The sequence below is a fragment of the Fictibacillus sp. B-59209 genome, assembly GCF_036216745.1.
Classification (GTDB): Bacteria; Bacillota; Bacilli; order Bacillales; family Fictibacillaceae; genus Fictibacillus_C; species Fictibacillus_C marinisediminis.
The window spans coordinates 1-56,489 of the sequence record NZ_JARMMC010000017.1 but is presented as its reverse complement, the minus strand read 5'-3'; the positions used below and the strand labels follow the sequence as shown (position 1 = coordinate 56,489).

Annotated in this window: 63 protein-coding genes and 1 riboswitch (1 of these 64 running past the window's edge); of the genes, 25 read left to right on the top strand and 38 right to left on the bottom strand. The window is 44.2% G+C overall.

Translation table 11 applies throughout. The features are described 5' to 3' along the window. The 3 genes from P4361_RS12570 to P4361_RS12560 form a co-directional block, all read right to left on the bottom strand. Positions 1–1,795: the 5' portion of an immune inhibitor A domain-containing protein gene (locus tag P4361_RS12570; RefSeq protein WP_328089634.1), read on the bottom strand. It extends 605 nt beyond the left edge of the window; the window shows 1,795 of its 2,400 coding nt (coding positions 1–1,795); it begins with the start codon at positions 1,793–1,795; the stop codon falls past the left edge of the window. Positions 1,796–2,030: 235 nt separating this feature from the next. Next, positions 2,031–2,933, bottom strand: coding sequence for a hypothetical protein (locus P4361_RS12565; RefSeq protein ID WP_328089633.1), 903 nt, complete (start codon positions 2,931–2,933; stop codon positions 2,031–2,033). Between the two features lie 42 nt (positions 2,934–2,975). Then, positions 2,976–3,842 (bottom strand): hypothetical protein, encoded by an 867-nt coding sequence (locus tag P4361_RS12560; RefSeq protein WP_328089632.1) that lies wholly within the window; start codon positions 3,840–3,842, stop codon positions 2,976–2,978. A gap of 161 nt (positions 3,843–4,003) precedes the next feature. Here P4361_RS12560 and P4361_RS12555 point away from each other — a divergent pair, with 161 nt between their 5' ends. After that, positions 4,004–4,312, top strand: a complete 309-nt coding sequence (locus P4361_RS12555; RefSeq protein ID WP_062238605.1) for an Mpo1-like protein — start codon at positions 4,004–4,006, stop codon at positions 4,310–4,312. A gap of 22 nt (positions 4,313–4,334) precedes the next feature. Here the strand turns inward: P4361_RS12555 and P4361_RS12550 are convergent, their stop codons facing one another. Next, the gene (locus P4361_RS12550) at positions 4,335–6,233 is read right to left on the bottom strand and encodes an ABC-F family ATP-binding cassette domain-containing protein (protein WP_328089662.1); all 1,899 of its coding nucleotides are present in this window, start codon (positions 6,231–6,233) and stop codon (positions 4,335–4,337) included. 204 nt (positions 6,234–6,437) lie between these two features. On the opposite strand from P4361_RS12550, the gene P4361_RS12545 reads away from it, so the two are divergent. Next, positions 6,438–6,677, top strand: coding sequence for a hypothetical protein (locus P4361_RS12545; RefSeq protein ID WP_328089631.1), 240 nt, complete (start codon positions 6,438–6,440; stop codon positions 6,675–6,677). Between the two features lie 68 nt (positions 6,678–6,745). On the opposite strand, the gene P4361_RS12540 is transcribed toward P4361_RS12545, so the two are convergent. Continuing rightward, positions 6,746–7,525: a TIGR00266 family protein gene (locus P4361_RS12540; RefSeq protein ID WP_328089630.1), complete on the bottom strand. Its 780-nt coding sequence runs from the start codon at positions 7,523–7,525 to the stop codon at positions 6,746–6,748. Between the two features lie 169 nt (positions 7,526–7,694). Beyond that, positions 7,695–7,859 (bottom strand): hypothetical protein, encoded by a 165-nt coding sequence (locus P4361_RS12535; RefSeq protein ID WP_156316262.1) that lies wholly within the window; start codon positions 7,857–7,859, stop codon positions 7,695–7,697. Between the two features lie 116 nt (positions 7,860–7,975). Between P4361_RS12535 and P4361_RS12530 the strand changes: the two genes are divergently transcribed. Then, positions 7,976–8,161 carry a hypothetical protein gene (locus P4361_RS12530; protein ID WP_328089629.1) on the top strand — a complete coding sequence of 62 codons (186 nt, stop codon included), beginning with the start codon at positions 7,976–7,978 and terminating at the stop codon, positions 8,159–8,161. A 203-nt stretch (positions 8,162–8,364) separates the two neighbouring features. On the opposite strand, the gene abc-f is transcribed toward P4361_RS12530, so the two are convergent. The 7 genes from abc-f to P4361_RS12495 all read right to left on the bottom strand — a co-directional run bounded on the left by abc-f (position 8,365) and on the right by P4361_RS12495 (position 12,510). Beyond that, on the bottom strand, positions 8,365–10,014 hold the full coding sequence (abc-f, locus tag P4361_RS12525) for a ribosomal protection-like ABC-F family protein (RefSeq protein ID WP_328089628.1): 1,650 nt from the start codon (positions 10,012–10,014) through the stop codon (positions 8,365–8,367). A 253-nt stretch (positions 10,015–10,267) separates the two neighbouring features. Next, entirely contained in the window at positions 10,268–10,738 is a 471-nt protein-coding gene (locus P4361_RS12520) for an Hsp20/alpha crystallin family protein (RefSeq protein WP_053355704.1), read from the bottom strand. 38 nt (positions 10,739–10,776) lie between these two features. After that, positions 10,777–10,971: a spore germination protein GerPB gene (locus P4361_RS12515; RefSeq protein WP_062238614.1), complete on the bottom strand. Its 195-nt coding sequence runs from the start codon at positions 10,969–10,971 to the stop codon at positions 10,777–10,779. 2 nt (positions 10,972–10,973) lie between these two features. Next, positions 10,974–11,432 (bottom strand): spore germination protein GerPE, encoded by a 459-nt coding sequence (locus tag P4361_RS12510; protein WP_091007890.1) that lies wholly within the window; start codon positions 11,430–11,432, stop codon positions 10,974–10,976. 1 nt (position 11,433) lies between these two features. Further along, positions 11,434–11,610 (bottom strand): hypothetical protein, encoded by a 177-nt coding sequence (locus tag P4361_RS12505; RefSeq protein ID WP_053355707.1) that lies wholly within the window; start codon positions 11,608–11,610, stop codon positions 11,434–11,436. Further along, positions 11,585–12,223 carry a spore germination protein GerPC gene (gene gerPC / locus P4361_RS12500; protein WP_062238619.1) on the bottom strand — a complete coding sequence of 213 codons (639 nt, stop codon included), beginning with the start codon at positions 12,221–12,223 and terminating at the stop codon, positions 11,585–11,587. Before gerPC ends, P4361_RS12505 begins: the two co-directional genes overlap by 26 nt. A 65-nt stretch (positions 12,224–12,288) precedes the next feature. Next, complete coding sequence (locus P4361_RS12495) at positions 12,289–12,510, bottom strand: spore germination protein (RefSeq protein WP_053355709.1); 222 nt, start codon at positions 12,508–12,510, stop codon at positions 12,289–12,291. 155 nt (positions 12,511–12,665) lie between these two features. Here P4361_RS12495 and P4361_RS12490 point away from each other — a divergent pair, with 155 nt between their 5' ends. From P4361_RS12490 to P4361_RS12480, 3 genes are all read left to right on the top strand, one after another. Continuing rightward, positions 12,666–12,890 (top strand): spore germination protein, encoded by a 225-nt coding sequence (locus P4361_RS12490; protein ID WP_053355710.1) that lies wholly within the window; start codon positions 12,666–12,668, stop codon positions 12,888–12,890. 25 nt (positions 12,891–12,915) lie between these two features. After that, complete coding sequence (locus P4361_RS12485; RefSeq protein ID WP_248251488.1) at positions 12,916–13,377, top strand: Hsp20/alpha crystallin family protein; 462 nt, start codon at positions 12,916–12,918, stop codon at positions 13,375–13,377. A gap of 387 nt (positions 13,378–13,764) precedes the next feature. Continuing rightward, positions 13,765–14,028: a spore coat protein gene (locus tag P4361_RS12480; RefSeq protein ID WP_328089626.1), complete on the top strand. Its 264-nt coding sequence runs from the start codon at positions 13,765–13,767 to the stop codon at positions 14,026–14,028. 44 nt (positions 14,029–14,072) lie between these two features. Here the strand turns inward: P4361_RS12480 and P4361_RS12475 are convergent, their stop codons facing one another. Beyond that, a complete protein-coding gene (locus P4361_RS12475) occupies positions 14,073–14,870 on the bottom strand; it encodes an AAC(3) family N-acetyltransferase (RefSeq protein ID WP_328089624.1) in 798 nt (265 codons plus the stop codon). A 155-nt stretch (positions 14,871–15,025) separates the two neighbouring features. Here P4361_RS12475 and P4361_RS12470 point away from each other — a divergent pair, with 155 nt between their 5' ends. Beyond that, positions 15,026–15,667: a peroxiredoxin gene (locus P4361_RS12470; protein ID WP_328089623.1), complete on the top strand. Its 642-nt coding sequence runs from the start codon at positions 15,026–15,028 to the stop codon at positions 15,665–15,667. Between the two features lie 384 nt (positions 15,668–16,051). Here the strand turns inward: P4361_RS12470 and P4361_RS12465 are convergent, their stop codons facing one another. The 13 genes from P4361_RS12465 to P4361_RS12405 all read right to left on the bottom strand — a co-directional run bounded on the left by P4361_RS12465 (position 16,052) and on the right by P4361_RS12405 (position 26,249). Continuing rightward, the gene (locus P4361_RS12465; protein ID WP_328089622.1) at positions 16,052–16,303 is read right to left on the bottom strand and encodes an alpha-glucosidase C-terminal domain-containing protein; all 252 of its coding nucleotides are present in this window, start codon (positions 16,301–16,303) and stop codon (positions 16,052–16,054) included. A gap of 358 nt (positions 16,304–16,661) precedes the next feature. Beyond that, the gene (locus P4361_RS12460; protein ID WP_328089621.1) at positions 16,662–17,672 is read right to left on the bottom strand and encodes a LacI family DNA-binding transcriptional regulator; all 1,011 of its coding nucleotides are present in this window, start codon (positions 17,670–17,672) and stop codon (positions 16,662–16,664) included. A gap of 130 nt (positions 17,673–17,802) precedes the next feature. After that, entirely contained in the window at positions 17,803–18,075 is a 273-nt protein-coding gene (locus tag P4361_RS12455) for a hypothetical protein (RefSeq protein ID WP_328089620.1), read from the bottom strand. Further along, entirely contained in the window at positions 18,072–18,308 is a 237-nt protein-coding gene (locus P4361_RS12450) for a hypothetical protein (protein WP_328089619.1), read from the bottom strand. Before P4361_RS12450 ends, P4361_RS12455 begins: the two co-directional genes overlap by 4 nt. Positions 18,309–18,428: 120 nt before the next feature. Beyond that, positions 18,429–19,079: a phosphatase PAP2 family protein gene (locus tag P4361_RS12445; protein ID WP_328089618.1), complete on the bottom strand. Its 651-nt coding sequence runs from the start codon at positions 19,077–19,079 to the stop codon at positions 18,429–18,431. Then, on the bottom strand, positions 19,076–20,128 hold the full coding sequence (locus tag P4361_RS12440; protein ID WP_328089617.1) for a phosphotransferase: 1,053 nt from the start codon (positions 20,126–20,128) through the stop codon (positions 19,076–19,078). Before P4361_RS12440 ends, P4361_RS12445 begins: the two co-directional genes overlap by 4 nt. Before the next feature lie 127 nt (positions 20,129–20,255). Beyond that, a complete protein-coding gene (gene nhaC, locus P4361_RS12435; RefSeq protein WP_328089616.1) occupies positions 20,256–21,653 on the bottom strand; it encodes a Na+/H+ antiporter NhaC in 1,398 nt (465 codons plus the stop codon). 185 nt (positions 21,654–21,838) lie between these two features. Continuing rightward, complete coding sequence (locus P4361_RS12430; RefSeq protein WP_053355721.1) at positions 21,839–23,245, bottom strand: amino acid permease; 1,407 nt, start codon at positions 23,243–23,245, stop codon at positions 21,839–21,841. A gap of 87 nt (positions 23,246–23,332) precedes the next feature. Then, a complete protein-coding gene (locus P4361_RS12425) occupies positions 23,333–24,127 on the bottom strand; it encodes a serine hydrolase (RefSeq protein WP_328089615.1) in 795 nt (264 codons plus the stop codon). A 250-nt stretch (positions 24,128–24,377) separates the two neighbouring features. Further along, the gene (locus P4361_RS12420; protein ID WP_053355723.1) at positions 24,378–24,611 is read right to left on the bottom strand and encodes a spore germination protein; all 234 of its coding nucleotides are present in this window, start codon (positions 24,609–24,611) and stop codon (positions 24,378–24,380) included. 99 nt (positions 24,612–24,710) lie between these two features. Beyond that, positions 24,711–24,953, bottom strand: a complete 243-nt coding sequence (locus tag P4361_RS12415) for a spore germination protein (RefSeq protein ID WP_062238646.1) — start codon at positions 24,951–24,953, stop codon at positions 24,711–24,713. A 37-nt stretch (positions 24,954–24,990) separates the two neighbouring features. Continuing rightward, on the bottom strand, positions 24,991–25,233 hold the full coding sequence (locus P4361_RS12410) for a spore germination protein (protein WP_053355725.1): 243 nt from the start codon (positions 25,231–25,233) through the stop codon (positions 24,991–24,993). 74 nt (positions 25,234–25,307) lie between these two features. Beyond that, the gene (locus P4361_RS12405; protein ID WP_328089614.1) at positions 25,308–26,249 is read right to left on the bottom strand and encodes an MBL fold metallo-hydrolase; all 942 of its coding nucleotides are present in this window, start codon (positions 26,247–26,249) and stop codon (positions 25,308–25,310) included. Positions 26,250–26,362: 113 nt separating this feature from the next. Beyond that, a riboswitch (SAM riboswitch) is annotated at positions 26,363–26,475 on the top strand. A gap of 96 nt (positions 26,476–26,571) precedes the next feature. Between P4361_RS12405 and P4361_RS12400 the strand changes: the two genes are divergently transcribed. After that, positions 26,572–28,419 carry a bifunctional homocysteine S-methyltransferase/methylenetetrahydrofolate reductase gene (locus tag P4361_RS12400; protein ID WP_328089612.1) on the top strand — a complete coding sequence of 616 codons (1,848 nt, stop codon included), beginning with the start codon at positions 26,572–26,574 and terminating at the stop codon, positions 28,417–28,419. After that, a complete protein-coding gene (gene metH, locus P4361_RS12395; RefSeq protein ID WP_328089611.1) occupies positions 28,412–31,861 on the top strand; it encodes a methionine synthase in 3,450 nt (1,149 codons plus the stop codon). The genes P4361_RS12400 and metH overlap by 8 nt, the downstream gene beginning before the upstream one ends. A 112-nt stretch (positions 31,862–31,973) precedes the next feature. Here metH and P4361_RS12390 read toward each other — a convergent pair whose 3' ends face one another. After that, on the bottom strand, positions 31,974–32,480 hold the full coding sequence (locus P4361_RS12390) for a PTS sugar transporter subunit IIA (RefSeq protein WP_256227093.1): 507 nt from the start codon (positions 32,478–32,480) through the stop codon (positions 31,974–31,976). Positions 32,481–32,694: 214 nt separating this feature from the next. Between P4361_RS12390 and pdxK the strand changes: the two genes are divergently transcribed. The 5 genes from pdxK to P4361_RS12365 all read left to right on the top strand — a co-directional run bounded on the left by pdxK (position 32,695) and on the right by P4361_RS12365 (position 35,812). Further along, a complete protein-coding gene (gene pdxK, locus P4361_RS12385) occupies positions 32,695–33,507 on the top strand; it encodes a pyridoxine/pyridoxal/pyridoxamine kinase (RefSeq protein WP_265408571.1) in 813 nt (270 codons plus the stop codon). A 124-nt stretch (positions 33,508–33,631) separates the two neighbouring features. After that, the gene (locus P4361_RS12380; protein WP_053355731.1) at positions 33,632–33,829 is read left to right on the top strand and encodes a YfhD family protein; all 198 of its coding nucleotides are present in this window, start codon (positions 33,632–33,634) and stop codon (positions 33,827–33,829) included. A 140-nt stretch (positions 33,830–33,969) separates the two neighbouring features. Further along, positions 33,970–34,320 (top strand): YojF family protein, encoded by a 351-nt coding sequence (locus P4361_RS12375; RefSeq protein WP_062238658.1) that lies wholly within the window; start codon positions 33,970–33,972, stop codon positions 34,318–34,320. 11 nt (positions 34,321–34,331) lie between these two features. Continuing rightward, entirely contained in the window at positions 34,332–34,994 is a 663-nt protein-coding gene (gene bshB2, locus P4361_RS12370) for a bacillithiol biosynthesis deacetylase BshB2 (RefSeq protein ID WP_053355733.1), read from the top strand. A 446-nt stretch (positions 34,995–35,440) separates the two neighbouring features. Then, positions 35,441–35,812 (top strand): iron chaperone, encoded by a 372-nt coding sequence (locus tag P4361_RS12365; RefSeq protein WP_328089610.1) that lies wholly within the window; start codon positions 35,441–35,443, stop codon positions 35,810–35,812. 94 nt (positions 35,813–35,906) lie between these two features. On the opposite strand, the gene P4361_RS12360 is transcribed toward P4361_RS12365, so the two are convergent. Next, positions 35,907–36,029: a hypothetical protein gene (locus P4361_RS12360; protein WP_255357603.1), complete on the bottom strand. Its 123-nt coding sequence runs from the start codon at positions 36,027–36,029 to the stop codon at positions 35,907–35,909. 114 nt (positions 36,030–36,143) lie between these two features. On the opposite strand from P4361_RS12360, the gene P4361_RS12355 reads away from it, so the two are divergent. Then, a complete protein-coding gene (locus P4361_RS12355; RefSeq protein WP_328089609.1) occupies positions 36,144–36,548 on the top strand; it encodes a hypothetical protein in 405 nt (134 codons plus the stop codon). 21 nt (positions 36,549–36,569) lie between these two features. Here the strand turns inward: P4361_RS12355 and P4361_RS12350 are convergent, their stop codons facing one another. Beyond that, positions 36,570–37,013, bottom strand: a complete 444-nt coding sequence (locus P4361_RS12350; protein ID WP_328089608.1) for an NUDIX domain-containing protein — start codon at positions 37,011–37,013, stop codon at positions 36,570–36,572. A 147-nt stretch (positions 37,014–37,160) separates the two neighbouring features. On the opposite strand from P4361_RS12350, the gene P4361_RS12345 reads away from it, so the two are divergent. Both P4361_RS12345 and P4361_RS12340 read left to right on the top strand, forming a co-directional pair. Next, positions 37,161–37,445, top strand: a complete 285-nt coding sequence (locus P4361_RS12345; protein ID WP_053355737.1) for a hypothetical protein — start codon at positions 37,161–37,163, stop codon at positions 37,443–37,445. Positions 37,446–37,512: 67 nt separating this feature from the next. Then, positions 37,513–37,668 (top strand): hypothetical protein, encoded by a 156-nt coding sequence (locus P4361_RS12340; protein WP_175501932.1) that lies wholly within the window; start codon positions 37,513–37,515, stop codon positions 37,666–37,668. A gap of 516 nt (positions 37,669–38,184) precedes the next feature. Here P4361_RS12340 and P4361_RS12335 read toward each other — a convergent pair. Continuing rightward, positions 38,185–38,409 (bottom strand): hypothetical protein, encoded by a 225-nt coding sequence (locus P4361_RS12335; protein WP_328089607.1) that lies wholly within the window; start codon positions 38,407–38,409, stop codon positions 38,185–38,187. A gap of 296 nt (positions 38,410–38,705) precedes the next feature. Between P4361_RS12335 and P4361_RS12330 the strand changes: the two genes are divergently transcribed. The 4 genes from P4361_RS12330 to P4361_RS12315 all read left to right on the top strand — a co-directional run bounded on the left by P4361_RS12330 (position 38,706) and on the right by P4361_RS12315 (position 42,122). After that, positions 38,706–40,307: an FMN-binding glutamate synthase family protein gene (locus P4361_RS12330; RefSeq protein ID WP_256227108.1), complete on the top strand. Its 1,602-nt coding sequence runs from the start codon at positions 38,706–38,708 to the stop codon at positions 40,305–40,307. Between the two features lie 141 nt (positions 40,308–40,448). After that, a complete protein-coding gene (locus P4361_RS12325) occupies positions 40,449–40,736 on the top strand; it encodes an autorepressor SdpR family transcription factor (RefSeq protein ID WP_248251461.1) in 288 nt (95 codons plus the stop codon). Further along, entirely contained in the window at positions 40,733–41,383 is a 651-nt protein-coding gene (locus P4361_RS12320; protein WP_053355741.1) for an SdpI family protein, read from the top strand. The genes P4361_RS12325 and P4361_RS12320 overlap by 4 nt, the downstream gene beginning before the upstream one ends. 127 nt (positions 41,384–41,510) lie before the next feature. Continuing rightward, positions 41,511–42,122 carry a class I SAM-dependent methyltransferase gene (locus P4361_RS12315; protein WP_328089606.1) on the top strand — a complete coding sequence of 204 codons (612 nt, stop codon included), beginning with the start codon at positions 41,511–41,513 and terminating at the stop codon, positions 42,120–42,122. Between the two features lie 794 nt (positions 42,123–42,916). Here the strand turns inward: P4361_RS12315 and P4361_RS12310 are convergent. Then, entirely contained in the window at positions 42,917–43,114 is a 198-nt protein-coding gene (locus P4361_RS12310; protein ID WP_091007802.1) for a DUF2188 domain-containing protein, read from the bottom strand. Between the two features lie 158 nt (positions 43,115–43,272). Between P4361_RS12310 and P4361_RS12305 the strand changes: the two genes are divergently transcribed. Beyond that, entirely contained in the window at positions 43,273–44,829 is a 1,557-nt protein-coding gene (locus P4361_RS12305) for an ABC-F family ATP-binding cassette domain-containing protein (RefSeq protein WP_053355744.1), read from the top strand. A gap of 69 nt (positions 44,830–44,898) precedes the next feature. Here the strand turns inward: P4361_RS12305 and P4361_RS12300 are convergent, their stop codons facing one another. The 3 genes from P4361_RS12300 to pheA form a co-directional block, all read right to left on the bottom strand. After that, complete coding sequence (locus tag P4361_RS12300) at positions 44,899–46,071, bottom strand: endonuclease (RefSeq protein ID WP_375162216.1); 1,173 nt, start codon at positions 46,069–46,071, stop codon at positions 44,899–44,901. 253 nt (positions 46,072–46,324) lie between these two features. Beyond that, entirely contained in the window at positions 46,325–47,242 is a 918-nt protein-coding gene (locus tag P4361_RS12295) for a DUF1835 domain-containing protein (protein WP_328089605.1), read from the bottom strand. Between the two features lie 33 nt (positions 47,243–47,275). Next, positions 47,276–48,100, bottom strand: coding sequence for a prephenate dehydratase (gene pheA / locus P4361_RS12290; protein WP_256227112.1), 825 nt, complete (start codon positions 48,098–48,100; stop codon positions 47,276–47,278). Positions 48,101–48,338: 238 nt separating this feature from the next. Between pheA and P4361_RS12285 the strand changes: the two genes are divergently transcribed. From P4361_RS12285 to P4361_RS12275, 3 genes are all read left to right on the top strand, one after another. Further along, positions 48,339–48,806 carry a cysteine dioxygenase family protein gene (locus P4361_RS12285; protein WP_328089604.1) on the top strand — a complete coding sequence of 156 codons (468 nt, stop codon included), beginning with the start codon at positions 48,339–48,341 and terminating at the stop codon, positions 48,804–48,806. 39 nt (positions 48,807–48,845) lie between these two features. Then, positions 48,846–50,273, top strand: coding sequence for a 4-hydroxyphenylacetate 3-hydroxylase family protein (locus P4361_RS12280; protein ID WP_328089603.1), 1,428 nt, complete (start codon positions 48,846–48,848; stop codon positions 50,271–50,273). A gap of 228 nt (positions 50,274–50,501) precedes the next feature. Continuing rightward, the gene (locus P4361_RS12275) at positions 50,502–52,181 is read left to right on the top strand and encodes a M14 family metallocarboxypeptidase (RefSeq protein WP_328089602.1); all 1,680 of its coding nucleotides are present in this window, start codon (positions 50,502–50,504) and stop codon (positions 52,179–52,181) included. 44 nt (positions 52,182–52,225) lie between these two features. On the opposite strand, the gene P4361_RS12270 is transcribed toward P4361_RS12275, so the two are convergent. Genes P4361_RS12270 through P4361_RS12260 form a run of 3 tightly spaced genes read right to left on the bottom strand, consistent with a single transcriptional unit; the run spans position 52,226 to position 56,254 of the window. Continuing rightward, positions 52,226–52,624: a hypothetical protein gene (locus P4361_RS12270; RefSeq protein WP_328089601.1), complete on the bottom strand. Its 399-nt coding sequence runs from the start codon at positions 52,622–52,624 to the stop codon at positions 52,226–52,228. Between the two features lie 2 nt (positions 52,625–52,626). Beyond that, positions 52,627–54,933 carry an ATP-dependent DNA helicase gene (locus P4361_RS12265; protein ID WP_328089600.1) on the bottom strand — a complete coding sequence of 769 codons (2,307 nt, stop codon included), beginning with the start codon at positions 54,931–54,933 and terminating at the stop codon, positions 52,627–52,629. Positions 54,934–54,985: 52 nt separating this feature from the next. Then, a complete protein-coding gene (locus tag P4361_RS12260; protein ID WP_328089599.1) occupies positions 54,986–56,254 on the bottom strand; it encodes an ATP-binding protein in 1,269 nt (422 codons plus the stop codon). Between the last annotated feature and the right edge of the window lie 235 nt (positions 56,255–56,489).

The following is a 56,489-nucleotide window of genomic DNA, read 5'->3' as shown; positions in this document are numbered from 1 at the left end:
CCTGGCTTGTCCCCCAGTCTGTTGCTGAACGAAGGCGAAGCTGAATTTTCTTTCCTTTGTACGCAGACAGATCAAAGGATTGAGACTGCCAGCCGTTTGAGTTTCCTGTAAATCCAGGCATAGAGTTCAGAATGGTAGGATATCCTTCAGGAACAACGTCAGAACGAGTATGGTTGTTTCCTAGGGACTTCCATGTAGCACCGTTGTCCTCTGAAACTTGTACGAAGGCAAAGTCCCACTGTTCTTCCATGTCATACCATGCATCAAATGTAAGAGTAGCAGACTGTTTGCCAGTAAGATCTACGTTCGTAACCATTGAGTTGTCCATCTCGTCTGCTTGTCCGCCCCAGTATTGATAGGACCCAGCTGCCGGGATGTTGATTGGAGTCTTTTTCTTTGGAAGATTTACCTGAATCGCTTGGTTGTTCAGACCATTCGGTGTGTTTGCCTGGTCTAATAAGTATTGGGCTCCCTTAGTAGAAACTTCATTCCAGTTAACAATCGTCGGGTTTGTCCATCTGCCGCCAAGAGTAGTTTGGAAATAAGATTTCGCCCAAGGAGAGAATCCAGTTGGTTCTGTACCTGGCACTTTACCTGCCCAAGATCCGCTTGCCATGATGGACCAGTATCCAACGGCTTCGCCTGTTCCGGAGTAAATCGTGTCATATTCATCCGGGAGACCGAGATCATGGCCATATTCATGAGCGAATACCCCTGTCGCTCCATCTTCTGGCATCATCGTGTAGTCGTAGAATCCAGGAAGACCTTTTCCAAGTCCGTCTGGATCATAAAAAACAGCGGATCGGTGAGACCAAATCGCATTGTTTCCAAGAGATCCTCCGCCTGCTTCCTGCCCCATTCCAGAGTGAATAATCTGCAAGTGATCGACAAGACCATCCGGCTCCCAGAAGTTGCCGTCCCCATCTAAATCATGCGGATCTTCAAGATCGTAATCTTGAAGCGGTACACCTGCAGCCTTTGCAGCGTTTAATGTATCTTTAACCAGCTGCTTTGATCCGCCTGGGCTAACATTATCGTGGCCACCGGAAGCTCTATCAGCTCCATAGAAGGCAGCCGTTCCCGGAACCTTTAACCATCCATACGCTTTACCATCTACAGTATATGTACCTCCGGATTGCTCTTCATAGAATTGCTTTTGTGAAACAAAGTCCTCTCCGTTCGGCCCTTTCACACCTTTTTCACCGAAGATCATATCTTCATAATGCTGAAGGTTATAATCTTGATAGTAGTTATCTGTCTCGTTTGGCTTAATCGTGTTATGAGGCGTATCTGCATATTCAACCGTCAGCGTCAGCAGTTTTCCCTTTTTAACAACGTTTTGTGGACCTGAATCTACTGCCGGATCCGGCTGCCTTTTTAATTGTCCTGCCTTTTTTCCACTTCCATTCAAAAGGCCGTTCGTATACCCTTTGAAAACCTGCTGTTTTTTCGCTTCTGCTGCTTTTGCTTTTGGTGCAAGAGGATCTCTTTCCTTTACTGTGTCTTGCTTTCCTTTCAACTCCAGATAGGCATGCAGCGCACTTTGTTTTTCCTTCTCAGAAGAATCCTTCGAGATGACTCCTTCTCTAATGAGTAAATCTATTAACTTATCATCGTTTACAATAGCAAGGTCTAGTGCGGAATGACTATTGCCGTAATGATTTGCAACTGTTTCCTTCATCGCTGTTTTTGCTTTTGCGTCTAAAGACCCTGTAAACACCGATGTGGAAACTAAACCTAAAGACAGCCCGGTAATCGCCAATGATGCTCCCAATCTCTTACTCCACTTTCCCAATTGTACCCCTCCAGATAGTAGATTATGAATATTTTGTAATTTCTTGCTATATAAAAGTATCATATCCCCAGTATTTTGAAATGCTACTAATTTACTATTATTAGAATATTTTTACTAGTTTGAAAACACATTTGTGCATATAGAGGGGACTCCTGCCTCATAGGCAAAAGTCCACAAGCTTCTTATGCCGTATTTTTGAAAAGAAAAAGCCAGGGGATTATCCCCTGGCTGCTAATTACTCGTCTGAAGAATCTTGATCTTCAGAAGAAACGCGAACAGTGGATAGAATCACATTCTTGTTCACATCTTCTGAATCATGATCTTCATCTTCATTGTTTTGATCATGATCATAATCTTGATCATAGTCTTGGTCTTCGTCTTCGTCTTCTTGCTGATTAGTTGCAGGCACTACAGTATCATCAGATTTTTCGGCTTTTTCGCTTTCCTTTTCAGATGTACACTGTTTTTCTTCGTCTTCAACTTTCACAGCGTCTTCCTTCTCTGTTTCTTCCTCTTTCACTGCATCATCGTCTTCATCTTTTACTGGCTCTGTAACCTTTTGATCTTCATCTTTGACTTCTTTTTCGTCTTCAAGATCTTCTGGAACGGTTACAACAATCTCTGTATCCGCTTCTTCTTGATCTTTGATTTGATCTTCTTGTTTCACTGGTTCAGACGGTTTCACTGCAGGCGCAGCATGGACTGCTGAGTTAGGGGCTGCATGTTTTTTTGCATTCTTACTTGCATGAAGAGCAGCTTGTGAATGATTTTCTTTCTTTTCTTTCTTTACTTTTACTTCTTTAACAGGCTTTACTTTTTTTACTTTTTTTACTTTTTCCACTTTAACTTCTTTTTCTTCGGACTTGTGCACGTTTGGCTTTTTCACTTTTTCTTCATGTTTAACACCATGGACTGCGGAGTGTTTGTTTGCTTTTTCTTTTGCTTTCTCACTCGCTTTTTGCGGTGCTTGAGGTGTTGCTGCATGAGTTTTAACGTGAGTTGTCACATGTGTTTTTACTGCTTTTTCACTGTGATGGCCTGGTGCTGCCGAAGTTGCTTCTCCCCCAGCTAATGCTGCAATAGAAAGTGTTCCTGCAAATACGAAAGATTTAATTAACATACCGTTCATTTTTTTCATGATTGTTTGCTCCTTCAATTCTTTTTTTATTTTTTGATTGATTTATTTATAAAAGAGTTGAAAGAGCATTTTGGGCGGCTGAGATGGAGGAGCATTCACCCATTGGCTTTTAAGAAAATCCCTATTTGACGCACCCAGCAGCTTTACTGAAGAGCCAGTTATTCGATCACTGTCCATTATGTATGCTTTAAAAGTAAAAAGAGTGGATGATTGTCCTCCGCTGTCCCCGTTGCTGCCAGAGTGGCCGGAAGAAGGCGAAGCACCCGGTAAAATCAACTTAGAAGATGGGTTTACAGGAATCTTCTTTGATAACGGTTTCAAAGGGCTGCTCGCCACTTTCTCCAGATGATTCCTGGGTTCTTTATGTTCGGCAGCCTTTGTTGCTTGACGGCTTTCCTTTTTTATAGAAGAAACAGGACTGACTTCCTTTTGTACTTCAATCTTTTCTTCGCCAGACGGTCTCGTAACAGCAGGTTTCATGTCTTTCTTTTTTTGCTGTATGGGTTTGACCGGTTGAACAGCCTTCTTGAAATCCCCTTTATTTCGTTCCGGCTGACGGCTGGCTGCAGGAGTTGGAGGAAGGATTTTGGTTTTCTGAGGAGCTTTTTCCACCTTTACAGGACGGTGAGAAGGTACGGCCCTCTTATTAACCTTTTCCTTATGGTTCCGTATTGGTTTTGCAGGAGTCGTCTTTTCTTTCAGATGAGGAATGTTTTTAACCGTTTTTCTGCTGTTCTTCGTTTGTTGATCTTTTTCCTCTGCCGTTCGATTTACCTTTTGCACCTTTTCCAGTTTTTGCTGAGGCTGCTGTAAGGAATGTTGATTTTCTTTCGCCGCTGATACTTGCTGCGGAAGGAAGAGAAGAGCCGCGGCAGCTGCTCCTGCGAAAAAATAGCTTATTCTTTTCATCGTTTCACCCCCCTTCCTTTGTCTATATAAAAGATACTGTCGATATGTGCGTTTTATGTCGGTAACTTGAAAAAATAGTCGAATATTCCTATAAATGACTCCATTAGAAGGAATGGGAAGCCAGTAACAAGAATAGAAACTTAGAAAAGGAGGGATGAAAGATGGCTGCAAAATCTTTCGTTGAAAAGTATAAAGAAGATCATCAGCATCCCATGAATAAACTTACACACACCATCGGTATACCAATGATCGTTGTTTCGCTTCCGCTCTTTTTCTGGATGTGGAAAACAGCGCTCGCTTTATTTATCCTCGGCTGGGTGCTTCAATTTATCGGACACCTCTTTGAGGGCAAAAAACCCTCTTTTCTCAGCAACCCTGTCTATCTTCTTGTCGGGCCGGTCTGGTACGTTAAAAATATTCTTACAGGAAAAGCCTTTAAAAAAGATCAAACAGAAAAACCGCACCTGTAAAAAGGAGCGGTTTTTCTCATACTTATTTATTTCGTTCGATTTCTTCTACAATCTCTGAAAGCTCTTCCCAGCGGTTCATCGCTTGTTCCAGCTTATCCGCAACTTCCTGCTGCTCACGGAACAAACCATCAATCTTGCCGAAATCGCTTCCTGCTGAAGCAATCTGAGATTCGATTTCTTCGTGTTTCTCTTCTAATTCAGCAATGACGTTCTCGATGGTCTCCCATTCCTTTTGTTCTTTATAGGAGAGCCGGCGTGCTTTTTCTTTTTTCGGTTTAACTTCTGCTGGAGTCTCTGTTTTTACAGTGGAGGCCATTTCGTCCTCTTGTCTCTTCTGTTCGAGATAAGCTGAATAATCTCCATCAAATCGTCTGACTTCCCCGTTGCCCTCAAGCGCAAAAAGATGTTCCATCGTACGGTCAAGGAAATAACGGTCATGTGATACAGTGACAACAGCTCCAGGGAAGTGCTCCAGATAATCCTCTAATACGGATAATGTTTCAATATCCAGGTCATTCGTCGGCTCATCCAGAAACAGAACATTCGGTTCACCCATTAGAACACGCAGCAAATAGAGGCGCCTTCTTTCCCCTCCCGACAATCGGGAGATGTATGTCCACTGGGCGCTCGGCGGAAAAAGGAAACGCTCGAGCATCTGCGAAGCGGTAATCGAATGCCCGTCCTTCGTATAAATGACGTCCGCTGCTTCACGAATATACTCAATCACTCTTAAGTTCTCATCCATTTCCTCATGGTTTTGCGTATAGAATCCCAGTTTAACCGTGGGGCCGGTTTCAACTTGGCCCGAATCCGGAAGAATCTTGCCGGCCAGGATGTTCAACAGTGTTGTTTTCCCGCTACCGTTCTTACCGATGATTCCAAGCCGGTCATCAGGCATCATAAGATAGCTGAAATCAGTAAAGAGAGTTTTCTCTCCGAACGATTTTGAAATTCCTTCAATCTCCATGACTTTTTTGCCAAGCCTGGCTGAGCCTATGGCCATTTCCATCTGGCCCTTCTGTGCAGGGCCCGAATGCTCCTGAAGAGTTTCCGCACGTTGAATTCTTGCTTTTTGTTTCGTCGTCCTTGCTTTCGCTCCTCTTCTCAGCCAAGCCAGCTCACGGCGAAGCAGGTTCTGCCTTTTCTGTTCCGAGGAAGCTTCCCGCTCCTCTCGCTCTGCTTTTTTCTCCAGAAACATTTCATAGTTTCCTTCATAGCTGTAAAGGTTTCCTTCATCGAGCTCGATCATGCGGTTCGTTACCCGGTTCAAAAAGTAGCGGTCATGTGTCACCATCAGCAGAGCGCCACGATATTTGGCCAGGAAATCCTCCAGCCACTCTACCGTTTCATTATCAATATGGTTGGTCGGCTCATCCAAAATCAGCAGATCGGCAGGCTGAATGAGCGCCCGTGCAATGGCTACCCGTTTTTGCTGGCCGCCTGAAAGGGTGCTCACCTGTTGCTCCAAAGAGGCAATTCCAAGCCTGTTGAGCACCGTTTTTGCTGTTGTATTCGTGTCCCATGCATCCATTGCATCCATCTTCTGCTGAAGAGAAAACAGCTGCTTTTGGAATTTTTCGTTTTGCGGTTCGCTTTCCAGCTTTTTAATCGCCGTTTCATATTCCCTGAGCAGCTGCATTAACGGAGAACTTCCATAAAAAACAGCTTCAAGTACCGTCACTCCGTCTTCAAAGACCGGAGACTGCGGCAGGTATTCGATATGAAATTCATTGGCGTGAACAATTCCCCCCGTATCTCCTGTTTCCATTCCCGCAATTATTTTAAGAAGAGTTGATTTCCCTGTTCCGTTGACTCCAATGATACCGATTCTTTGTTTTTCGCTGACCGTAAAGGATATCTCATTAAAAAGGGTTTTGTCCCCATAGCTTTTTGATATATTTTCAACCGATAGTATACTCATTTTCACTCATACCTCATATCATTAGTTATCTCTTCCTATTGTAACAAAGATCACCCGCTGGAAGAACGATAGTGAGCTTGAAGCATCTTTTTTATAGGCTTTGATCAAAATTCAAAGGAAAAAATTTCTAAAATGTGGTTTAATGAGAAGGAATTACGGCAATTTATCTATTGTCCCAATATTGAGAAAGGAGGGGAATTTGTTATGGATATGATGCAGTCCAATGATCCATTCAATGCACTTGGCGTATTTTTCGGTTTGTTTGGTGTTCTTTATGTTTTAGTGGCATTATTCATGGTTGTATTAACAATTGTTTTTATCTTTAAAGGTATGGGCTTTATGAAACGGAAAAATGAGGCGGACCGCCTTACCAATGAAAAGCTTGAACGCCTGATTCAGCTTCAATCAAAAAGGGAAATTGATCCTTATAAGGTTCAGGACTAATACATAGGGTACAGCATAAAGAAGGGATTGCGCGTTTTAGCGCAATCCCTTCTTCATTTCCAGTAGGATCAATCACCATCAAAAATATTAAAGAGACCTTTGGCGAGGCTTCCTTCATCTTTGGACTGAGGAATCGCCGCGAATACCCTGCTCGCGAGTCTGCTGAACGGCAAGGACTGAATCCACACTTTCCCGGGTCCTCTTAAGGTAGCAAAGAATAACCCTTCACCGCCGAATAATGCGGTTTTTACTCCCTTTACCATCTCAATGCTATAGTCTACGTCCTTCGTCATCGCAACAAGACAGCCTGTATCCACACGCAGCACTTCTCCAGGCTCCAGTGTTTTTTCATGAATGGTTCCGCCGGCATGAACGAAAGCCATTCCATCGCCTTCCAGCTTCTGCATGATAAATCCTTCACCGCCGAAGAACCCTGTTCCAAGTTTTCGCTGGAGTTCAATTCCTACCGAGACACCTTTTGCGGCAGCCAAAAAAGCATCCTTCTGGCAAATGATCTTACCTCCGTGTTCACTCAAATCCATCGGAATGATTTTACCTGGATAAGGTGAAGCAAAGGAAACATGTTTTTTGCCTGAAGCATCGTTCGTAAAGGTTGTCATAAACAGGCTTTCCCCTGTCAGCATTCTTTTTCCGGCATTAAACAGCTTGCCCATCAATCCGGAACCTTGGCTTGATCCGTCTCCAAAAATGGTTTCCAAGCTGATGCCGTCTTCCATCATCATCAAGGCGCCTGCCTCAGCGACCACGGTTTCACTCGGATCAAGTTCCACCTCAACAAACTGCATGTCATCTCCATGAATCTTATAATCGATCTCATGATTGTTCATTTTGTCTTCCTCCTAAAGTATGTAAAAAATTTACTGCCTCTTATACGGCAGATGACTTATTAAGTTTCACTTTAAGAATACTTCATTCTCCTCTTGTTTTCCTGTTTATAAAAAAACTTCCGAAATTAATAATCGGAAGCTTCCATATGTATCCCTATATGAATGAGTCTTACTGCGCTCCCTTTTTTGCGAGACCGGAACGCAATGTATGACGAATAAACCATAAATTAATCAGTTCCACTTTCTTATTATACTCTTTCATGTTCAAAGCGCCTTTCAGGTGTCTTTTTCGAATCAGAAAAAAGTACCTCTCGACAACCTGGCTGTAATCCATGTGATGCTCCTCCTCAAAGTTACAATTAATAGTCTTCTATACCCTTTATCGTTTTTTTCTAAGCTCGTTTTCCGCAAATTGGGGCAGACTATTGAAAAAGGAGGGATCATGTCGTTATGTCAGAAAAAGAAACAGATTATGAAGGCCGAAAACAACTCTACCTTGATATCGACCGGATGATTAACGAAGGCATGGCTGGCGGTTCTGTCGCTCATGAATACGACTTAAAACAGATAAGTTATTCAACTGAAATCGGTGATGCAGAAGAACCCCCAATAAGACAGGATGAAGAAAACAAGTAAAAAAAAATCTGAAAAGGGGCGGTCCAGAAAGTCGAAAATTGANNNNGCTGCCGAAGCTTTCCTTGTCCTGAGGGAGTAACGTGACAGGTGAGACTCCCGCCGGTGCTTGCACCAAGAGGCTCACCGCACGCCCCGCGGAAAGCGAGCAGCCTGGAACGGAAATCAACAGCTTACAGACTTCTTGGACAGCCCCTTTTTTCGTATTAAGTTATCTTTCTCAATTCATTCATAGTTTTGATGAGCTCGTTATACCGTTCTTCAAGTACCTCTTTTTGGTCGCCTTTCCGCGGTATGGACAAGCGCCCCACAATATCAGCAAGCTCCAGTTCCAGAGCCAATAGTTCACCTTGGTTGATCGATGGAGCTTTATCCGGCTTTAGAGCCCGCTGCTGAAAAGCATCATAATTCCCTTCCGAAAATAACGCACTCTGATGATCCTGAAAGACAAGGACATGATCTGCCAATGCATTCATAAGGTGGCGGTCATGTGTCGAGAACAAGATGGTGCCCGGATAAGCTTTTAAAACCGTTTCCAGCGCCTCTCTGGTAAAAACGTCCAGATAATTCGTCGGCTCATCGAGCAGCAGAAGATTATAATCTCCAAGAAAAACCTTCGTCAATGCTGTTTTTACCCGTTCCCCCCCGCTCAGCACACTTACCTTTTTGTGAACATCTTCTCTTTTAAATAACAGCCGTGCGAGTACAGTCCGAATGAATTCCTCGGAATACGGGCTATTTTCAGAAACGTTCTCCAGAATAGAAAGATCTTCATTCAGGATGTTGAGCTGCTGATTAAAATATCCAATCTTCAAGGCCTTTGACAAAGATACTGACGGGTGTGCAGATTGGATCATGCTGATCAGGGTGGACTTTCCGCAGCCGTTTGGACCAATAAGGGCTGTTCTGCTCCCGGTCTTTACAATAAATGAAATGCCAGCAAACAATAACTGGTCTCCAAAAGACCTTGAAGCGTCTTTTACCTGGATCGCCTGTTTAGCATGCACTGGCGTAAATTGCTGGATATCAAACTGAACGGCTTCCGTTTCTCTCGGCTTTTCCTTTTTCTCCAGCTGTTCTACCCGTTTTTCCATCGCTTTGACGTTCTTCATCATCGCCGCTTGCTTGCTTTTAACCCTTCCCCTGCCGAGATTGGCTTCTTTATAGCTCATCCGGCTTGGCTTTTTCTTCATGCTCTTTACTTTTTGTGTCTTTTCCCGTGCAGCTTCAAGCAGTCTTTGCTTTTCTTTCGTATACTCCCCATACTCAAAAAATTGACGGGTTCGCTCATGTTCTTTTTGTTTACGGTATGCTGAGTAGTTTCCTGAATAGAAGGCTGGAACTGTATTTTCGATCTCCAGAATCTTCGAGCAGATTTCATCAAGAAACGCCCGGTCATGCGAAATCAGCACAACGCCCCCAGGAAAGCTCTTCAATTCATTCTCCAGCTGCTGAATTCCCTGCAGATCCAGATGGCTTGTCGGTTCATCCAGAAATAAAAGGTCAGGGTTCTGCTGCAGGGCGGAGGCAATTTTCAACCGTGTTTTCTCGCCTCCACTCATGGTCAGCCATTCCTTGTCCTGAATTCCCCAGATTCTTTGCAAAGCTTCCGAAGGGCTCTCTTCCAGCTCATCTCCAAATTGCAAAACTGAAGAAATTCTTCCAAAGACATGAACACTGCCTGTTTCTGCAGCTTCTTCCTTTGCTAAAATGTTCATCAGCGTTGATTTTCCGGCTCCGTTCAATCCTACGATGCCAATCCTGTCCCCTCTGTTGATTTTCAGCGGTTCTGAGAGTTTTATAATCAAGCGGTCACTGTATGACTTTTCAATATTTACGGCTTCTAATAAAAGCATAAAAAAACCTCCCTGTTTTGATCAGAGAGGAAAAATTCGCACAAAAATAACGATACCTGTCCCGTAAAACCGGGTATCACGTAAAAAAAACAGGTATGAAAAATGGGCAAACTAATCCTATCCGAAGTTTAGATTCAAAAATGAATATAAAGTTCAATTAAAATAGGAGTTAGTTACGCATTGGACGATACACCTGTTCCTTTCTAGTTTTATCACCATCAGTTTAGTCGAATTTCCCAAAAATGTCAATCGGTCAATCATCAAATCTTCGGATGTCTACTTTTTTTGGTTTTTGACGATCAGCGGGGAGCCGATAAAGCTTAATGTACAAGAATCCTTTCTTATACGTCGCATGAATGGCGTCACTGCGGACCCGATACGGCAGTTCCACTTCTCTGCTAAAGGCTCCTGAACCGAACTCTTCCTTGGCTATTCTATATTTTCCTCCGATCAAGTTGGTTTTCCCTTTGATATGAACGCTCCTGTCATCCACATACACATCCACATCTTCCGCTTTCTCAAGGCCTGGAATGGCAGCAATGCATAAGAGCTCATTCTCAGATTCATAAATATTAACAGCCGGAAATCCCCGCTCTTCTTGCGGCTGGGACTGCTGTTGCTCCCTCTGTGTGTCTTCCTGCTGCTGGTAAGGAGAAAAGAAATTTTGGCCAAGGTACTGATCAGCAAACTTCTTCCACTCCATCATCTGTTTCCATGAATCCAATGGTATCCCTCCTTTCTTTGTTTATTAGCTGTAAACATTTATGAAGGTGCAGGGAGTTCGACAGCTGGGACCGCGGCAAGCGGAGGAGCTTCCCCGGTGAAGCCTCCTGTATTGTACAAGTTAGAAACAGGCCGGATCATGCCCGCACTGCCGATTTGCATGACGGATGAATTCTGAATCCCCTGTACCTTTAACTGATAGATGGTAATGGTCTGGTTAACAAACAGATTCAAGATTATTCCTCCCTCATTTGTCCATGGTCTTGCTTGTGCCTTGATACCGGTGATACTGGAACGATCGCCAGGTTTTTCGGATCGGGATTGGTTCGATAATCCCTTATATGCTTAACCCTCGACTCGAGGTCGATGTTTTGAATACCTCCAATATGAAGCATGGCAGCTGTTGATATACCCAAAATATCAATAACCCCTACTCGGATATAGGCAGGATCATTATATGATTCCATAGTGACTTCTTTCGGCGGCGTAGGCCTTGGGCGCGGTATAGTAAACGCCTGGTAGTTCGGAAAATTAATGAGTCCGCTTAACGCCAAATCAAAAGTCGGCTCATACTTCTGGATGGCCAGTGCCTGTGAAAAGGCAGCAAACTGGTCAGTATCCCCGATATTTACGATTGATGAAAATAACATTGAACGGATGTGAATATGATTGACCTCCGATGTTCTCGGTATCATATTATAGTGCTAGAGGAACGAGTGAGGTTCCGACCACCAGGGCTTCCGGTGGTGTATCAAATATGGAAGCCAGACAAATATGCCCGGCATCGCCAACCAAAACGAGCGAAGAGATACTCACCCCTACAATTTTAAGAGAGCCCACAGACAGTTCATGATTGATCACCTGGAATCTCATGGTTCTCACCCCCGATGTTATTGTTCTTTAAGCTTAAGATGAAATGCTCAATTCCTTTGTACACATCACCTTTCACTTTATTCTCAACGAGCAATATGCCCTCTTGGTTATGGGGAGGATATTTTTGAAGGTAATGCTCCAGCCTGCCCGGAAGCTGTGTCCGGATATCATTCAAAATCAGTTCACGATAAGATTCATCCAGTTTATGTTCTTGTTCCTCTTCTATTTTGGTTATGTCTTCCGGTGCCTCAATGTTCATATATTCTTCAAGGTTTGCCATGATTGCTGTATATTCCCGGCTTGAACTCATGGCGCCCGGGGGTGGTTTACTGCCGCCAACTGCGATGGATTCTCCGCCCACTGTAAAATCATCCACCATGTTTTTGCCGTCACTTTCAGAGCTCAGCCCAATGTTCAGCGTTCCGTCAAGCCTCTCAATTTTCAGCTGATCAAAAGAATATTGGATTTGTGTGGTCGGCTGGTCTTTTACTTTCTTCATATCCTTGGTCAATTCTTCAATCTGCTTTTCCAGTTCACATACTTTATCTTGCAGGCATTGAAGCTGCCCCTGCATCTGCTGGATATAATAGTATTGATTATAGCTATCCGACATAACATCATCTCCTTACTTAGTTTTATGCCGGATCTGCTGTAAATTTGCTTTTAAAATCAACACTTCTAGTTATTTGCAATATTCGTATTATCGAACTGATCCATATCGTACGTATTTGTAAGGTTGTAGCCCGTGTTCGTCCTTATGTTATCGCCCGTGTTAAACGACCCTGCGCCTGCAAAGGTCTTCGCATTGCTGATAGGATTGATGGCCTGAACATCCCCGATATGGACAATGGAGCTGCTCGATACAGAGGCAATATTTATACTCCCTACGATTCCAGGCACTTCAAACCACCCCCTGCCAACAGTCTCCTCATATCATATGTCACTTTTTCCTAGGTGTTCACCCTCTTATCTGCTCACCCTTTAAGAATTTGCACATACATTAATAAGAGCAGCATGCAATCTATACGGTACTTCTAAAAGGGAGGTTCGTTCTCTTGCCATCACTGATCGTGGGGCCTGTAACCATTTCCTCTGTGCAAGCCGATGGAGTAGTTAACTTTGGTGACACCCTTGTCATTAACCCTAAAAGCACAAGCAAAGGGTATAGCGGCTCTGGAGGCGGAAATACAGGCAATTTCCTGCAAACCGTTACATTTATCAGTTCAACCAACACATTAGATACAGATGCTGTTGATTCGAACGTTGCCGGCAACGCCTAATTTACTGAATAAGGAGGGGTAAATCATGCCTGAAAATGGCGGACCCATCATGCCATTCTTTAATGAGAAGTCATTGGGAACGTGGGTAAAATCTTTAGAACAATTCATTGATAAAAGCTTTGAGCATTACCAGACAATGGTTGACCATTTATCGTTCCCATTAGAGATTCAGGAGACCAAAAATGAGTTTATCGCCTACGCCAACCTCGAAAACTATGATCAAAGCCAAATTCAAATCGAGGTGCTGGAACGCGCACTTAAAATTATTGCATTTGCTTCTGAATCCAATCGCTTTGCCGATGATAAAAACAATATCACTCAATACAAACAGGCGAATAAACGAGTCGAGCGACTTGTCCCGCTGCCTTTTGCTGTAAAACAGGAAGACGTTCGAGCCACGTACGGGAACGGTGTCTTAAAAATCCGTGTTAAGAAAAGAAAGCCTTCTGCACACTATATTGATATTCAGCCTGAAATTGAAGGATAACAATTGTGATTGAACCGCCATCTGAAAAGCAGAGGGAATCCGCGAGATTGCGCTTGTGCCCCTCTGCTTTTTAGGTTTTTTTACAGTGGAAGGAGATCCGGGAGGGTTCTTTTTTCATAAAAGAGCGGTAGGAAGACATAATTGAGCGAAAGACAGAGATAATTGAGCCAAACTGATCAGGAATTGAGCCTAACCCGAAATAAATGAGCCTAACTAAAATCCAAGCTCTTCATACCTGCAAAATCCACCGGCTTTTATCATCCCCAGCTTACTCATCCTTACATAAAATAAATTACATTTTAATAGGTTGAATATCTTGTACACTCTTGCCAGACCTACATATGCTGTAACTACAGAAATAAAATTTAAATAGATTGGAACGATTTCATGCGCCAGATGAATCCTTACGGGTACGGACAGTATCCGCAGTACGGCATGCAGCCTGGAATGGGCTATGGACAGCCAGGCTATCCTGGTTACCCTGGCCAAGCTTACGGCCAGGGCGGATATATGGGAGCAGGTTATCCTGGTATGGCCCCGGGTTATGGCCAAGGTGTTTACGGAGGCTATCCTATACAGAATCCTGCATACCCTCAGCAGTATATAAAACCGCCTCAAGGCGGCGGAGGATGCGGCTGCGGCGGCAGATAAAAAAAACAACCGGAGACACCTCCGGTTGTTTTTTACATGGTTATTTATGATTTAAGGCTCTCTAAAAACCATTTTTCCGTAAAGTCCACGAGTGGCTTTTGCCGAATCAGACGGGTTTCAGCAGACCCTGCAAGTCCTTTATTAACCTCAGAGCCGTGATGACTCTCAAATTCATAGCCGATCTGGTCAAACAGTTCTTCCCTGGTTTCTATTTTTTTATAAGTCTTCCAAACTCTTTGTCCTGATTCCATAACAGGGCTCCCCGTTTCCAATCCCTTTTGTCCGGGAATGCGGTATTCGGCCAGATGCATCGATGTATTGCTGCCATAGCCGACACCAATCAGCAGAACATAACCATCACGGTTATAGATTCCTGCCAGGGGGGAACTTTCACCAAACCCTTCATCTAATGCGTGATTTTCCATAAGTAATTCTTTGTCTTTCCCCCAAGCCGCAAAGGAAACGGTCGGATGTCCGCTTCTTATGACACCGGGAAACGACCGGAAGGCATCCACAATGGCCCCCATCGAAAACGTTGGAGTAATGGAAGGTTCATAGGCTGGCATTTCGTCACGGATCGTTTGCCACCAATCCTGAGGTACCGGCGGGTTTTCCCATTCGGAAGGATCAGAATAATCCACGGACTGGGTGGGCATCACCAGATTACCTTCCTCTGTTATGACATCCATTAATGCCTGAACGACTGCTACAGGCCCACCGCAAACCCATCCGATCTTGCGTAAAGAAGAATGAACGATCACGGTCATTCCTTTTTTCAGTCCCAATTGCTTAAAATCTTCCCTTAAAGAAGTCCGAGTTCTCGGATACGATTCATTTATCATTTACTTCTCCGCCTTTATCTTCCCATTTTGCTCATACCCTTAATTTTACCAGTTTCCTTTCTATTTGAAAGACAATCGATAAAAAACACTTCTCTTCCTTCTCTTCATACGATAGATAGACACAGCATACACCTATACGGAAAGGAGGGATTGGAATGAGCATGCCCAATGATGGGGATCAGCCTTACCCAAAACCATCCGTAGAACAGTTCAACACCTGCGGTCCTCAGCCTTATTGTTCGGGGCTTGGCGATATCGCTCCCGTATTTACCGCACCATCGATTCAAGACGGGGAGATCAAGGATGTTCGCCTGGAAGATTTTCACGGCAAATGGGTAATTTTGTTTTTTTACGGCAGTGATTTCACCTTTGTCTGACCGACAGAACTAGCGGCGGTCGCCGCTTTATACGGTGAGCTCAAGAAACTGAACACTGAAGTGCTCGGCATCAGTACGGACAGCGTGTTTTCTCATAAAGTATTTAAAGAAGTCTCACCTCTTGCTGGGAAGGTCCAATATCCGCTGGTCAGCGACCGAAACCACCTCATCAGCCGCGCCTATAGAGTATTGGACGCCCACAGCGGTGCCGCAGTAAGGGCTACAATCATCGTCGGCCCCGATGGTTATATTGCCAGCAAACTCATCTATCCTTCCGAGGTCGGACGGAACGCCTACGAAATTCTGCGGCTTATTCAAGCCCTCCAATATGGTGAACACTCTCAAACCAGTATTCCGGCAAACTGGGTTCCCGGCATGCCCGGCCTCAACATGAACACAGAGGACATTGGAAGGTTTTAAAAGAAATACTGAAGGGACCGTTATGACCCGACAAGCGTCTGATTACGTAAAATAAAGGAAGTAATTAGTCTTTTTCGCTCTGATTTCCCTCTGTTTTTCTTGTAAAAACGCTGTTATTTGGGAAATCGGAGCTTTTTTATGCTAAATAGCCTGTCCAAAGGTAAGGAACAGCCGCTGGTTTTTCATTTACAATCGGAAATGAACAATTTACCAGCCAAAATGAAGAAAATACTGTCCAAAATCATAAAATACCAGCCAAAATTACAACTTTACCCGCCAAACGGCCATTATGTAAACTAAACTGTATCACCCGATCCGCCTCCAGCAAAAAAAAGCTGACCTGCATAACCGAATGAACGGCGTGCAAGAGTCAGCTTCCTAACATTATTTCAATAAACGGTAAACGCGTGCTTCATATGGTTTTAGCTCAATGGATTGAATCTTCTCCTCAGCATTCACCTCATAGTTGATGATCACCAATTCATGTGCTGCAAACTCCACATGCTCCGGCATTTCAAACTTCGGTTGCTCTCCAGAGAAGTTAAGAATCACAACCACCTTCTCCTCACCAAGAGTCCTCATATACGAATAGATTTGAGGATGTTCTTCCAAGATAATGTAATAGTTCCCATACACGATAATCTCATTTTCTTTGCGAAGCTGAAATAGTCCAGTTTTTCAATGATTCCTTGATGTCCCCGATTCCATCGCAGTTCTAATCATTAAAGCTCCTTGGATAAATCTGATAGACCGTACTTTCTTTCCACCATGTTTTTTTCATGAAAATCCACTCCATCTTTTCTTTCTATTTTTTTAACAGCTCCGCGGGTCACACCGCTGATCCATAGTCTGATTCTTTGCTGGAGCAGCACGTTAGGAGTGAGACGGAAAGAGAAAAAGCGCTCACGATCACCATCATTTTTTTCATCTGATTCCACCTCGTTTTTAAGTAAACGTTTACGTAAAACGGGTAAAAGAAAGAGTAAACCCTCGTTTACTCTCTTGTTGATTTATCGATCGATTTAACACTTTCTCTTTCTGCAATTTTATGGGGCATAAAGATGCTTTTCGATTTGCCTTCTTCCCCTTCAAGAAGTATGCGTACGGAGTTTTTCCCCATTTCATAGAGCGGCTGTCCCACTGTAGTCAGAGGCGGTATGGCCATCTCTGCCACTTTCGTATTGTCATAGCCGACCAGTGAAATCTCATCCGGAACACGGATTGACATTCGGTACAGGTAAGACAGAGCACCAGCAGCCATTTCATCGCTGGAACAGAAAATAGCTGTTACATCCTTGTTATGATTTAAAAGCTCTTCTGCCGCTTTAATGCCGCTGTCAAAACCAAAGTCACCATAGACGACCTTCTTTGTTTCAAATGCAATGTTCTGTTCTTTTAGTGCCTTTTTGTAGCCTTCAATCCTCGGTATGGTAGCGATCGTATCGCCTTTTGTTCCGGCGATCATCCCGATGGAGCGGTGGCCCCTGTCGAGGAGATAGGTCACCCCATCAAATACTGCCTTCTCATCATCCACTTTGATAAATGGAATGTCGTATGGAGACTTGGTCGATACGAGCACGATTGGAAGTTTCATAGCTGTAATGGCGTTATAGTACTCATCCTTAAAAAATTCACTGATAAAAATGATACCGTCCACCTGTTTTTCCCGCAGTGCCTGCAAATATTTCATTGTTCGAATTCCGTCTTTATCCGTATTGCAGACCATTACGCTGTAATCAAGATCATGAGCCATATCTTCTATGCCGCTCAGCACGACGGAAGCGAAGGTGTCCGAAACAGCCGGCAGCAGCACACCCAGCGTCTTTGTCTTTTTATTGATTAAACCTCTTGCGATCGCATTGGGCTGATACCCCATTTCCGCGATAACCTGAAGCACCTTTTCCTTTGTTTTCACTGAGTAGCCTGGAAGATTGTTCAGGATTCTGGAAACCGTAGCAACCGAGACATTAGCCTTTTTTGCCACATCTTTAATCGTGTAAGACATTTACAGCCTTCTTTCTACGTAAACGTTTTCGTAAACTTATTACAATTACTATACCACCGCATGAAAGCACTTTCAATGCTGAAAATGGAAAAAGAAAATCTCCTTGCAAAAAGCAAAAAAAACAGCCCTTTTACAGAGCGCTTTTTCCGAGTACCCGCCAGATCCGGCATCCTTCCCGATATATAGAGCATGCTTCAGACTCTATTTCTTTCATTTTAAGGGCTGTTTTCAGTTCCTGAAGTCTATAGAGTCCGCTGATAAAGGAGCTAATCCGGTTTTCATAGACCTTTATCATCTCTCTGTTTCGAAATAAACGGCACCCTTGTGCAGCCATCCTGGCATCCCTTTTTAGTTGAACACACCAGATCAGCAGGGCAGATATATAATCGTCATACGTCATCATTCTTTCTGCTGATCCGGATCAGACAGGTTTTGAATCGGGGCATAGGTCTTTTCATAGGATGTTTTTGTTTTCCATTTTTCTTTTACCTCAATATTGGGAGGCAGCATATATTCTGCTGTTTCTTTCTGTTCGCCAAACATGAGCTGATAATAATATTTACACATCTCTGCATGGTATTGATAGTGCTGGTAGTAGTAATCCATTTTATTCTGAGGGTTATGACCATGGCTCATTCTCTGCTGATGGCTCCTTTCATGAGATTTAACCGTTTAATTCCTGGTTTCCTTGCAGTTCTCCTTTGTATTGTATGTCCAAACAGGCGCTGTTTGCTTATGCCAATGCCTACTAAGCCGTTATTCTTTTATGTGCAGATACCATGCACAGCATAAACAGAGCCAGGCCGCTCCAGCTAGCAGACCCCCGAAAATATCTGTCGGATAGTGGACTCCAAGATAAATCATACTGAGTCCAACCAGCACCACCACTCCAATTGTTAAAGAAAGCAGCTTTTTTGCCAAATGAGTGCCTTCCCCCTGTAATTTTCTCCACAATAGAAAGCTGATGCTTCCGTAAAGGGCAAGGGCCAGCATGGTGTGTCTGCTCGGATAGCCGAATCCATTTTCTGTAATTAAAGGCTGAACAGAAGGCCGGGTCCGGTGAAAACATGCCTTTAGCCATCCGTTCAAAATAAAAGCCCCTGCCGCTGTAGAAAAGAGAAACAAGCATTCATTGAACTTTTTAAACAACGTAAGATACAGCCCCATGACAGTAATCATCGGGAAGATGACCTTCCTATACCCCAGCTGCTGAATAAATAAAAAGAATGACGTCCATTTGGGTGTGCGTAACGATAAGACTGCAGCCATCGTCCACCGGTCGAACTCTTTTAGCAGATGTGTATGAATAAAGACGGAAAAAACAAGAAAGGCCCCGCAAAAAACCAGCGCGAAAAGAATAAAATAAAAAGGCTTCGAACAGCCTCTTGCAATAGCTTGCCTTCTCACCCCATCCTCCCCTTTACCATTTCATGAAACAAATGAAATGATGACTCAAAAGTTTCTGGATGAAACTGTGTAAACAGGCTTTCCTTTGGCTGATCGTGAACAAGGATGCCCAGAAGTTTAAAATAAGTTGATTCTGAAGGTGTTTGGCTCCCGAAATGGCGATAGCACCAGCTTTCAACTCTCCTCGGAAAAGCAAGAAAGGAGAATAAAAACTTCCATTCATTAAACGAGAGAGACTGGACGGAATGTTTCTGATATCCTTTAATAAACCGGTGGATCATTGCAGGATTCCAATTGTAGGACGGTGCATAATAATGGATGAACGATGCCAGATCATAAGGCCGTTCAGCAAAAACCAAAGATTCCACATCAATGAAATAAATCTTTTGATCCCTATCCAGCAGGATGTTCCTTTGATGAAGACTGCCGTGGCATAGCGCTCCTTTCACTTCTCCATGCTCTTCTTCAAGGCGGTGGATATAAGAATAGGCCAGCCTGCATCTGGTTTCAAGCACATCCAGCATCCACGGCTCGAAGGTCCATTCCGGGACAGGCTTATATTCTGTCTTCCATTTTTGAATATCCTGATAAACACCATTCAGTTTATGGACCCGGCTGCCGTACTCCATCCGGGAGCTGTCCGGCGGGGGTACCGCCCCATCAGCTGCATGGTGAAAATGAGCGAGTGCTGCCCCTATCCTCTCACACAATGAAAGGTCAGCAAACAGGATATCCCTTCCCTTCGCCCACTCTTCCATATAGTACAGTTCATTCTCATGTTCAAAATATACCTGTCCATTATGACAAGGCAGGACGCTCGGAATAAAAGAAAAATGGTTTTGTTTCATCCACTCTATACAATGGGCGACAAACGGCAGATCATTGAGTTCATTGGCATTCTTAAAACCAAAGATCCCTTGATCTGTATGCACCTTTGGAATGGCGAGTACGCGCTCAATGGACTGAACCGTCAATCCATAGTGAGTGTAGATCAGGGATGACAGCACAGCATCAGATAAAAAGACTTTCTGACCCCGAACCTGTTTCATCACTCCCGCCTCCCTTCTTCCTAAAGATCTGCTTATTTTACATCTATCGTTTCATCATATGAACAAAAGGAAGCCTGCATTCACCCAAATAAAAAAAGCATCAGGAGGATATCCTGATGCAACTTTTTTATGAAGCTTTAGATAGTGTTTCTGCATGCCCTTTTTTCTTGGCTAATCCAATTCCTGTGTACCCGTAAAACAGGGTAAACAGCGGTGACAAGTACAGTAAAAAGGCGAACGGGATGTAATCAAGAGCAGATACTCCGAGGGTAGCTGCAAAAAAGGCACCGCTCACACTCCACGGAACGAGAGGATTGATCAGTGTACCCGCATCCTCCATCGTTCTTGTAAGATTTATTAACGGGACTCCGTTTTTTTCATAATGCTTTTTAAAGGCCTGCCCCGGCAGAATGATAGAAAGATACATTTCCCCTGTCAAAAGGTTCACTCCCAGCCCTGACGCAGCCGTTGCTGCAATCAGATGGCCTGTTTTCTTAAGCGAGTTTTCAAATGAACGAATCATGATATCGATAATTCCTAGTTCCTGAAGAAGTCCGCCTAGTGACAGGGCGATGATGATCAGTGAAACCGACCACATCATCGGGATAAGACCGCCCTTGTTTACAATCGCATCAACCGCATCGCTTCCTGTCTTCATATTCAATCCATTTTCCAGCGCATTGATCATATGAGCGATCGTAAAGGCCGGATTGAGGAAGAGGGTCGTGAGGACAGCCGTCACCACTCCTGTAAGCAGCGTTGGAATGATCGGCATCTTTCGGAACGCCATCACCATTACGATTAACGGTGAAATAAGCGTGAACGGTGTAATGGTAAAGTGTTCACCCAACGTCTTTTTCATTTCAGACAACTGTGCAATCGACGTTCCTGACGGCTGATGACCGGCAAAGAAAAAGATGACTGCTGTAATGATTAGTGCAGGTACAGTGGTCCACATCATATGGCGAATGTGTTCAAATAAATTGACACCTACCGTACCCGAAGCCAGATTAGTGGAATCAGACAGCGGTGACATCTTATCTCCAAAACACGCACCACACACGATTGCTCCGGCAGCTAAGCCAGGATTCACGTTCAGCACATGAGCAATTCCCATGAGAGCTACTCCTACCGTACTAGCGGTCGTAAAACTGCTGCCCGTAAACGTTGATACCAATATGGTAATAAACAAAGCACTCAGCGCGAACCATTCGGGCTGAATGATATTCATGCCGTAAAATAAAAGCGTTGGAACGGCTCCGCTCATCATCCAGCTTGCGATAACAAAGCTGATCATGATCAGAAGCAGCAGCGGCTGTATGCCGCTTACTACTCCTGAGATGAGCCCCTTCTCAATCGTTTTCCAATCTGCTCCCCAGAACACGGCAAAAATACCGGTAAGTATAACACAGAAAAACAATGGAATATGGGGTTCTACCTTAAGAACGACAAGGCTTGTAAACATTGTTGCTACAATTAATAAAAATAACAGGATGACTCCTGAAGGTTTGATTTTACTGTTCATGCTTGACCTCTCCCTGATGCAATACTCTTTTGTTTTACTTAAATACTTAAACGCTTTTATGCGTTGAAGCGTTGTTGTACAATAACCAATAGTAATGGACTTTCTTTATTCTGTCAACCGAAAAACAATAATTGGAAAATGAAAACAAAAAAACAGCATCCCTGTAATGGAGATGCTGTTTTTCGTTATATAGCTTTACGCTGCAGTGCTGCTGTTTTTTCTCTTTTCTTAATGACCAAGTAATAATACAGGTAACAGCCAATAAAGAAAGGAACACCTAAATAAAGAGCGAGACGCTGTGCAGGATCAAAGGCCATACTGATCAAAACACCAAGGTTCAGCGTAGTGGCGAAAAGCGGAAGGATTGGAAACAACGGTACCTTAAACTTCAAATCCTCAACCTTTCCTCCGTCACGGATGAACTTTCTTCTAAAGGCGAACTGTGAAGCGGTAATGGCAATCCAGCCCACTTGCGCACCCAAACCTGCCAATGACAGAAGCCATTCAAACACTGTTTTTTCCGCTTTAAATGCAGACAATAATGAAAGCAAGGCAACGCCAATTGTGATATAAAGCGCGTTCATCGGAATACCGCGTTTGTTTACTCTTCCCAGAGCCGGACTGGCCATTCCTTCTTTTGAAAGCGAGTAGAGCATACGAGTTGCCGCATACAAACCTGAGTTGGCAACAGACAGCAGCGCGGTTAAGATAACGAAGTTCATAATATCCGCAGCATACGGGATGCCGATGCTGTCAAAGACCACGACAAACGGGCTTTCCACTTTTCCTGCTTTAGACATTGGCATTAATGCGGCAAGCACACCAATCGCAAGAACAAAAAAGAAAAGTGTTCTCCAAACCGTTTGACGAATGGAACGTGGAATGGTTTTTTCAGGATTTTCACTTTCTCCAGAAGCTATTCCAATCAGCTCGGTTCCCTGGAAAGAGAAGTTAACAGCAATCATGGTGACAAACAGAGCACTGAATCCATTCGGAAACCATCCCGCTGAAACAAAATTTGTGAAGCCTGGAGCTGAGCTGGCGCCTTTCATATCAACCAGACCAAAAATCACCGCTCCGCCAAGTATAATAAATAAAATAATGGCAAGAACCTTTATGCTCGCAAACCAAAATTCTGATTCTCCGAAAGCTTTCGCAGAGAGTGCGTTCAAAGAAAATAATATACCTGCAAAAATTAAGCTCCACATCCAAAGTTCGGAATGAGGGAACCATCTCTGCATTAAAGCTGAAGCTGAGAAAAATTCCAGGGCTACGGTAACCGCCCATCCTAGCCAGTAGAGCCATCCGACGGCAAAACCTGTTCCAGGCCCGATAAATTTAGTCGTATATGTTTGGAAAGAACCGGATACAGGCATAGCAACTGAAAGCTCACCAAGACAGAGCATCGTCAAGTACATGATAAATCCGCCAACGAGATAAGAAATCACCGCGCCTGCCGGACCGGCATCATGAATGGTCATTCCCGAACCGAGAAAGAATCCGGTTCCGATTACACCACCCAGGGAGATCATAAATAAATGCCGTGCTTTCATGCCTCGCTTGAGCCCTTGATCATTTTGATTCGTAATCATCTGTTCACCTCTGTTTTTATGTATGCGTTTTCACTAAGTATTCATAATTTTATCATTTTTTGTCGAAGAAGCCAAAAACAATTTTTTCTAATTTTTTTGATAATTCAAGAGATAGTCATTCAACGCTTTCCCAATAAGCGCCAGGGCTTGTCTTCCTTCTGCTTCACTCGGTAAATTTTTCGTTAGAACCGCTGCAAACAGCTTTTCTCTCTTAAACGTGAAAATGCCTGCGTCGTGCTCTACTCCGTCCAATTCTCCGGTTTTATTCGCGATGGTTATCTTTTCTTCATCCATATAGGCGGGAAGCTTATAGCGAAACTGCTGATTTTGAAGAATATGAAGTATGGTTTGGCTGCTCTTGTCCTTTAACCTGCCTCCCCTGTCAATCTCCTTCAGCTGAAGAATAACATCTCTTGCGGAAGTATAGTTGTTCTTTCCTTGCTTAACAGCTTCGAAATCCATCAGCTTGCGTTGGAGCACTGTCTGACTGCAGCCCAATTCAGCCAGGAGATCATTAATTCTCTCCATGCCTGTTTTTTCAATCATAATGTTGGCTGCCATGTTATCAGAAACAGTGATCATCAACGTGAGAATATCTGCTACAGTAACAGCTGATTCATCAGAAAAAAGCTGGAGAACCCCGGCACCGCCAACCCTTACCTCCTGTTTTAATGAAATACGGGAAGCGAGATCGATTTGACCTGCTTCTGTCTGCCGAAAGGCTTCAATTAAAATGGGTATCTTGATAAGGCTTGCGGCTGGGAATACCTCATCTGCCTGAAACTCAATGTGGCCATCCTCCGTTTCAATCCAGTAAGCATAATCTCCATTTTGGCCGCTAATAATGTCATTTACCCTGTTATTCAGTTCATTTAACTTCATTACGTGCTCCTTTCTAGTACGTGCATTGCATTTTATCTGTATTTTGCAGAGATCGGATCGTATTTCATTGAGATTGGATTGTATTTCTTTGAGATTGGATCGTATTTTCACGAGATCGGCGCGTATTCTTTCAAATCCGATGGCAACTCCTTAAAGATTATTCTCCACCACTACCACTAGGCTTCTTTTTTAGGGCAAAGAACTCCTTCTCGGACAAAGAAAAAGAGCGCTACCATTAAGCGCTCCTTCATTATTTCTGCTGATCGTCCTGTCCTTCGCTTTGACCCATATCATTTTCGTCGTTGTCTTCGTTGAAGTTGATCATATACGCGCAGGCATCTGAGCAGTCACCGAACGCCACAACCGCCCCTACCGATTTGGTATTGGCTGTATGGCTGTTCTGGACGGTACTTCCAATATCGATGTTTCCATTTTGAGTCACACCATTTGTGATGATTTTTCCTATTCTGAAAGAAAAACGCAAATCTGTTCCATCCTTTTCGCTCTTTACCTACAGTGTATGGCTTGAACAAAAAGCTGATTGGACAGACTCCCTCTTTCGGTAAAAACAGGCGGGTGAACGTTAAGGCTGGTTAGTGACTGGAGCGGACGGGTTCGCTACCTGGCCTTGGTCGCTGATATCCGGATCGATGTTGCTGTTCACCATAAATCCAGTTGACGGAGAAAAGTCTCCAAGAGAGATCGTAGAACCAACTGACTTTGTATTGGCTGTATGGCTGTTATGGACGGTCGGGCCGATATCTATGTTACCGTTCATGGTCACACCATTCGTTTTGATATTAAAAATATTAAACAAATATGGCATGAGGTGACCCCCCTTCTTCTTTTATTGCTCCATTTCATTAAGGCTGGTTTGCAACCGAAGTATCTGCATTTCCGTATTCATTTTGATCATTAACATCCGGATCAAAGACCATGTTTTTCATCATGGCTTCTGCTGGTGAATGATCTCCTACAGAACTATTGTCCCCTGTAGATTTTGTATTTGCTGTATGGCTATTATGAAAGGTTGATCCCAGATTCAATGAACTGTTGCTCGCCAGACTATTTATCTTCAGATAGTAAATATTAACCATGCACCCCATTGCTATCTCCACCTTTAAAAGTGTTAGTGTAGTGTATGATAAATGTCCCTTAAAGGTGAAAAACGGGAATCAGGCTATTGCGGCTGCTCCTTTCCACTTTTCCACCATGTCTCCCCGAGCAACAGTACCTTAAGCCTGTGATCTTTCAGTTCTTTTCTTCCCCATTCTTTATGCAAACGCTCCAAGGCTTCAGGCCCTGTATCATCCGCCAGCCTGTAAGCTCCGTAATGCATTGGAATACAGTAGGCTCCCTTTGTTTCCTGAAAAGCTTTCACAGCATCTTCAGGATTAATATGCGATATTTTCATAAACCACTCCGGTTCATAAGACCCTATCGGCATAAGAACGGTATCGAGTTCAAATTGATCTCCAATCTCCTCAAAGCCTCTGAAATACCCGGTATCTCCTGCAAAATAAAGTGTTTCACCTGTCTTCATGTCTTGAATGACCCATCCTCCCCAGTGAGAAGTATTCATATCAAATGCCGTCCTCCTGGTCCAATGCTGAGCAGGGACGAACGTGAGCGACAGCCCCTTTTCAGAAAAGTTATCCCACCAATTAGCTTCGAATACCTTCTCATATCCTTTTTTCTGAAACATTGATTTCAAACCTGCTGGCACGTAAAAGGAAATATCTCCTGTCAGATTTTTAATACTTGGAAAGTCAAGGTGGTCGTAGTGGCCATGGGAGATGAGGACGAGATCGATCTCTGGCAGGTGGCTGATGGGAATTCCGGGATCAGTCAGCCGCTTTTGCAGCCCCATCTTTTTTGCCCAGACAGGATCGGTCAGAATATTGCATCCGCCCATCTGAATGAGAAAAGTAGAATGGCCGATCCATGTGATGGAATGATGCTGCCGGTTTTCTTTTAATCTGCTGATCTCCTTTTTCGGGCTTTGCGGAATCTGCTGAGCTAAATCTTTTTTGTTGCCGCGCCTTTCTCTTCTCCACCGCAGCAAATCTTTAAATGTATGTGTGTTTTGTATCCCGTCAAGGTTGGTATACTTATTCTTCATTATAGGAGTCCCCCTTTGATAAAAACTCAACCATTTTTTTCATTTGAAAAAGCTATTGAAATCTTCCAACAATTATTGTAAGGTATAGAGAATTAATTTTATAGCTATTTGGTTTCTTATCCAGAGAGGTTAAGGGAATGGCCCGTTGACACCTCAGCAACCTTCAGCTCTGCAGCTGAAAAGGTGCTAAGTCCAACAAGTTCGAATCGAACTTGGAAGATAAGAAGAATGACCTCGAACTTTCAAAGTCTTCTTCTTTAAGAAGGCTTTTTTTATTTTATTGGGCCGCTGGAAGATACCGAACTAACAGGAGGACCGCATAATGGGATTATTGAAAGATCTTGAAGACAAAATCTTGATTGCCGATGGGGCAATGGGAACACTTCTCTACTCGTATGGAACGGATTGCTGTTTTGAGCAGCTGAATCTGACGCACCCTGATCAGATTCAGTCCATCCACCAGGCTTACATACAGGCCGGTGCAGATGTCATTCAGACCAATACGTACAGCGCCAACTATATTAAACTGCAAAGATATGGATTGGAGGAGCAAGTCAAAGAGCTGAATAGTGCGGCTGTAAGACTTGCAAAAAAAGCAGCTGCCAATGAAGCGTATGTACTGGGAACCATCGGAGGAATCCGTGGAACGGGCCCAAGCTCACTTACGATTGAAGAAATAAAGAGAAGCTTTAGGGAACAGCTCTACTGTCTTCTGTTGGAAGGAGTGGATGGCCTTCTTCTTGAGACCTTTTACGATTTGGAAGAATTGGAAACCGTTCTTGAAATTGCACGCAGCCAGACCAGCATTCCGATCATCTCGCAGATTTCTTTGCAGGAAGTCGGTATTCTAAACGACAGAACACCCATCAATACAGCGATTAGACGCCTTGAAGATTTAGGAGCGGATGTCGTAGGGCTGAATTGCCGTCTTGGGCCCTTTCATATGATCAAGACACTTGAGGAAGTGGAAATTCCCAAGCATGCCTATCTTTCCTCTTATCCGAATGCAAGTCTTCCTTCCTATGTGGACGGAAAATTTCAGTATGAAGGAGATGCGGAGTATTTCAAGAACAGTGCTTCACTTTTCAGAAACCAAGGCATCCGCCTGCTCGGAGGCTGCTGCGGAACAACTCCTGCTCATATTGAGGCTTTCGCTGAAGAGCTTCATGGACTGAAGCCTGTTACCGAAAAGGAAGTCAGACAGCGCCCAGAGCCTATTGCCGTTGTTGAAACGAGGCAGAAACCTGGGATTTCCCTGCCTGATATTCTAAAAGAAAGGCGATCGGTCATCGTTGAGCTTGATCCTCCCCGCAAGCTTGATACCTCCCGTTTTTTTGAAGGAGCAAAGGCATTGAAAGAAGCCGGGGCAGATGCCATTACGCTTGCAGACAACTCGTTGGCATCACCAAGAATCTGCAATACCTCCCTATCTTCTTTGGCTAAGGCACGGACTGGAGTCCAGCCGATCGTTCATCTCGCTTGCCGAGACCGGAATATTATCGGTCTGCAGTCTCATCTCATGGGGCTGCATACACTCGGACTTCACGATATTTTGGCAATTACCGGGGATCCGGCAAAGGTAGGCGATTTTCCGGGAGCTTCAAGCGTCTATGATGTTACCTCCATAGAACTGATCAAAATGATCAAACAGTTTAACGAAGGGGTTTCACTTTCCGGAAAAGACTTGGGACAAAAAACGCAATTTACCGTCGGTGCCGCCTTTAATCCAAATGTGAAGTCACTGGAAAGAGCGGTTCAGAGGGCAGAGAAAAAAATAGAAAGCGGCGCCGACTACTTTATCAGCCAGCCGGTGTACTCTGAAGAGAAACTGCTGGAGTTCCACGAAGCTGTAAAAGATCTGCCGGTTCCTTTCTACGTTGGGATTATGCCGCTCACCTCAAGCCGCAATGCTGATTTTCTTCATTATGAGGTGCCGGGCATCAAACTGACAGACGATGTGCGTGACCGTATGGCGAAGTTTAAAGACGACCCAGTTTCCGCAGCAAGGGAAGGCCTTGCCATCTCAAAATCTCTGATAGATGCCGCTTCTGAACTGTTTAATGGCCTCTATCTGATCACTCCATTCATGCGATATGAATTGACGGCTGAACTGACGGAGTATGCCTACGAAATTGACCGCAAAAAAACAAGGAGGATTCAGAATGTCTAATCAAACCCTTCAACAACAGCTTAAGAATAAAATACTGATCATGGACGGGGCAATGGGCACCATCCTCCAGCAAGCCAATCTGACTGCCGAAGACTTTGGCGGAGAAGACCTGGACGGCTGCAATGAAAACCTGAACTTTACCCGTCCTGATGTAATTCTGGATGTCCATTTGCAATATTTAGAAGCAGGTGCTGATATCGTTGAAACCAATACGTTCGGGGCCACTGATATTGTGCTCGACGAATACGGCCTCGGCTATAAAGCATATGAAACGAACAAAATAGCAGCAGAGATCGCGCGGGAAGCTGCCGATAAGGTCTCCACTCCTGATTGGCCCCGCTTCGTTGCCGGATCAATGGGACCAACAACAAAAACGTTGAGCGTTACAGGAGGCGCAACATTTGAAGGGCTGACCTCTTCCTATGAAGAACAGGCAAAAGGCCTTCTGGACGGCGGGGTTGATTTGCTTCTCCTCGAGACCAGCCAGGATATGCTCAATGTTAAAGCAGGTTTTATCGGCATTAAACGGGCGTTTAAATCAGTCGGAAAGGAAGTCCCGCTCATGGTGTCAGGCACGATTGAGCCGATGGGTACGACACTGGCCGGCCAATCGATTGAAGCCTTTTACATCTCGCTTGAGCACATGAAACCTTTGGCTGTAGGGCTCAACTGTGCAACGGGGCCGGAATTTATGACCGACCACATCCGCTCCTTATCCGCACTGTCTCTTTCAGCGGTAAGCTGTTATCCGAATGCCGGCCTCCCGGATGAAGACGGGAACTATCATGAAACACCAGAAACTCTCGCAAAGAAAATCAGCGCCTTTGCCGCAGAAGGCTGGCTCAACATCGCCGGCGGCTGCTGCGGCACGACACCAGACCATATAAGGGCCATCGCAGAAGCGTTAAAACCGCTGAAGCCGCGTACTGTCCCAGAAAGCCATTCCCATGCCGTGTCGGGGATTGAGCCGCTGATCTATGATGATCCATCCATGCGCCCATTGATGGTCGGCGAACGTACCAATGTTATCGGTTCACGAAAATTTAAGCGGCTGATCGCCGAAGGCAAGTTTGAAGAAGCGGCAGAGATCGCCCGCGCGCAAGTTAAGAAAGGCGCGCATGTCATAGATATCTGCCTTGCGGATCCTGACCGTGAAGAGCTTCAGGATATGGAGAATTTTATTAAGGAAGCTGTAAAAAAAGTGAAAGTGCCTCTTGTTATTGATTCAACGGACGACGAGGTGCTGGAGATAGCCCTGAAATACTCGCAGGGAAAAGCCATTATCAACTCTATTAACCTAGAAGACGGCGAGGAGCGGTTTGAGAAAGTTGCCCCTATCATCTCCCGTTACGGAGCAGCCGTTGTTGTCGGTACGATCGATGAAAAAGGCATGGGGGTCACAACAGACCGAAAGCTCGAGATCGCCAAACGATCCTACGATCTGCTTGTGAACAAATACGGAATCTCTCCGAGCGATATTATTTTTGATCCTCTCGTCTTCCCTGTCGGAACAGGAGATGAACAATACATCAGTTCTGCCAATGCGACAGTGGAAAGTTTGAGAAAGCTGAAAGAAACACTTCCTGAATGCCAGACAATCCTTGGCATCAGCAACGTATCGTTCGGTCTCCCGCCGGTCGGCCGGGAAATCTTAAACGCGGTATATCTATATGCCTGTACACAGGCTGGGCTCGACTACGCGATCGTCAACACTGAAAAGCTGGAACGCTATGCTTCTATCCCAGAAAAGGAAGTAGAGATGGCAAAAGCCTTGCTGTTTGAGACGAACGACGAGAATCTGGCAGCCTTTACAGAGTTCTACCGAGGCAAGAAAAAGGAGGCAAAAACTCCGGTCTTGGAACTGCCTCTTGCTGAGCGCCTCGCCTTTTACGTGGTCGAAGGAACGAAAGAAGGACTCATTCCGGATCTTGACCTTGCTCTGGCACAGTATGATGCGCCTTTGGAAATTATAAATGGACCTCTTATGGCCGGGATGGAAGAAGTCGGCCGGCTCTTTAACGATAATCAGCTCATCGTAGCTGAAGTCCTCCAGAGCGCTGAAGTGATGAAGGCTGCCGTCGCCCACCTCGAGCCCCATATGGAGAGCAGCGGTGCGGTCAGCACGAAAGGTAAGGTCGTTTTGGCCACGGTTAAAGGGGACGTCCATGATATCGGCAAAAACCTTGTAGATATTATCCTTGGCAATAATGGATTTGAAGTGGTGGATCTCGGAATTAAAGTTACGCCGCAAGAACTGATTCAGGCCATTCAGAGGGAGAAGCCCGATGTGGTCGGCCTTTCAGGATTGCTTGTAAAATCTGCTCAGCAAATGGTGCTTACCGCTTCCGACCTGAGAGAGTCGGGTATTTCCGTCCCAATTCTTGTAGGAGGCGCCGCCTTGACACGTAAGTTTACAGAAAACCGGATTGCTCAGGAATATCAGGGGACTGTGCTTTACGCCAAGGATGCGATGGACGGATTGAGCCTTGCAAACAAGCTTCAAAAAGGAGAAGTTTTTGAAAAGCCTGTGGCGAAAACACCTGCCGCGCCTGTTACAGAAGCCACACCGTCCGGAGGAGGTACCGGCACCGCTGTTGCTGAGGCCGTCAGAGTTCGACCTTCCGTTAATCAGAGTTTAAAAGTATTTGTTCCAAAAGATACGGAACGCCATGTGTTTAAGTCTTTCCCGCTCTCTTCTGTAGTTCCGTACATTAATCTGCAGATGCTGCTCGGACACCATTTAGGAGTGAAAGGAAAGGTTTCACGGCTGCTCGCCGAGAAAGACGAACGGGCACTGGAAATAAAAGGAATCGTCGATGAGCTGCTTCGGGAGAGCCAGGAGAAAAAACTAATCGATCCAGCAGCACTGTATCAGTTTTTCCCTTCACAGTCGGATGGGCAGAAACTTTATATTTATGATCCAAACGATACATCCCATATCATTGAGACGTTTGAGTTTCCACGCCAGACAAGAGAACCGAACCTCTGCTTGGCAGACTACGCCAAGCCCGTCGGCAGCGGCGAAATGGATTATGTCGGGTTCTTTGCGGTAACTGCTGGAAGCGGCATCCGCGAACGGGCTCAGCAGCTTAAAGCCGAAGGCCGTTTCCTGGAAAGCTTTGCGCTTCAATCGCTTGCTCTTGAAACTGCGGAAGGATTGGCTGAACTCATTCACCGCCAGATGAGGGATAAATGGGGGTTCCCTGACCCTGTTACCCTTTCGATGCAGGATCGTTTTTCCGCGCGATACCAAGGCCAGCGCTTCTCGTTCGGTTATCCAGCATGCCCGGATCTTGAAGATCAAGCAAAGCTGTTCAAACTTCTTCAGCCTGAAGAAATCGGCATTCAGCTGACAGAAGGATTCATGATGGAGCCCGAAGCCTCCGTCACAGCTCTGGTTTTCTCCCACCCTGAAGCCCGCTACTTCAATGTGCTGGTTTAAAGGAATTTTTGCTTACGGGCGCATTACGTAAATTTACGGGCGCCGGCAGGTTTCTACTCCAAAATAAAGAGACCGATCAAAGGTTTCTTATGCTTTTGATCGGTCTCTTTTATTATTTAATGTCACTGATTTGCATAATCTTAGTGGTGCCGGCTTGGGCATGTTCGCTTTGGAACTTCTCAATCGCCCCTGCCTTATCACCATTCGTAATGATAACTGGAGTAACGGTGCTTTTCGCTTTTTCCTTGACGAGATCAACATTAAACGAGATCAGCGGCTGTCCCGTTCTTACACGGTCTCCTTCTTTAACAAGAGACGTAAAGCCTTCCCCTTTCATCATGACCGTTTCAAGACCGATATGAATAAGAATCTCCATTCCTGATTTTGTTTTAATGCCGACAGCATGCTTGGTCGGGAACACCTGAAGGATTTCACCATCAACGGGAGACAACAGCTCACCGTCTTCCGGCAAAATCGCGATGCCATCACCCATCATTTTTTCAGAGAAAACAGGATCCGGCACATCTTCTAGGCCTATGATCTCCCCGTTTAATGGTGAAACAATGATTTCTTCTGTAGGCGCTTCATTTTCTTTTTTACCAAATAATTTTTTCAGCATGAGATCACCTTCTTCATTTAATTTGTTTGTTACATAGTAAAACATAGGTTGACCGTACGAAGCAAAGAAAATCTGTCTGCTGTTACTTTTCACTTTTTCAGGTCAGGTTAAACGAATATTATAGGAAATCATGAATTTTGTCTCGCTGGCAATCATTGTTATAATAGAATACATAGATGAAATTTAAAAGACAGGCATAAAAGGAGATTGGACAATGAGTAAGTTTAAAGCATTAACCATTGCCGGTTCTGACACAAGCGGCGGAGCTGGTATTCAGGCGGATTTAAAGACATTCCAGGAGCTCGGAGTTTACGGCATGACAGCCATCAATGTCGTTGTGGCCCAGGATCCTCACAGAGACTGGTACCATGAAGTATTTTTACTTCCTCTTGATTTGTTCAAAGCACAGCTTGAAACCGTTCTGGCAGGAATCGGAGTGGATGCTGTAAAAACCGGTATGCTTGCTTCTGTTGATGTTATTAAGGCCACTGCAGAAGCTATTGATAAATATGATATAAAAAATGTGGTCGTTGACCCAGTAATGGTATGTAAAGGTGCAGAACCGCTTCAGCCGGAACTCGCAGACACGCTTCAGAATGTTCTTGTACCGAAGGCCACCGTCGTCACGCCGAACCTTTTTGAAGCTGCCCAGCTTAGTGGAATGGCTCCGATTACAACTGTTGATCAAATGAAGGAAGCCGCTCAAAAGATCCAGTCTGCCGGCGCTAAATATGTCATTGTTAAAGGCGGCGGCAAGCTTGCTCACGAAAAAGCAGTCGACGTTTTGTTTGATGGCGATAATTTCGATATTCTTGAATCTGAACGAATCGATACGACCTATACTCATGGAGCAGGCTGTACGTATTCTTCTGCAGTAGCTGCAGAATTAGCCAAGGGGAAATCAGTAAAAGAAGCGATCGCCGTTGCAAAAGACTTTATTACAGAAGCAATCCGCAACTCGTTCCCGCTGAATCAATATGTCGGGCCGACCGACCACAGTGCATACCGCAACTCCAAAATTAAATAAACCATACAGAGAGCAGACATCATTTGTTTTGCTCTTTTTTTATTCATGAGATTTATCCTGAATAAAAACATCCTGAACTTGGGATTCTACTCACATATCATTTTAAGAAAAAGGTGGGTTAACCATGGGCAGAGGCAACAGCCATAAACAGCCGGCACGTGATAAAAACAAAGCCAAACTTCCTCAAGTTCCGAAAAATGAAATCGTGCACGACAATCAGGAAGTGGAACTGGCAAAAGAACTGACTTCACACTATGAATTGAAATCACCTCCAGGCTTTGATCCGACAGAAGTGGTGCGTAAGGATGAAAAAAAGAAATAGAAAGCTGAAAGAGGGATTAAACTTTTTAATGCCTCTTTTTTATGCTTAGTATTTCGATCTCTTTGCTAAGCAGTTTATTTAACGCTTTGCCATCCTTAAAGTATAATGATTGAAATGAAGCTTTTTGAGGAGGGAAAACCTTGCAGCCGATTACACCAGAAACGGTTCAAAATGAGATTGATCAATTCTTGAACCGGGACGTTTATTTGCATTTGGAAACAACAAATGGAGCATACGCCTCTCATTTTAATCAGTCTTTTTTTTCAGTGGGCGCTTATATACGCAACGCGAAAATAAATTTTGAGCGCGGAGTGATTACGGGAGAAAAATCTCCTTATCGTGCAGGATTAAAAATTAACATCGGGTGGGTTTACGCTGAAGGTTTGACGCATTGGGAAGTCAACGAAGACGGACAGCTCCTGCTTGCAGGGCACGATGCAGAAGGTAAATTAGCCGTCGCTCTTCAGCTCAGCCCTCATCCGTTTGAATAGGAGGTAAACGTATGTCACACGAACATGTTTTAGTCGTTTTTCCACATCCTGATGATGAAGCTTTCGGCGTCTCAGGCACCATTGCGATGAATACAAAAAAGGGAGTCCCAGTCACCTATGTCTGCCTGACTCTTGGCGAGATGGGGCGAAATATGGGGAATCCACCGTTTGCCACCAGAGAATCCTTGCCAAAGATCAGAAAAAAAGAGCTGGAACAAGCCGCTAATGTCTTGAACATCGACGATTTAAGAATGTGGGGGCTGCGGGATAAAACGGTTGAGTTTGAAGATCCGAAAACGTTGGCTGCACGAATCGGAAACGTGATCGATGAACTGAAGCCTTCACTCATCATTACGTTTTATCCCGGCTATAGCGTCCATCCTGACCATGAAGCTACCGGGGCCGCTGTCATCCGAGCGGTTGAACAGCTTCCTGAAGATCAGCGGCCGGACGTTCATTGTGTCGCATTCTCGAATGATTGCTATGAAATGCTCGGTGAGCCCGATGTGATCAATGACGTGAGTTCCGTTTCCGATCAAAAGCTTGAAGCGATTAAAGCCCACCGTTCCCAAACCGAATGGATCATTGCCGCCATGGCGGAAGAAAACAAAGACAAAGTTCCAGAAGTGTTAAAACGCATCAACAGAGAACAGTTTTGGACCTATAAATTCTAAAAGAAAAAGGCTGACGCCAGAAAGACACTTTTACGTGTACTTCCGGGTCAGCTTTTTTTGTATTATATAAGTAAGCGTAGTGAATGAACGTACGAAGACGATGCCGCCGTATTATTTGCCGGGCGCAAATCTTCAATAAGCATTGTGATCTTTCTTTATGTTTAGGGCGCGTTACTTTAAAAAGGTAAAGGATTAGGATCATGTTACAATTGGTTTCATAGTAGGATTTGGTGTTATATAGAATTGAAACGGAGAAAAATAATAACAGGTGCAGCTTCTGTAAATCACCCAAGCTGGCTACAGCGCTTCTTCACTCTTGTCCCGAATTCAATGGACTGAACCAGTTAATTACGAATTGCTAGAGAAGATAATTGAATTTAATATCAAGGATAAGGCTGAGAATTCGAATTTTTGGCGGCAATAGCATAATATAGAAGGAGGAAGTCATGGGATTTTTCGCAAAATATTTAGCAGGTATCGACAACCCCGACCACCGCGACCGAACAGAGGAAATTTTGGCGTGGGTTGCTAATAAATTCCCAAATTTGGAACCGCAAATCAAGTGGAATACGCCAATGTTTTCCGATCACGGCACATTTATCATCGGCTTTTCCACAGCGAAGCATCATTTGAGCGTTTCACCCGAAGAAGTAGGCATTGCGCACTTTGCCGATGACATTGCACAAGCTGGCTACAGCGCTACCAAAGGCTTGTTTCGAATTCCGTTGAATGAGCCGGTAAATTACGAATTGCTTGAGAAAATGATTGAATTTAATATTCAGGATAAAGCAGAATATACGAATTTTTGGCGGAAATAATACATCACGCCTTATCAAAAAACGCATGACATGAAAAAAGGAGAGCACATATTATACATGACTAATATGTGTTCTCCTTTATTTTTGAGGATTTTTATAATTTAGGTCTTGATAATAAAATTCTGGAGGAACAGAGGACAGGTCTTCTAACTCCAGCGGCTTCCCTATCAATCGCCTCTTTGATGCGCTGTTCCGCCATCAAAAATGCAAAATCCATAGGTAAAGGCTCCTTTCCTGCGAGTGTTTAACCTATTTTCATTATACTACACAGTACTATCTCCTCCCCTCCCGCCATAGGATTAAGTAAGGAAATAAGAGGGGGCTTAGAACTGTGAAAACAAAAAGTGGACAAGTTACCGAAGAGATGGTTTCCCGCTTTCACGAGCTGAACCAGCAGGCAAAAGCGATCGATGCCGAGCTTTCAGAACTAAAGAAGAAATTTAACAGTCATTTTGATTATATGTGCGGCGAAAGTGAAAAAGGCGAAGTTTTGTATGGCAGTTATAAACTTCAGCGGCAGATCCGTAAATCAGAAAGTCTTCATACGGAAAAAACGGTTCAAAAACTCGAAGAACTCAACCTTCAGGACTGTATCATTATAACGAAGCAGCCTGACAAACAAAAGATTGAAGCGGCCATGACACTCGGCCTTATTCCTCAAGGTGAACTGGATGATTGCTTACTGCGGAAAATAACACCGGTCATTGTTGTAAAAGAAATGCCAAGCGTAAAATGAAAAGAGCCGGCTGGGCTCTTTTTATTTTGGCTCAAAAGCCTGTGCGACCGCCCATGCCTGATGCTCATGATGCAAAAGCTCCTGGGCTTCTGAAATAGGAATCCACTCCAGCTCGTGATCCTCTTCAATCGGATCGAGCATCCATTCCGCCAGCTCCGCGAGATAAAAATAACTGTCAGCAATCATTGGGGTCTGGTCCTGCTGAGTGATGTAATATTTTTCTGCATTTCCTATGTACTTCTTGATGAGAATATCATGCCCCAACTCTTCAAGAGCTTCACGCTGCAAGCATTCTTCTAACGACTCTTCTCCTTCCATTCCGCCTGCAAGAAAATAGCCCTTCGGCGTTTTCATCACGGCAAGCATTTCCCTCTGTTCATCAAAGATAATGGCATAGACGCCTTTTCTCCGTATGTATTGCTTCCCAATTTCTTTCCTGCCGAAAAATGGTTTTTGATCATTCATTCTCTCCTCGCTCCTTTTATTTAGTGCCAGGCACCTGAATGTAAAAAGCGGTGCCTGGCACCGTTCAAAGATGAATTTTAGTATAAATGAATAGTTTCATAGTTTTTTGGAAATGATAGTTTTAAATAAGCTTAAGGGGATGAGCGGATGAACATTTATGAATATACGGTGATGAATGTTGTGATGGCCTTTGAAGAGAAGGATTTAAATATTATAGATGAGCATTTAATGAAGATTGCCTATAAAGTAGCGGATGATTTTACGAAAGACCAGATCGATGTCTCTTTGATTACTTCCATTAAGATGGATATCATGCCAGGCATTATACACATTGAAGCCGGACCTCATGACTGGCAATTCGACCTGGATGGGAATTACATCGGCAACGGATTATTTAATGATGTCACTGTTGAACTTGTCGGTATGGTTTAAAACTTCGCCAAACAGAACATAATTTTTAGGTAACACCATTTTCAGCCAAAAGAAAGGAAGAACAACTATGTCTCGAGGTAAAGAGTTTGAACAGAAGAAAAAAGGACATCCCGGGAATTTTCCCGAAGGCAGCATGACCGCTAAGCAAGGAAAAGAAAAAGCAGAAGTCGATCCATATATCGTAACGAACGAGGCGTTTAAGAACCGAAAAGAAGAAGAGTAATTAAAAAAGCGAAAGCGGCCTGCTAAGGTCCGACAAGCGCTGGAACTAGACACCACTTCAATGCTTAACTTGAGAAAGCCGCTGGTACAGATACCGGCGGCTTTCTCTATGGGACCCGGCTCGATCGGCCGTTTGAAATAAATGAGTCTGATTTTGTCGTATGGGGTCGAACATAAACCGTTCGATAATAAAAGAAGGCTTTTCAATAATAAATCGGCTGTTTCGATAATAAAATCTGCTTTCCGATAATAAATTCTAAGTTTTCGATAATAAAAATCTGAAAGAGCGATTTTGCGGGTAAAAGAGCTAGTTTCTGCACCAAATTTCACTTACAAAAGTAATTGAAAAAGCTAAAATCCCCTTTTAACAAGCTGCCTAAGGAGCACAACTTGAAAATTTACTCAAAATCATTCATTTTCCTCTTAAAAAGTGCCTCTATGGCTGGTTGATTGTGTGATTTCCATTAAAAAAGAAGAAACACCTTCAAAGGGTGCTTACTTCTCATATGCAATCAACTTAAGGAAGCGGCTCGACGGCTACATTTCCTACCGCTACAGCCTCAGTATAGACATTGGTACTGCTTTGGCGCAAACGCAAATTTGCATTTCCTGTTGAACCTGAGTTTAATTGAACATTCATTACCTTCTGTCCGTTGCCGGATGCATCCGTGGTAATGGAAAAGTTGCTGCTGTATCCATAGGCAGAAAGGCCAGCTTCCATCCGCATTTTGGACCTTGGCAATCTGTGTGCCTGATCGGTTATCCTTATTTGGAAAATACAGCTTGTCGGTAAAACTGCCTGATGATCAAAAGAATAAGTAAATACATACTGAAATTTAATTATTTGTAAATTATGAATACTTTTGGAAAGACAGTTCTTTCATACCTTTTGATTTTCATTAATATAGTCTTGTAAACAAGCGTTTTTTCCTGCCAACGGGACTTTATACCCTGCTGGTTTCTATCTCACTTGTTGGTGGAAAAGAAATAGGTGAGAACCTCAGTGTACACCAGCCCCATTCATTAAGGAGGATTGTGATGACAACCATTTTTGATCTAGTTATTGGATTAATCGTACTCATCGGTTTCATTCTCGTAATTCCCATCGTCTTTTTCATCTTTTTATACTTAAAAGACGACCGCCAAAAACAGCACTCGATCCTAAGAAACTTCCCTGTACTCGGAAAGGTGAGATATTTTACCGAGAAAATCGGTCCCGAGCTCCGTCAGTATTTGTTTCTTAACGATAATGAAGGCAAGCCCTTCTCCCGAAAAGAATTCGAGGATGTTGTAAAGGCAGGAAAATATAAAGAAAGATTAATAGGATTCGGTTCACTCAGGGATTTTACTGCTGAAGGGTTTTATATCCGCAACACCTTATTCCCCAAATTGCGTGAAGAAATGAAAGTGGACAATGCCAGCAAGATAAAAACCAAGGTGTATAAATTGGACGGAGATAATCTCTTTGCCCGCAAGGAACATAGCGAGGATCGGCTGATTAATCCCGTATACCTGCAAGACGAAGACGCCGTCATCCTCGGTGAACATACTTGCCGCCAGCCTTTCAAACTCAAAGGCCTCATCGGACAATCCGGCATGAGTTTTGGTGCATTGGGAGAAAATGCGATAACCGCATTATCCAAAGGACTAGGCCTTGCCGGAGGGACCTGGATGAATACAGGAGAAGGCGGACTCTCTCAATATCACCTGGCCGGCAAGCCGGATATCATCCTGCAGATCGGTCCTGACTTGTTTGGTGTAAGAAAAAAGAACGGAGAGTTTTCATGGGAAGAGTTTAAGAAAAAAAGTGAAATGGAAGAAATTAAGGCATTTGAACTGAAGCTCGCACAAGGCGCAAAAACACGCGGAGGCCACGTTGAAGGTGAAAAAGTAACAGAAGAGATTGCTAAAATCCGGCTCGTGGAACCTGGCAAAACGATCAACAGCCCTAATCGGTTTAAAGAATTTGATAATGTCTCTTCTCTACTTCACTTTGTGGAAGAGATGAGAAACGTGTCCGGAAAACCCATCGGCATCAAAATTGTTGTCGGGGATTTGGATGCGCTGGAGAATTTGGTTTCCTGCATGAAAGAAAGCGGAAAAGGCCCTGATTTTATTACCATTGACGGCGGAGAAGGCGGAACAGGTGCAACGTTCCAGGAATTAGCCGATACTGTCGGGCTGCCCATACAATCTGCACTTCCGGTTGTTGATGAAATGCTAAAAGAATATGGCATCCGGGACAGGGTGAAGCTCATTGCTTCAGGAAAACTGATCACTCCTGACAAAATTGCCATTGCTCTTGCAATGGGAGCTGACCTCGTCAACATTGCACGCGGGTTTATGATCAGTGTAGGATGCATCATGGCACAGGTCTGCCACACGAACAACTGTCCTGTGGGGGTAGCGACTACGAATAAGAAACTGCAGGACGGCTTAAGTGTCGAGGAAAAACACTATAGAGTCTGCAACTATTTAGTTTCACTTCGGGAAGGCCTTTACAATCTGGCTGCTGCTGCAGGCATTGATTCCCCGACCAAATTTGAACGGAAACATGTTGTTCATAAAGATGAACTCGGCAGGATTTTCCCTCTTGAGGAAATTCTTCATTCTGCCAAGAAAACACAGCAGCAAACATGAATATCCTTATTACTTTGACAGCTCAATAGCTGTCGATTTTTTTTTGGAATTGAATAAGCTGCCTATTTACAACACCTTCTTTTCTGTGTAGTATTTAGATAAATATCTAAATACTTTTTCTTCCAATTGGAGTGGATTTTATTGAATGAAGTATTTAAGGCATTATCCGACCCAACCCGCCGTAAAATTCTTGATTTGCTAAAGAATCAGGACTTAAGCGCAGGCGAAATTGCGGATCATTTTCAAATGACCAAACCTACCATCTCCCATCACTTAAACACCTTAAAGAAAACCGGACTCATACAAGATGTGAAGCAAGGCCAGTTCGTCATCTACTCTCTCAATACAACCGTTTTTCACGATGTCATGAACTGGTTCATGGGTGTCATGCAAGCCGATTATAAGGACAAAGGAGAGAACGAAAAATGAAAAAACATGTATTTCCTGTGTTGCTCATTCTTGCGACAGCGGCTCTTTGGCTCGTGTTTTACTCCAAGCTGCCGGCTGAACTGCCTATCCACTGGAATGCGAAAGGCGAAATCAACGGGTATTCTTCCAAACTGGGGGCCATGCTCACGAATCTTGGTATTATGATTCTTATGTATCTCCTGCTCCAATTCTTGCCGAAAATCGATCCCAAAAAAGAAAATTATAAAAGTTTCTCGCGCAGCTATTCCATGATTAACTCTTCCCTGTTCATCTTTTTTTTCCTGATCAATCTTATGGTTATTCTGATCGGGCTTGGCTACGAACTTCCGATGAACTCGTTCATGCCCCTCATTCTCGGAGGACTGTTTATCGTTCTAGGAAACTATATGCAGCAGGTAAAACCGAACTATTTTGTTGGAATCAAGACTCCATGGACGCTGGCTGATGAGAACGTCTGGCGGCAAACCCACCGTTTCAGCTCCAAAGTGTTTGTCGCAGCAGGTATAATTGTTCTGCTTTCTTTATTTGCACCGTCCGACTGGAGAGATTATATTATTCTTCCTTCCCTCCTTGGTGCAGCCATACTATCCGTTGGGTCATCCTACTATTTTTTCAGGAAGAATACAGGGTTTACGAATAAAATGTAATTTTGTTCAAAGAACGGCTGAAAATTATTCGGCCGTTTTTTATTTCAAGCGCCTGGCTGTCCTTTTGCTTTGAGCACCTCCCTTTTGGGTACATTGAAATATATAATAAAAAATGGGAGTGTGCCGCATGAGCATTAGGAAAAACATCTCCAAACAGTTTGAAAAACCCGAGGGTCTGCTCGGTAAACTGGCGGGAAAAATCATGTCCAACGAAAACAAGGAACTAAATGAATGGACAATTTCCGCACTACAGCCCGGAGCGAATGATCGGCTCCTTGAAGTGGGTTATGGTCCAGGTGTAGGCATTGAATATGTCTGCAGCAACTATCCCTCCTGCCACATTGTAGGCTATGATGTTTCAGAAGTGATGAAGGAACAGGCGGAATCAAGAAACGAAGCGTTTATAAAAGAAGGGCGTGTGGAGCTTTTTGAGGGTCCGATCACTTCTGCCGATGAAGACGCCCCGAAATTTGATGGCGTGTATACCGTCAATTCCATCTTGATCTGGAAAGATCCGATTGGAGATCTTAAAAAGATTAAACGTCTGATGAAAGAAAAGGCTCGTATTGCGGTTACCCTGCAGCCCCACGAAAAGGGAGCAGATGATGATACCACAAAAGAAATTGGAACCATTATCTCGCTTTATTTAAAAGAAGCTGGCTTCTCTCAGATTTCCGATGGCATTAAGAACAAGAAGCCTGTAGATGCAGTGATCGTAACTGCCATCAAGGAAGCGTAAAAAATAAAAATTTTTATTGTAAAAGATGTTTTGAATTTTTCATACCGGGAAAACAAACCATGCAACACTATGTCAACCATATGGAGGGAATTGTGATGAGAAAGAACAATCGTTCCGAAACATCCAATGAGCCAAGAGATGGACCGAATAGTGAATGCAACACAGAAATAGGCATTAAAGAGTAGCAAGGTTCATATGTTTGTAAAGCAAGACAGTTTTGAAGTAACAAAGCAAGATGTGTTAGAACCGTAAGTTGAGCTTCAAAGTTTTAAAGCAGTAAAGATCAGCTCTATGATTTATGAAGATGCAACACTATAAGTCATATACTGGAGGGTTTGCAATGGGTAAGGACGTTTACAGTTCCGAAACCTGCAATGATCCGAGAGATGGACCAAGTAGTGAATGCACGTGTGTAAGAGCGATTTAAAGGATAGTTAGAAATTAGTTTGTTAACAAATGAGTGAAAACACTATTCAGACCCAAATGGAGGGATTTGTCATGAATCGGAACGACCTTTGTTCCGAAACTTGCGAAGAACCGAGAGATGGCCCTAATAGTGAGAAAGCGAATTAGAATATAGCAGTTTGTAGTACGAATGAATGTACGTGAATCAAATGCACGTGAACAAGCAAGAAAAACCACGTAAGTTGAACAACGAAAAGCATTGAAGGAGTCTTGGACCCAAGGCTCCTTTTTTTTGCACAAGGGGCTGTCCAGAAAGTNNCCGCGGAAAGCGAGCAGCCTGGAAGGGAAATCAACAGCTTACAGACTTCTTGGACAGCCCCATCATTTTGTTAAAACATCTTTTCCTCTTCCACGCTCAGCTGGGCATCATACACAAGCACCCGGCTTGGTTTGTCTTCCTTTGCCAGCTTTTCAGCCTTTGCAATCGCTTCAGCACGGCTGGGAAAAGTATCGGTCGGTGCTACATCTTGAATTTTAACGATCCAGCCATTTTCACCTTGATCAGGAACTACACTGTAATCATTCATTCTGCAACCCTCCTTTTTAGCCCTTCTGCATGAAAAGTTTCCCATCATGCCTCTATACGAAACATTCTTTGAAAATTCCACCAGAAAGATTGAGTTCTCCCTGCAATTAATACTATAATCAAATGGTAATCTTAACAAACAAGAAAAGGTGCATATAGATGAGTGTTTTAACAGTAAAGAACTTAAGCCATGGTTTTGGTGACCGTGCGATTTTTAATGATGTCTCCTTCCGTCTCCTTAAAGGAGAACACATTGGCTTAATCGGAGCAAACGGTGAAGGTAAATCCACTTTTATGAACATCATCACCGGCAAACTGCAGCCAGATGAAGGAAAAGTAGAATGGGCAAAGAAAGTGCGGGTCGGGTATCTCGATCAGCATACAGTCCTTCAGCAAGGAATGACCATTCGCGATGTGCTGAAGAGTGCGTTTCAATACCTCTTTGATATTGAAAACGAAATGAACAGCATGTACGAAAAAATGGGGGAAGCTACTCCGGAAGAACTTGAAAAACTTTTGGAGGATGTTGGGGTTCTTCAAGATACATTAACGAACAACGACTTTTATGTTATAGACGCAAAAGTAGAAGAGATTGCCCGCGGACTTGGTCTGGAAGATATCGGCCTCGACCGCGATGTTCATGAGCTGTCAGGCGGTCAGCGTACGAAGGTCCTCCTTGCGAAGCTTTTGCTTGAAAAGCCCGAAATCCTTTTGCTGGATGAGCCGACCAACTATTTGGATGAACAGCATATTGAGTGGCTGAGACGCTACCTGCAGGAATATGAGAATGCGTTCATTTTGATCTCGCATGATATTCCATTCTTAAACAGTGTCATCAACTTGATCTACCACATGGAAAATCAAGAGCTTAACCGCTATGTAGGAGACTATAACTACTTCCAGCATATTCACGAAGCGAAAAAACAGCAGCTTGAAGCTGCCTTTAAGCGCCAGCAGCAGGAAATTTCTGAGCTGAAGGATTTTGTTGCCAGAAATAAAGCGCGTGTTTCCACTCGAAACATGGCCATGTCCCGCCAAAAAAAGCTGGATAAAATGGATGTTATTGAACTGGCGAAAGAAAAACCAAAGCCGGAATTCAACTTTAAAGAAGCCCGCACATCCGGAAAGATGATTTTTGAAACGAAAAACCTGGTCATCGGATATGACGAGCCACTCTCCCGTCCACTCGATCTCAGAATGGAACGCGGACAAAAGATCGCTCTTGTCGGAGCGAACGGAATCGGAAAAACAACATTGCTGCGCAGCATTCTTGGCGAAATCAAACCGATCTCCGGTTCTGTGGAACAAGGCGAATTTTTGCATATCGGATACTTTGAGCAGGAGATTAAAAGCAATAATAACAATACGTGTATTGATGAAGTTTGGAACGAGTTCCCTTCTTTCAACATGCATGAAGTCCGTTCCGCACTTGCGAAATGCGGCCTGACAACGAAGCACATTGAAAGCAAGGTGCAGGTACTCAGCGGAGGAGAAAAAGCAAAAGTCCGCCTCTGCAAATTGATCAACAACGAGACGAACCTTCTTGTTCTGGATGAGCCGACAAACCACTTGGATGTAGATGCTAAGGATGAACTTAAACGGGCATTAAAAGCCTATAAAGGAAGCATTCTGCTGATCTCACATGAACCTGAATTTTATCGTGATGTTGTTACCGAAGTCTGGAACTGTGAAGACTGGACCACAAAAGTATTTTAATGATGCCAAAGAGCCTGCTGTTCTATACAGCAGGCTCTTTTTAATATCACACTTGCTATTCCCAATGATTTATCGCCAGATGGCTGCCGCGTATTCCGGGTGATCTATAAATGGATTCCGATTGTGCTGATAGTCATTGTAGATCACATCGTTACGGTGGCGCTCGAAGCTGTCGACCGGGTCCTGCTGGCTCCACTGCAGGAGTACCGACATTTTTCCGATATAAGGCGCTGAACCATTGCTGACGCTGTTGTTCATCTCGAGATCAGGTTCGCCGCTGTCTCCTTCGTAACGGACCGCCATATAGAAGATCATACGGGCAACATCGCCTTTAACCGCATCACGCGGTTCCCATGAATCACTGTCCGAGTAATTGCCTTTTGCTTCGGAATTCTCAGTACCGCCGTTATCAAAATCAAGGTTCCCTCGAGCACTGTTCACTGAAACATCAGCCGGGCGCAAATGATGTAAATCTGTTCCTGGACCCATTGCTGTTCCAAAATCACCGTGGGATTTTGCCCAAACATGCTCCCTGTTCCAGTCGTTGACGCCTGATCCGTTCGCAGTCTTGCTCTGTGAACGGCCGGTGTACAACAAGATAACATCATTCTTGTTGTTCGGATCTTCATCCGTATGGCGGAGAGCATCCCAAACAGCATCATAGGAGAGCTCAGTATGATCATCAATAATGTTATGAAGCGCACTTTTTAGCGCTGCCCCTGTTTTTCCCTGGGCATTATCATAATAAGAGCCTGTATCGGAAGCCGGCGGATCCGATGGAGTACCACCTCCGCTTCCATTTGTCATGTTGGTTACATTTTTGATGCCCGCGTGCGAGAAATAAGACGTTAAATTGCCTGTTACTTTAACCAGTGTTCCTTTTAGGGCTGGATGGGACTTCAGCCCATATTGCGGACGGTAGTCAGTTGGAATCTGCACATAAACCATTTTGGAAGTGTCAGTTTCCCCTGCTGTATCAGCCAGTGCAACCGCATAATCGTTGGGATAATGGCTGGTAACTACGGTTGCTGCGGCTGTCGGCTGGCCTGTTATGTAACCCTGAATCGTTTTTAAACTGCTGTTTTGATTGGAGATGGCCTGTGAAACAGTGTACGGTGATGAAGCCGAACCGTCTCCTGATGCCTTGAGAGATGGAAGAAATGCGAAACTGCCAATCACCATTGTTAAAACAAGTGAAAACAGAAAGACCAGCTTGAAGCTTTTTACCGGATTTCCTCTCATAATAAACCCTCCCGCATCCATATTTTTCATCCCTGATGCACGATGAATATAGTTTGATCTTAAAAGGCATGTGTTAATTCCATCTTACAGAAATGTAAAACATTCACACAGTTACCAAAGAAGGGTTTATCTTTTAGTATTTTGTAGTAAAAAAAGAGGGTGTACAGCTGTTCCAATGTCCGCAAAAAAGACAGGATTACCCCTGCCTCACTTCCGTATTTATTAATTTTTCTCCGTTCCAGCGCCATTTTCCTCAATGGTTGTAAACACCGCCAAGCCACCAATCAGCCGAAGTGTAATCAAAACGGTCTTCTCTTTCCATGAGGACCTCAATTCCTTCATACGTTAGCTCGATAGCAGCATCCTCTGGTTCGGTATTATAGTGCGGTAATGATCCTTCTGTCATTTTAAGAAGCGGTACCGGACCTTTTTGCAGCTGATCCAGCAAGGCCGATAAATGAAAGTCACTCAGTCCGTCATCCGTACGCTTGGCACTGACCTTTTGAAACAGTTCATGAAACGAAGTGATGCCGTCATACAGGTACTGAAAAGCCAGCTCTTCCACCTGATTCAAACCATTTTTTACGGAAGGATAATATTCAAGATGATGCCACAAGGCTCTTTTGGCAAAAGACAGACTGCACTCAGCACATTTGAGCCACTCTTCAAGATCACGGGGATTTGGTGATGCATAGGCGTTCCATCCTGCAGCTCCTTCCATAACCTGCTCCCGCCTAATAGAAATCCGATGCTCTAAAAGGCCGATAAGCTGTAATTCGGAAAGCTGGCCAAGCCCAAAGAACGGCTCAATTCCCGGATAGGAATCGGCTGTCACCATATTTAGGTTGTTAAATTCATGTGACCCTAAAGATTTCAGCAAGTACAGAAGCATGGTTTGGTCGTATCGGTCATGTTCAAACCAAAGTGTAATCTCAGCGTCCTTAGGCAGAGCACGGAGCCGGTTTTCCTGCAGCGTGCAGTTCTTAAGAAAGATCTCAGACGGGATCCCCATCTTTTTCTCAAAGAATTCAGCTCTGGACTTGATCCTTTTTCTATCCATATCTGCTGCTGCCGGACCCAAATCATACATCTCCCGCCAGACAATCACTTCTCCATCGAGATCTTGAAGCTTGTTTCCAGTTATATCTCCATTCACAATATGAACCTTCATGAAATCCCCCTTGTCTCAAAGTGGTTTCCGTTTTTAGTCCAGTTTTGTTGCGGTAAAACTCCCTAATACGTTCACTTCGTGGCCATAGGTCTGCAGGACGGCAATCGCTTTTTCGATGGACGGGTGGACAGCACCCAGTCCCGCTTCAAGGAAAAATTGATAGGTTCCCAGCTTCTTTTTTGTTGGGCGTGATTCGATCCAGGTCAAGTTAATATTCAAAGCCGAAAAAACATTGAGGATCGCAGAAAGCACCCCTGTATATTCATCGCTCGGTATGACTTGCAGCATCGTTTTTCGAGCGTTTTCTGAGGGTGTTTTATCCTTTGAAACGATAACGAACCTGGTCTGGTTCTCAAAGCTTTCCTCAATATTACGCTTAACCGGCTGTAAGCCAAACAGATTACCCGCATACTCGGACGCTACAGCAGCAACATCGCGGCGATCGGTATTCCTGATAGCCTCGGCAGCAGAAGCCGTACTGTCAAAATGGCGGCTCTTTACTTTTAATCCCCTGAGATACTGCCTGCACTGAGCAAGAGCCGGAGGAATCGACCAAACCTCTTTAATGTCTTCCAGGCGTGTCTCGGAAGCAGCGAGAAGATGAAGCGATACTGGCAGTATGGCTTCTCCATCGATATAAAGGTCATGCACAAGAAGGCTGTCGACAGTCATCGTAATGGTTCCTTCAATTGCATTTTCAATTGGGGCAATCCCCTTATCAGCCATTCCCTCACCCACCGCTTCGAGCACTTCAGGAACTGAATCGCACATATGCCATTCGATTTCTTGTCCACTAAAATACCGGTGAGCCGCTTCCTCTGAAAATGTGCCATGAGGTCCTAAATATGCCACTTTCATGTTCAAAAACTCCTCTTTTGCCGTTTCTCTTACTGAAACTTTTCTGAGGATTATACCATGCCATAAAAAGAATAACCATAGGAGCTGCATAAAGAATAGGAATGTTGTCCATTTTGCTCTCCAGCCGGAACATCTCTATCTTTTATTAATACTATATTTTATAAAGTTAACGATATTCATAAGGTTAATAGGAATAATAAAGCCGTATACATGATCAATAGAAAGGCGAGTAAAAAGAATGGAATTTTTTGAGTCTATCAAATCTGAGCTGGATCAGCTTCCCTCCTATGAAGTTATTCACCTCGTACAAGTGGTGCAATCCCTGCAGGTTACGATCGAAAAGATCTCAGATTTTGTTACTGAACCCAAGAATTTAGAATATGGCCGGAACGTGATCTACAGGTCCGAGCATGTAGAAGTTATTGTTTTGATGCTGCCAAGCATGGCCAGAACACTCATCCATGATTATGGAACATCACAAGGATGCATCTTAGCTGTAGAAGGCAGCTTGATCAATTTTTTATACACATTTGAATCAGCTGATGCTGAGCCTGTTTATAAAGGCTTAGAGGAAATTTCAGAAGGGGATTTTTTTACAATTGAAGGAGACACCTTTCATATGATGTACAACCCTACCGCTTCTCCCGTTGTTACATTCCATGTCTATACCCCGCCTCTGGGAGGAGGAATTGTTTCCCCTTTATAAAAAGCTGAACCTATTAAACACAAAGGAGAGTATCATGCTTTGCAAAAAGACCCGTTCATTAAAAGTTTGCAGGATGGCCGGAACGTATGGCTGGACGGCAAAAAGATCGATATCACAAAGGACGAAAATTTCACGGGGACGCTGGCTGCCATTTCTGAACTGTTTGCCATGTTCGATGATCCCAAGCTCAGGGACAAGGTAGGCTATTTAAGCCCTAAAACAATGGAATACGTTCATTCGGCCTTCTATGTCCCTGAATCCTATGAGGACCTGCTAAAGCGGAGAACCGCATTTGAAATATGGAGCCAATCCACAGATGGTGTAATGAGCCGGCTGTCCGATTATGCACGGTCGAGATTAACAGGCTGGTATGCTTCCAGGGAAGATTACAGAGCGTTTGATAAAGCCTTCCCTGATAAGATCCGTTCTTATTATGAAGAAGCAAGAGACCGCCATCTTTTCTTAAGTTTGGTACAGAGGGATCCGCAGATAAACCGGTCGGATTCACAGCTCAAAAATATAGAAGATCTTGGCTTGCTTCGGATCACTAAAAAGACAAGCGACGGTGTTTTTTTAAGCGGTGCCAAAATGATTGGTACAGCCTCCCCTTATTCCAATGACATCATTATTTATCCGGTCGGACATCTAAAAGAAGAGCATAAGCCTTTGGCCCATATGCTGATCGTAGCCGCCCATTCCCCAGGTCTGCACCTGGTCTGCCGTGAATCCTATGCGGCCACTCCGCTCAACAAGGCAGATGCGCCGCTAAGTACAAGTTACGACGAAATGGATGCCCTGCTGCTTTTTGACAACGTGTTTGTACCGTGGGAGCGCGTGCTGCTCTATGATAATCCTGAAGCCATCGCAAAGATTAATACAGATCCCGTTTCAAACAGCCTGGCCTATCATCAGGCGATCGTCCGTCTATTAAACAAGCTGGAGTTTGTTACTGCTATAGGTTTTGAAATCGCGGAGGCAATCGGAGCGGACGGCTATCTGCATGTCCAAGAGAAACTCGGAGAGCTCATCATGCAGGTAGAAACCATTCGGGCATTAGTTATCGCTTCAGAAAGAGAAGGAAGCTTAAATCCATACAATACGTTCGTCCCTAACTTCACCTATATCCAAACCGCCAGAAACCTCGGGCCCATATACTATCCCCGTGCCCTTGAGATTCTGCAGCTCATCGGAGCCGGAGGATTCATCCAGTTGCCTTCGAGCGTTCAGGATTTTCAGGGTCCCCTCTCTTCCCTGCTGCAAAAATATTTAGTAGGAGCCACTGTGGATGCTGAGAAGAAAACGAAACTCTTCAAGCTGGCATGGGATCTCGTTGGTAGCCCGCTCGGTTCAAGACATGAGCTGTATGAACGCTTCTACGCAGGTGACCCGATCCGCAACATCGCTGTCCAATACAGCACATATGACAAACAGCGCCTCCAAGAAAGAATTCAAAAATATTTACAATAGTTTTTTTGTTGGTGCCAGGCACCGCCGTTACATACTTGTGTAATTGCGGTGCCTGGCACCGTTGCATGTGACAAGTCATAGGTCCAACCACTCAGCTATGCGCAATTTCCATCTGCTGAATTGGTAGATATCTCCTGTTTTCCATTTCAGAAGCACGAATCATTATCATTCACGCTTTTATGTATGTTATTTATTGAATAATCAAATAATTAATTACAGGAGGTTATTATGAAAAATGTTCTTCGTTCCACCTCTTTTTTCCTGGCTATGACGCTTGCAGCTGGGCTCTATTCCTCTTCAGACGCTCTGCCAAAAGCGGCAGCTGCTGATGAAACAGAGAAATTCACACCTTATTACGGATACGGCCCAAGCTATGTTCAGCCCAGCAGCATCTCGTATCTCTTTCCAAAGCCAGCTGAACACTTCTCAACTCCTGCCTTTGAAAAGGGACGACTCCCCTTTACTTCCCAGGAAGAAATGCTCGCCTTTATTAAGAAGCTCGACCACAAAAATAAGCTTGTGACGTTAAAAAGCATCGGCAAATCCCTGGAGGGGCGTGATCTGCCTATCCTGCTCTTCAGCAAAGAAAATCCTGACAAAATAAAAAACAACAAAAAGAAACCGCTAATCTGGATTCAAGGACAAATTCACGGAAACGAACCCGCAGCCGGTGAATCAGTTCTCGTCACCGCTCAGAAGCTTGCCCAAGGCAAGATGGGGAATGTTCTGGACAAAGTAAATGTAGCAATCGTACCTCGTGTTAACCCGGATGGCTCCTACTATTTCAAACGGCAGATTGCCACTAATCTTGACGCAAACCGTGATTATATGAAAGTAGAATATCCAGAAGTACAAGCGGTACATAAAGCGGTCAACGAATATAAGCCTGATGTTGTCCTGGATGCCCATGAGTATACAGTAAACTCACCTCTGTTCAAAAAATTTGGAGAGCAGGGCTCTGTTTCGTCTTATGACCTGCTGATATCCTCAGCAAAAAACTTGAATATACCGAAGCAGCTGAGAAAAACATCCGACAACTTAGTTCTTAACAAGGTCAAACAGGTGCTCGATCAAAGGAAATTGTCTCATCATGACTATTACACCCTTGATACGGATGATGACGGCCAGCTTGTAGCAACCGAAGGAAGCACAGAAACCCGCATTGGCAGAAACGCTCTTGGTTTAAAGAACACGCTCACCTATCTGATTGAGACCCGTGGCATCAATATTGGCCGTGCTGATTTTAACCGTCGGGTCTATGCACAAGCAACCGCACAGGAGAACTTTATAAAAACCACCGCTGCCGATGCAAATAAAATAAAAACCGCGGTCAAGAACGCACGCCAGGATGTGATCAACAAGGGCAAGGAAGCCAATGATAAAGATACGATCGTAATAAAAAGTGAGAACAAAAGGGTTCCTGATCAGCAGCTTGAAGTGGTAGATCTTGCTCAAGCAAAAAAAGCAAACATTCCGATCGTATGGGAAGATTCTACGGATGCCTATCCTACACTTGAAAGAGAAAGGCCGACGGCTTACATCATGCCTCCGGCTTACCACAGCATTGCACGCAAGCTGGAAACACTCGGAGTTAACGTTCAGAAGCTGCAAGGACCTGTCTCCAAATCTGTGGAACGATACAAAGTAACCGGTAAAAAAGTTTCCACCACTTTAGAAAACGGGCATTATACGAATGAAGTAACGACAGATGTGAAGGAAACCGTCCGCTCCTTCCCTGCCGGAAGCTATGTCTTCAGCATGGGACAGCCAAACGCAAACTTTATTGCGCTTGCACTGGAACCTGAATCCGTCGACAGCTATGTCACCTTTAACTTCATCCCGACAGATGTTGGCGACGAGCTGCCGATTTACCGCTACATGAGCGATAGGAAACTGAATGCGAAATAACAAAAAAGCTTCAGCACGGCGGAATATCCGCTATGCTGAAGCTTTTATTTATTTAAGCTCTTAATGTATTTTCGTTCCCTGAACCTGAATGCGGACCACTTCTCATCAACAGAGACAAGTGATACACCTTCATAACCTTTTTCCTTTAGCACATCCCAGCCTTGATCACGGCTGATATCGCTTTTAATTTTGGAACTTTTCTTCGGGTAAGCCCCCCAGAGTAAGCCGTCATCCTTCAAGTGATTTGTCGCATCAGCAGCAAATTGCTTAAGGTCTCCTGAATCCTTTGCAAAAAGCAAAATCGTATCCAGCTCTCCTTCAGGCCGGTCAATAAGCCTTGCCCCTTCAGGAAACTCTTCTTTTGGGAGGCTAAAACCTTCTGGCGCGTTCAGTACAGCCACCGAATAGCCTTTTTTAATCTGTAATTTTTTCAAAAGACCCATCGTCAGTTCGTCCTCTCTGGTTTTAGAATCGTAAAGTCCTGCCATTCATACGGAAGGAGCGCCTGATACTGCCGGGTTAAAAACCGGTCATCAACAAGAACGATCGTCCCACGGTCGGTTTCTGAGCGGATCAGTCTGCCCCCAGCCTGCAGCACCTTATTAATGCCAGGATATACATACGAGTAATTATAGCCATTTTTCCCTCGGGATGAAAAATAATCCTTAATGATATTTCGTTCCAGCCCGAGCTGAGGAAGCCCGACCCCAACTACAATCACACCGTTAAGCCTGTCACCGACAAGGTCCACACCTTCTGAAAAAATGCCGCCCATCACCGCAAAACCGATCAGTGTTTCCTGCGTATCTGCCTGAAACGAGTTTAAAAACTGTTCCCGCTCCTCTTCTGACATTCCAGTCGACTGAACCATTGATTTTAGAGGGAAATCCTCATTCAAAAACTTTTCGTACACATCGTTCATGTATTGATAGGAAGGGAAAAACACAAGAAAGTTTCCTTTATTTTCTCTCACAACCTGATAAATCATGTCTGCGATCGGCTCTCTTGTTTTTTCTCTGTCACGGTATCTTGTGGATAACGGCTGGATATAGATTTGAAGCTGTTCCCGTTCAAATGGCGATGGAATGGCCAGTGCGTAATCTTCATTACGAAAGCCGATCATATCCTTGTAGTAATCGATCGGTGTAAATGTGGCCGAAAAAAAGATACTCGAACGATAACCTTTGCCCATTTGTTGAAGCAGAACAGAAGGATCAAGGCAAAACATTTTAATCTTCACTTCACTTCTTTCATATTCCGCATATGTGACATACCGCTGGTCATAGAGCTTTGAGATACGGATAAAGCTTTGTGCGGCAAAGTACGTATCGAGCAATAGCTGCTGACCCTCTCCCTCTTTTTGGGTCAGCAGTTCTTTTTCTGCAGAAACAATAAAGGTTTCCAAAAGCTCTATCAGTTCTTCCGGCTTGTCGGTCATCACAAGGCTTCTCGCATCACCGCATCTTTTTTTCATAGAAAGACCGAAGTCATTGACGGTTTTGGCCGCCCTTTGGAGCTCTGCATTGCTGCCATTATATTCACGCGAAACGTTCAGAAAAGCCGACTTGTAAATTTCAGCAGAATACATTTCCCGGCCCCGGTCGACAAGATTGTGGGCTTCATCCACGAGCAAGGCGGTTTGCTTTTTCTGCTCTTCAAAGAAACGCTTTAAAGATACCCTTGGATCAAATACATAATTGTAATCACAAATGACCGCATCGGCACCATACGCCAAGTCAATGGAAAACTCGAACGGGCAAAGCCGGTGTTTGATCGCATACTCCTGGATCGTTATGCGGTGAATGACCGTTTCGTTTGCCAAAATGTCCAGCACGGCGCCGTTTACACGATCATAATATCCATCAGCAAACTCGCAGTACTCTTTTTGGCAGACTGCCTTATCCTTCAGGCACATTTTGTCCTTGGCAGTCAGGGTGACCGTGTGCAGGCGAAGGCCTTTTTCCTGCATGAGCAAAAAAGCTTCCTCAGCCGCCTCTCTTGTGATCGTCTTTGCCGTCAAATAAAAGAAGCGCTGCATCAGGCCTTCACCGATGGCTTTAACTGCAGGAAATGTGGTCGACATCGTTTTACCGATTCCTGTCGGTGCCTGGGCGAACAGATTTTTACCTTCGGCGATTGTCGTGTAGACCGCCCCTGCCAGTTTCCTCTGCCCTTCACGGTACCGGTCAAATGGAAACGGCAGCTCTTTGATACTGTAATCCCGTTCTTTCCGGTGGCTTACCAGCAGCTGGGCATAAGGTGCGTATACTTTTACTGTTTCCTCAAGAAAAAGTTTGAGCTCATCAAGGAAAAATACTTTTTTAAACCGCTTCTTTTCCTGGGTCTCCACCTGCACGTATGTCAGCTGGACATGTATGGCATTGAGTCCGTGGTCCGAGGCATATATACAGGCATAAACCTTCGCCTGTGCCCAATGGACAGGATAGGTATCCTCTTCAATGGTATTCAAGTCACGAGACGTTGATTTTATTTCATCAATCGTTACCTCATCATCAGAAAAAAGCAGACCGTCGCATCTTCCTTCAATAAGAAAAGAAAGATTGTCCTGGACCATTTCGATCTGAACAAACACTTCTTTCTGATCAGATTCTGCGTATGTCTGCTGTATTTTTTGATGAGCTCTCGTACCTTCCGCCAGCGTGCTGGCGGTACGGAAACGCGAATCGATGCTTCCGCTTCTGTATACGTATTCGACAAGGCCTCGAACCGAAACTTTTACAATGTCCAACATGTTATCACCATTCCATAAGTTCTCTTAAGAGAAGTGTAACAGAAATAGGGAGCTATAGGCTGATTTCAACGTTTTGCACAGCCGGCAGCCGCAATGTAACTTCCGTGCCCTTTCCGACTTCGCTTTTGAAAGAAACTTTGCCTTGCATAGATTCTATGATTCTAACAGACACCGTCGTTCCCAGCCCTGTTCCCTTATCTTTTGTCGTATAGAACAGCGTACCGATTCTCGAAAGCTGTTCTTCCGTCATCCCTTTGCCTGTATCCGCTACGGTAATCAATGCCTGATTTCCCGATAGTGCAAGACTGACAGTGACTGTCCCCCCGGAAGGTGTCGCTTCAATCGCATTTTTAATAATGTTAACGAACGCCTGCTTCAGCTGATTTCGGTCTGTGAACAAAAAAAGGGACGGCTTTAAATCGCTTTTCAGCTCTACGCCTTGCTTGAGAGCCAGCGCATTGAGAAGCATAACAACATCGGACAGGACTTGTGACAAGGAGAAACCTTCCAGCTTTTTAAATTCTGGTTTGGCAAAATTTAAATAGTCGCTGATGATTACTTCAGCACGCCCTAATTCGCTTAACACGAGCGGAATATACGGGTGGTTATTGTCTTTATCATCCTGTTGCATAAGCTGAAGGAACCCCTTTACAACGGTAAGAGGATTTCTCACTTCATGAGCAATCGAGGCAGCAAGCTCTCCCATCGTGTTCAGCTTTTCTGCCTTCTCAATCTCCTGCTTCATCAAGGAACGTTCAATGACCAGCTCATTCAGCTTAGAGGCTGTTCCTACTCCTATCACCTGAAGGATGCCGAACGAAAGAACATGAGATATCGTTGTCATGAAATCCCCATCTGCTGTTCCATAAAAAAAGGTATAGGAAATGAGGATCGCAATTTGGACAAAAGAAGGCCAGAAGCCCATTAACATTGCTGCCTTCACCCGTTTACCTGCATGAAAGACACTGAATTTTTTGCTGAACAAAAATGGGATAACCGCGGCTAATACAACTCCGGCCAATGCAAACACCACTGCATCCCCGCCCATTGCAGCTCTGACGATTAGAATTGTACCCAAAACCATTCCGCCTGCTATTCTACCTCCATAAAGAAAGGCAAGCACCAGAGGGGCGAACCGTAAATCCCAATAGAGGTCTCCTTCGTAAAAAGCAAACAGAATACAAAGTGTTGCAGAGATACTTTGCAAGGTTCCGTAGAGGTAAGGGGATGTTGAAACCTGCTTTTTCTCAAAAAAGAAACTGTAGCTTAAGATTGGAGCCAAAACAATCAGCACATGTAGAAGGAGTTTTTCTATCAGCATCAGTTTATCTCCCAACGAGTTTAGTTACCTATTAATTACGACAAAAAATTACTTTACCCTGCCAAAAAATGAGATAATTGTCCTATTCTGAAATTAAAAAAAGGGGCTGTCCAGAAAGTCGAAAATTGACCTTCAGGCAGCCCCTTTTTGGCTTGAAAAATCTTCAATGAAAAGTTAATTGAAGTGGAAGATGCGAGACTCCTCGAAAATGAACTTCACATTTTCTTCGTGCGAT

What these genes read in the sequence shown, in the direction of transcription:
- P4361_RS12310 (WP_091007802.1), bottom strand. Translation starts at nt 43,114, where the DNA reads ATGAATGATTACAGTGTAGTTCCTGATCAAGGTGAAAATGGCTGGATC.
- P4361_RS12345 (WP_053355737.1), top strand. Translation starts at nt 37,161, where the DNA reads ATGAACATTTATGAATATACGGTGATGAATGTTGTGATGGCCTTTGAA.
- nhaC (WP_328089616.1), bottom strand. Translation starts at nt 21,653, where the DNA reads ATGAACAGTAAAATCAAACCTTCAGGAGTCATCCTGTTATTTTTATTA.
- P4361_RS12535 (WP_156316262.1), bottom strand. Translation starts at nt 7,859, where the DNA reads ATGGATTACAGCCAGGTTGTCGAGAGGTACTTTTTTCTGATTCGAAAA.
- P4361_RS12555 (WP_062238605.1), top strand. Translation starts at nt 4,004, where the DNA reads ATGGCTGCAAAATCTTTCGTTGAAAAGTATAAAGAAGATCATCAGCAT.
- bshB2 (WP_053355733.1), top strand. Translation starts at nt 34,332, where the DNA reads ATGTCACACGAACATGTTTTAGTCGTTTTTCCACATCCTGATGATGAA.
- P4361_RS12545 (WP_328089631.1), top strand. Translation starts at nt 6,438, where the DNA reads ATGGATATGATGCAGTCCAATGATCCATTCAATGCACTTGGCGTATTT.
- P4361_RS12485 (WP_248251488.1), top strand. Translation starts at nt 12,916, where the DNA reads ATGCCTGAAAATGGCGGACCCATCATGCCATTCTTTAATGAGAAGTCA.
- P4361_RS12315 (WP_328089606.1), top strand. Translation starts at nt 41,511, where the DNA reads ATGAGCATTAGGAAAAACATCTCCAAACAGTTTGAAAAACCCGAGGGT.
- P4361_RS12565 (WP_328089633.1), bottom strand. Translation starts at nt 2,933, where the DNA reads ATGAAAAAAATGAACGGTATGTTAATTAAATCTTTCGTATTTGCAGGA.
- P4361_RS12430 (WP_053355721.1), bottom strand. Translation starts at nt 23,245, where the DNA reads ATGATTACGAATCAAAATGATCAAGGGCTCAAGCGAGGCATGAAAGCA.
- P4361_RS12285 (WP_328089604.1), top strand. Translation starts at nt 48,339, where the DNA reads ATGGAATTTTTTGAGTCTATCAAATCTGAGCTGGATCAGCTTCCCTCC.
- P4361_RS12505 (WP_053355707.1), bottom strand. Translation starts at nt 11,610, where the DNA reads ATGAGATTCCAGGTGATCAATCATGAACTGTCTGTGGGCTCTCTTAAA.
- P4361_RS12360 (WP_255357603.1), bottom strand. Translation starts at nt 36,029, where the DNA reads ATGGATTTTGCATTTTTGATGGCGGAACAGCGCATCAAAGAGGCGATT.
- P4361_RS12275 (WP_328089602.1), top strand. Translation starts at nt 50,502, where the DNA reads ATGAAAAATGTTCTTCGTTCCACCTCTTTTTTCCTGGCTATGACGCTT.
- P4361_RS12550 (WP_328089662.1), bottom strand. Translation starts at nt 6,233, where the DNA reads ATGAGTATACTATCGGTTGAAAATATATCAAAAAGCTATGGGGACAAA.
- P4361_RS12480 (WP_328089626.1), top strand. Translation starts at nt 13,765, where the DNA reads ATGCGCCAGATGAATCCTTACGGGTACGGACAGTATCCGCAGTACGGC.
- P4361_RS12390 (WP_256227093.1), bottom strand. Translation starts at nt 32,480, where the DNA reads ATGCTGAAAAAATTATTTGGTAAAAAAGAAAATGAAGCGCCTACAGAA.
- P4361_RS12330 (WP_256227108.1), top strand. Translation starts at nt 38,706, where the DNA reads ATGACAACCATTTTTGATCTAGTTATTGGATTAATCGTACTCATCGGT.
- P4361_RS12425 (WP_328089615.1), bottom strand. Translation starts at nt 24,127, where the DNA reads ATGAAGTTAAATGAACTGAATAACAGGGTAAATGACATTATTAGCGGC.
- P4361_RS12260 (WP_328089599.1), bottom strand. Translation starts at nt 56,254, where the DNA reads ATGCTGATAGAAAAACTCCTTCTACATGTGCTGATTGTTTTGGCTCCA.
- P4361_RS12270 (WP_328089601.1), bottom strand. Translation starts at nt 52,624, where the DNA reads ATGGGTCTTTTGAAAAAATTACAGATTAAAAAAGGCTATTCGGTGGCT.
- P4361_RS12295 (WP_328089605.1), bottom strand. Translation starts at nt 47,242, where the DNA reads ATGAAGGTTCATATTGTGAATGGAGATATAACTGGAAACAAGCTTCAA.
- P4361_RS12475 (WP_328089624.1), bottom strand. Translation starts at nt 14,870, where the DNA reads ATGATAAATGAATCGTATCCGAGAACTCGGACTTCTTTAAGGGAAGAT.
- P4361_RS12460 (WP_328089621.1), bottom strand. Translation starts at nt 17,672, where the DNA reads ATGTCTTACACGATTAAAGATGTGGCAAAAAAGGCTAATGTCTCGGTT.
- pheA (WP_256227112.1), bottom strand. Translation starts at nt 48,100, where the DNA reads ATGAAAGTGGCATATTTAGGACCTCATGGCACATTTTCAGAGGAAGCG.
- P4361_RS12265 (WP_328089600.1), bottom strand. Translation starts at nt 54,933, where the DNA reads ATGTTGGACATTGTAAAAGTTTCGGTTCGAGGCCTTGTCGAATACGTA.
- gerPC (WP_062238619.1), bottom strand. Translation starts at nt 12,223, where the DNA reads ATGTCGGATAGCTATAATCAATACTATTATATCCAGCAGATGCAGGGG.
- pdxK (WP_265408571.1), top strand. Translation starts at nt 32,695, where the DNA reads ATGAGTAAGTTTAAAGCATTAACCATTGCCGGTTCTGACACAAGCGGC.
- P4361_RS12365 (WP_328089610.1), top strand. Translation starts at nt 35,441, where the DNA reads ATGGGATTTTTCGCAAAATATTTAGCAGGTATCGACAACCCCGACCAC.
- P4361_RS12450 (WP_328089619.1), bottom strand. Translation starts at nt 18,308, where the DNA reads ATGAGCCATGGTCATAACCCTCAGAATAAAATGGATTACTACTACCAG.
- P4361_RS12340 (WP_175501932.1), top strand. Translation starts at nt 37,513, where the DNA reads ATGTCTCGAGGTAAAGAGTTTGAACAGAAGAAAAAAGGACATCCCGGG.
- P4361_RS12305 (WP_053355744.1), top strand. Translation starts at nt 43,273, where the DNA reads ATGAGTGTTTTAACAGTAAAGAACTTAAGCCATGGTTTTGGTGACCGT.
- P4361_RS12540 (WP_328089630.1), bottom strand. Translation starts at nt 7,525, where the DNA reads ATGAACAATCATGAGATCGATTATAAGATTCATGGAGATGACATGCAG.
- P4361_RS12405 (WP_328089614.1), bottom strand. Translation starts at nt 26,249, where the DNA reads ATGAAGAATAAGTATACCAACCTTGACGGGATACAAAACACACATACA.
- P4361_RS12455 (WP_328089620.1), bottom strand. Translation starts at nt 18,075, where the DNA reads ATGATGACGTATGACGATTATATATCTGCCCTGCTGATCTGGTGTGTT.
- metH (WP_328089611.1), top strand. Translation starts at nt 28,412, where the DNA reads ATGTCTAATCAAACCCTTCAACAACAGCTTAAGAATAAAATACTGATC.
- P4361_RS12350 (WP_328089608.1), bottom strand. Translation starts at nt 37,013, where the DNA reads ATGAATGATCAAAAACCATTTTTCGGCAGGAAAGAAATTGGGAAGCAA.
- P4361_RS12510 (WP_091007890.1), bottom strand. Translation starts at nt 11,432, where the DNA reads ATGATACCGAGAACATCGGAGGTCAATCATATTCACATCCGTTCAATG.
- P4361_RS12380 (WP_053355731.1), top strand. Translation starts at nt 33,632, where the DNA reads ATGGGCAGAGGCAACAGCCATAAACAGCCGGCACGTGATAAAAACAAA.
- P4361_RS12440 (WP_328089617.1), bottom strand. Translation starts at nt 20,128, where the DNA reads ATGAAACAGGTTCGGGGTCAGAAAGTCTTTTTATCTGATGCTGTGCTG.
- P4361_RS12560 (WP_328089632.1), bottom strand. Translation starts at nt 3,842, where the DNA reads ATGAAAAGAATAAGCTATTTTTTCGCAGGAGCAGCTGCCGCGGCTCTT.
- P4361_RS12400 (WP_328089612.1), top strand. Translation starts at nt 26,572, where the DNA reads ATGGGATTATTGAAAGATCTTGAAGACAAAATCTTGATTGCCGATGGG.
- P4361_RS12530 (WP_328089629.1), top strand. Translation starts at nt 7,976, where the DNA reads ATGTCAGAAAAAGAAACAGATTATGAAGGCCGAAAACAACTCTACCTT.
- P4361_RS12415 (WP_062238646.1), bottom strand. Translation starts at nt 24,953, where the DNA reads ATGCCATATTTGTTTAATATTTTTAATATCAAAACGAATGGTGTGACC.
- P4361_RS12410 (WP_053355725.1), bottom strand. Translation starts at nt 25,233, where the DNA reads ATGGGGTGCATGGTTAATATTTACTATCTGAAGATAAATAGTCTGGCG.
- abc-f (WP_328089628.1), bottom strand. Translation starts at nt 10,014, where the DNA reads ATGCTTTTATTAGAAGCCGTAAATATTGAAAAGTCATACAGTGACCGC.
- P4361_RS12300 (WP_375162216.1), bottom strand. Translation starts at nt 46,071, where the DNA reads ATGAGAGGAAATCCGGTAAAAAGCTTCAAGCTGGTCTTTCTGTTTTCA.
- P4361_RS12320 (WP_053355741.1), top strand. Translation starts at nt 40,733, where the DNA reads ATGAAAAAACATGTATTTCCTGTGTTGCTCATTCTTGCGACAGCGGCT.